Consider the following 57,671-nt stretch of genomic DNA (forward strand, 5'->3'; position numbering starts at 1 on the left):
GTATGGAAGGGCCGGGTGTTCGCGGGCTGGTCCGCGGTATGGAAGGGCCGGGTGTTCGCGGGCTGGTCCGCGGTATGGAAGAATAGAGGGTCGGATCTCCCGCTCGACCCTCTATCCAACGCGGGGATCCTCCTTTGAGCTTCCGCCGGGTGTGCACCCCACTCCCCGAGCGACCGGTTCGTTCATCTTTCACACAATTCTGGAGAATCGTGGCTGTCAAGATTCGTCTCAAGCGCCTGGGCAAGATCCGTGCGCCGTATTACCGCATCGTCGTCGCCGACTCGCGCACCAAGCGCGATGGTCGTGTCATCGAGGAGATCGGCAAGTACCACCCCACCGAGGAGCCCTCGTTCATCGAGGTCGACTCCGAGCGTGCGCAGTACTGGCTCAGCGTCGGCGCGCAGCCGACCGAGCAGGTCACCGCGCTGCTGAAGCTCACCGGCGACTGGGGCACCTTCAAGGGCGACAAGAACGCCGTCTCGACCGTGAAGGTCCGCGAGCCCAAGCCGGCTTTCGAGCAGGATGCCGCCAAGAAGGCCGTGCTCAAGCCCAAGGCCGAGAAGAAGGCCGAGCCCGTGGCCGCGGCGCCCGAGGCTGACGCCGACGCCACCGAAACCGCCGAATAGTCGTGCTGGCCGCCGCGCTCGAGCACATCGTCAAGGGGATCGTCGATCACCCGGGCGAAGTGCGCATCCACTCCTCCACGTCGCCCCGCGGTGATGTCCTCGAGGTGCATGTGCATCCCGACGACCGCGGTCGCGTGATCGGGCGCGGCGGACGCACGGCCAAGGCCCTGCGCACGCTCGTTTCGGCGCTCGCCGACGGCCGACGCGTGCGCGTCGACGTCGCGGACGACTGACGTGTCGAACGACCAGCGCCCTTCCCTTCCCGATAAGACGCAGCTTCGCGTCGGCCGCCTGGTCAAGGCCCACGGGCTGAAGGGCGCGCTCAAGCTGGAGCTGTACACGGACGACCCCGATGGCCGCTTCGTACCGGGGGCCGTCTTCACCCTGCAGGTGCCCGAGTCCTCCCCCTGGCACGGCAAGTCCATCACCGTGCGGGAGTTCCGGTGGATGAACACGCACCCCGTCGCCTTCTTCGAGGGCGTGGATGACCGCGAGGCCGCCGAGGCTCTCGTGCGCGCGATCCTGTGGATCGATCAGGATGCCGAGTCCACCGCCCCGGAAGACGACGCCTGGTACGACCACCAACTCGTCGGTCTCGAGGTCGTGCGGGACGGGCAGAGCGTCGGCCGCGTCATCCGCGTGGACCACTTCCCCGCGCAGGATCTGCTGATCGTCCGCCCTTCGGCGGGTTCAGGCGCCGGCGGCGATCGAGAGATCATGGTGCCGTTCGTCGCCGCGATCGTTCCCGAGGTCGATGTGGCCGCCGGTCGCGTCACCGTCACCCCGCCGCCGGGGCTCTTCGAGGAGCTGCCGCTGTCGGAGGACGACGAGAACCCGGATGCCGCCCTTCGACAGGCTCAGGGACCGGATGAGGCTCAGGGACCGGATGAGGCTCAGGGACCGGATGAAGCTCAGGGACCGGATGAAGCTCGGGGACCGGATGAGGCTCAGGGACCGGATGAGGCTCAGGGACCGGATGAGGCTCAGGGACCGGATGAGGCTCAGGGACCGGATGAGGCTCGGGAACCGGGGCAGGCTCAGCAGCCGGATGCGGCCGCCGAACCGCACGACGGCACGACCGACGCGGGCGTCGCCGCACCGACCGAGGACGCCACGCAGGCCTGACATGCTCATCGACGTCGTCTCGATCTTCCCCGAGTACTTCGGCCCGCTCGAGATGTCGCTCCTGGGCAAGGCGCGAGGCGCCGGCATTCTCGACATCCGCACGCACGATCTGCGCGAGTGGACCCACGACCGCCACCGCACGGTCGACGACACCCCCTATGGCGGCGGCGCCGGCATGGTGATGAAGCCCGAGCCTTGGGGTGAGGCGCTGGACGCGCTGACCGCCGGCGACGCTTCGACGCGCTCAGCGACCGAGAGCAGCTCAGCGACCGAGACGGGGGAGGCGACCGGCGAACTGGGCTCATCGACCCGGACGGGGCCGGTCATCATCTTCCCGTCGCCCGCGGGCGAGCTGTTCACCCAGGCCACGGCCCGGGAGCTGGCCGCCGAGCAGCACCTCATCTTCGGCTGCGGCCGCTACGAGGGCATCGACGAGCGGGTGTTCGCGCACGCGGCGGCCCTCGGCAGGGTACGGCTGATCAGCCTCGGCGACTACGTGCTGAACGGCGGCGAGGTCGCCGTTCTGGCGATGATCGAGGCCATCGGCCGGCTTCTTCCCGGTGTGGTCGGCAATCCGGCCAGCCTGCTCGAGGAGTCCCACGAGGACGGTCTGCTGGAGTACCCGTCGTACACCAAACCGGCGTCCTGGCGGGGACTCGACGTGCCCCCGGTGCTGCTGAGCGGCAACCACGGCGCGATCGCGCGCTGGCGTCGGGAACAGCAGCTGGAGCGCACGCGCGAGCGACGCCCCGAGCTCCTCGCCGGCGATAACTGACACATCAACCTGGACGCAAGCCCCAATCGGGCCTCTGCGCCGCCCGATAGGGTGGAAAGCCGCCGACGCCGGTTTTTTCCGGCGTCGGCGTCATCATGGAGGCAATGTGCAGACTTGGCCAGGTTCGAGCTATCCGCTCGGTGCGACGTTCGACGGCAACGGAACGAATTTCGCGCTCTTCAGCGAAGGGGCGACCCGTGTCGAGCTGTGTCTCTTCGGCGACCGCGGCAAGGAGACCCGCATCGATCTGATCGACGTGGACGCACACATCTGGCACGCGTACCTGCCGACCATCGGGCCCGGCCAGCGCTACGGCTACCGCGTGCACGGCGACTACGACCCGAAGAGCGGCAAGCGGTTCAACCCGAGCAAGCTGCTTCTGGACCCCTACGCCAAGGCCGTCGAGGGCCAGGTCGACGGGCACCAGTCGCTGTTCGGCTACAACTTCGGCGACCCGGATTCGCGCAACAACGATGACTCCGCCGCGCACATGATGAAGGGCATCGTCATCAACCCCTTCTTCGACTGGGCGGGCGACCGTCAGCCGAAGACCCCGTACGCGTCATCGTTCATCTACGAGGCGCACGTCAAAGGTCTCACGCAGCTGCACCCGGCCGTGCCGGAAGAGCTGCGGGGGACGTACGGCGGCATCGCCCACCCCGCGGTCATCGATCACCTGAAGAAGATCGGCGTCACGGCGATCGAGCTCATGCCGGTGCACCAGTTCGTCAACGACAGCACGCTGCAGGACAAGGGCCTCTCGAACTACTGGGGCTACAACACGGTTGCCTTCTTCGCACCGCAGAACACCTACGCGGCCACGGGCGAGCGGGGTCAGCAGGTGCAGGAGTTCAAGGGCATGGTGCGCGCGCTGCACGCCGCCGACATCGAGGTCATCCTCGACGTGGTCTACAACCACACCGCCGAGGGGAACCACCTCGGCCCCACGCTGTCGATGCGCGGCATCGACAACGCGGCGTACTACCGCCTCGAGGACAAGGACAAGCGGTACTACACCGATTACACGGGCACCGGGAACAGCCTCAATGTCGGCAACCCGCACGCCCTGCAGCTGATCATGGATTCGCTGCGCTACTGGGTGCTCGAGATGCACGTCGACGGCTTCCGCTTCGACCTCGCTGCGACGCTCGCCCGCGAGTTCTACGACGTCGATCGCCTGGCGACCTTCTTCGAGCTCGTGCAGCAGGACCCGGTGGTCTCGCAGGTCAAGCTCATCGCCGAGCCCTGGGACATCGGTCCCGGCGGCTACCAGGTGGGCAACTTCCCGCCGCAGTGGACGGAGTGGAACGGCAAGTACCGCGACACCGTGCGGGACTTCTGGCGCGGCGAGGCGGCCACGCTGGGTGAGTTCGCCTCCCGGCTCACCGGTTCGGCCGACTTGTACGAGCACTCCGGGCGCCGCCCTGTGGCATCCATCAATTTCGTCACCGCGCACGACGGGTTCACGCTGCGGGATGTCGTCAGCTACAACCAGAAGCACAACGAGGCCAACGGCGAGAACAACAACGACGGGGAATCGCACAACCGGTCGATGAACTTCGGCGTCGAGGGCCCGACGGATGACCCGGCGATCCTCACCATGAGGGCGCGCCAGCAGCGCAACTTCATCGCGACGCTGATGCTCTCCCAGGGCGTGCCGATGCTGCTGCACGGCGACGAGCTCGGCCGCACCCAGCTCGGCAACAACAACGGGTACGCGCAGGACAACGAGCTGACGTGGGTGCACTGGGACGAGGTCGACCAGCCGCTGCTCGAGTTCACGGCCGCACTCGCACGGCTCCGGCGCGAGCACCCGACCTTCCGGCGCAGCCGGTTCTTCAACGGTCGCCCGGTGCGCCGGGTCGCAGGCGCCCCGGTGCCCGACATCTCGTGGCTGCGCCCCGACGGCAGCGAGATGCAGCCGGAGGACTGGGAGGCGGGCTTCGGCCGCGCGGTCGGCGTGTTCCTCAACGGCGGCGGCATCCGCGAGCGCGACCGCCGCGGCGAGCCGATCTCCGACAAGCACTTCATCGTGCTGTTCAACGCGGGGGATGGGGATGTCGACTTCCACATCCCCGCGGTCGAGTACAGCCCGCGGTGGGACATCCTCGTCGACACGGCGGGCGAGCGCGCCGACACCGATCCGATCGAGCCGGGAACCTCCATCGTCGTGCACGCCAAGGCGATGCTCGTCCTGATCGAGCACAGCGCTCCCGTCGCAGAGGTCGACCACTCGGTCGCCGCGTCCCTGGCGGGAATCGGCGCCAGCGTGAGCCCCGACGACATGCCGAGCCCCTCACCGAAGTCCGAGGTTTCGAGGTAGCCATGCCGAAGCGTCCGGTGTCCACGTACCGCCTGCAGATCAGGGCGGCCTTCGACCTCGACGCGGCGGCGCAGCTGGCGCCGTACCTGCGGGACCTCGGCGCGGACTGGGCCTATCTGTCGCCGCTGCTGGCATCCACAGAGGGCTCGGACCACGGCTACGACGTCGTCGACCCGAGTCGCGTCGACGACGCGCGGGGCGGACCCGAGGGCCTCGATGCCTTCTCGAAAGCCGCGCGATCGGCGGGGCTCGGCATCCTGGTGGACATCGTCCCGAACCACATGGGGGTCGCCGACGCGGCGCAGAACCCGTGGTGGTGGGATCTCCTGGCCAGCGGCCGCGAGTCGCGGTACGCGGCCGCGTTCGACGTCGACTGGGAGGTCGGCGGGGGCCGCGTGCGGCTCCCGGTCCTCGGCACGTCGTTCGAGCAGGCGGCGGATGCTGGGGAGCTGCGCGTCGAGGCCGACGAGCTGCGGTACTTCGATCACCGGTTCCCGCTCGCACAGGGGTCGGTCACGGCCGACGAGCGGGCGGTGCTGGCCAGCGACCCCACCGACGCGTCGACGGTGCGAGCGGTGCACGAGCGCCAGCACTACGAGCTGATGCACTGGGAACGCGAGGCGGCGGAGCTCAATTACCGCCGATTCTTCGCGGTGTCCTCGCTCGCCGGCATCCGGGTGGAGGACCCCGCCGTCTTCGACGAGGCCCACGCCGAGATCGTTCGCTGGGTCCGATCCGGGCTCGTGGACGGTCTGCGCATCGATCATCCCGACGGCCTTGCGGACCCGGTCGGCTATCTCGATCGCCTCGCGGAGAAGACGAGCGGCGCGTACGTGCTCGTCGAGAAGATCCTCGAGCACGGCGAACGCCTGCCGCAGTACTGGGAGACCGAGGGCACGACGGGCTACGACGCGATGGGCGACATCGACCGGGTGTTCGTCGACCCGGCGGGCGAGTCTGCGCTCGACGCTCTCGACGAAGACCTGCGGGGGAGCGCCGTGCCCCCGTGGCAGGACCTGATCCACGACACGAAGCGGGTCATCGCCGACACGATCCTTCGCTCCGAGGTGCTGCGGCTGAACCGGCTCCTCGACGAGCCGATCGACGGATCGGACGACGCGATCGCCGAGCTGCTGACGTGCTTCCCGGTGTACCGCTCCTATCTGCCCGACGGCGCCGGGTATCTCGTGCAGGCGGCGGATGACGCGAGGCGCCGCCGTCCGGAACTCACGGACGCGATCGATCATGTGCTCGTGCGCCTCGCCGATCCGGGGCATCCGATGGCCGTCCGCTTCCAGCAGACCAGCGGCATGGTGATGGCGAAGGGCGTGGAGGACACCGCCTTCTACCGGTACACCCGGCTCGGCTCGCTCACCGAGGTGGGGGGCGACCCGTCGGTCTTCGCACTGGATGTCGATGGCTTCCACGACGCCCAGGCGCGCCGGCTCGCCGAGCGCCCCGCCGCGATGACCGCTCTCTCCACCCACGACACCAAACGAGGCGAAGACGTGCGGGCCCGCATCGCCGTCCTGGCGGAGCTTCCGGGGGAGTGGGCCGAGTTCCTGCGGTCCATGCGCGATGTCGTGACCTCCGGGCACGGACCGTTCGACAACCTGCTGTGGCAGGCGATCGTCGGAGCATGGCCGGCAACCCGCGAGCGACTGCACGCCTACGCCGAGAAGGCGGCGCGAGAAGCAGGGGAGGCGACCGGGTGGCTCGCGCCCGAGGCGGCGTTCGAGGCGAGCATGCATGCGGTGGTGGACGCCGCGTTCGACGATCAGCGGGTCGCCGAGCGACTGGCATCCTTCGTCGCCTCGGTCGAGCAGTTCGGCTGGAGCAATTCCCTGGGCGCGAAGCTTCTCCAGCTCACCGGCCCCGGGGTGCCGGACGTCTACCAGGGAAGCGAGCTGTGGGAACAGAGCCTCGTCGACCCCGACAATCGCCGAGCGGTGGACTTCGCCGAGCGCCGCGACCTGCTCGCTCGCCTCGACGGCGGTTGGCTGCCGGATGTCGACGCCTCGGCCGCCGCGAAGCTGCTGGTCACCTCCCGCGCCCTGCGCCTCCGCCGGGATCGGCCGGAGCTCTTCACGCGCTACGTGCCGATGACCGTCACCGGAAGCGCTCTCGACCACCTGATCGCCTTCGACCGTGGCGGTGCGGTCACCGTTGCCACGCGCCTTCCCGCGCGGCTCGCCCGACGAGCCGCGCGCGACGGCTCCCCGTGGGGCGACACGGAATTGCTGCGGCACGCCGGTCCGACCGTGGACGTCCTGACCGGCCGGGTCTTCGAAGGCCACCGCCTGCCCGTCGCCCGGCTGCTCGAGCGCTATCCGGTCGCACTCCTCGCACCCCTGGACGCATACCCCGGAAGGCAGGTCCCATGATCGAAGTCTGGGCACCGCTCGCACGCTCCGTCGCACTGCACCGGCCGGGAGCCGACGGCACCGAACTCACCCCACGCGGCGACGGATGGTTCACCGCCGACGTCTCACTCCGGGGCGGCGAGGAGTACGGATTCGAACTCGACGGTTCGGGTGCCGTGCGGCCGGATCCGCGCTCGCGGCGACAGCCCCGGGGCGTACACGACCTCAGCGCGTGGTTCGATCCGTCTGCCCACCGGTGGGCTGATGGCGACTGGACCGGCCGGCAGCTCGCCGGCTCGGTGATCTACGAGCTGCACATCGGAACCTTCACGCCGGAGGGGACATTCGACGCGGCCATCGAGCGGCTCGATCACCTGGTGCGCCTCGGCATCCAGCTCGTCGAGGTCCTGCCGGTGAACGCCTTCAACGGCAGCCACAACTGGGGCTACGACGGAGTGCTCTGGTATGCGGTGCACGAGGTCTACGGCGGGCCGGCCGGGTACCAGCGGTTCGTCGACGCCTGCCACCAGCGCGGACTCGGCGTGATCCAGGACGTGGTGTACAACCACCTGGGCCCCAGCGGCAACTACCTCCCGGAGTACGGGCCGTACCTGCGGGAAGCCGAACGCAACACGTGGGGATCGTCCGTGAATCTCGACGAACCCGCCGTTCGCAGCTACATCGTCGAGAACGCGCTGATGTGGATGCGCGACTACCACGTGGACGGGCTGCGCCTGGATGCCGTACACGCCCTGGTCGACACGAGCGAGCGCCACCTCCTTCAGGAGCTGTCCGAACGCACCGACGCCCTCAGCGCACATGTCGGCCGCCCGCTCACCCTGATCGCTGAGTCCGACATGAACGACGCGGCCCTCATCATGCCGCGCGAGGCCGAGGGATACGGCCTGACCGCACAGTGGAGCGATGACTACCATCACGGGCTTCATGTCGCCGTGACCGGCGAGACGGCCGGCTACTACGCCGACTTCGCCCCGCTGTCGGCCCTCGCCAAGGCCGCGACGAAGGGGTTCTTCCACGACGGAACGTGGTCATCGTTCCGCGTCCGCAATCACGGGCATCCCATCGACCCGCAGGTGCCGACGTGGCGCCTCGTCACGTTCGCCCAGGACCACGATCAGATCGGCAACCGGGCGGCGGGCGACCGGCTCTCGCAGACGCTGGACGAGCGGAGCCTGCAGATCGCGGCCGTGCTGACGGTGCTGGCCCCCTACACCCCGATGCTCTTCATGGGCGAGGAGTGGGCGGCGTCGACGCCGTGGCAGTTCTTCACGTCGCATCCCGAGCCCGAGCTCGGCAGGGCCACCGCGGAGGGCCGGATCGAGGAATTCGCGAGGATGGGCTGGGATCCCTCCATCGTTCCCGACCCCCAGGACCCGGAGACCTTCCTGCGCTCGAAACTGAAGTGGGACGAGGCCGAGGGCGGTGTGCACGCACGGCTCCTGGAGACCTATCGGCACCTGATCGCGCTGAGGCGGAGCGAACCGGATCTGAACGACCCGGCATTCGCCTCGCTGTCGGCCGACGTCGATGACGAGCAGCGATGGATCCGGCTCGGTCACGGACGCATCGACATCGCGGTGAACCTGGCCGACGAGGCTCGGCTCGTGCCCGTGCGCGCCGGGGCGGAGGTGCTCTGGGCGACGGATGCCGCCGGCTCCGGGATCGCGGTGGGAGAGCCCGTCACCGAGCCGACCATCAGCCTGGCCGGACGATCGGCCGCCGTGCTCCGCGTCGGGTGACCGAAGCCCGCGCTCCCGGTCGCCCGGTTCACACCGCCGCGGTGGCCGCCGCGTGCCGCGCGAGGACGTCGGAGATGCGGCTCTTGCACCCGCCGCACCCCGTGCCGGCTCGCGTGTCGCGACCGATGCAGGCCACCGTCGCGTTGCCCTGGGCGGCCGACTCCTCGACTTGCTCGACCGTGACGGCGTTGCACCAGCACACCGTCGCGGTGGGCGCGAACGCGTCGCCGTTCTCGCCCGGAACGTAGTCCGGGCCGTCGAAGCGCAGCAGCAGAGACCGGTCGGCGGGCAGCTCGCCGCCCCGCTCGAAGAGCAGCGTCAGCTCGGCGGCCGTCCGCGGCATCCCGACCGACACGAACGCGGTGAGCACGCCACTCTCCGACACCATCTTCACGTAGCGGAGGTGCTCGGGATCGGCCCACAACGACACCTTGCGGTCGCATCCGGGGCGCGGGTCATCGTCCCCCGGCTCGAGCGAGACGTCGCCCACCGCCACGACGTCGACGTGCTCGGCCTTCAGCATGACGAGCGCCTCGCGTTCGGCGTCCATCGCGTCGGCGTCGATACCCCCGCGGTCGGCGGCGGCCGAACCGCCGAGCTCGTCCAGCAGCCGGGCGGCGAGCCAGTCCGCCTGCCGCCACCCGGGGCCGATCAGCCCTGACGGACCGCCCGGAACCCGCGCCGAGGCATCGTCCGGCAGGTGATCGACGATGTGGGCGCAGTCGCCGATGGCGTAGACGTCGGGGTCGCTCCAACTGCGCAGCCGGCGATCCACGAGAACGCCGAAGGCCGTCCGAAGCCCGGAGAGGGCAGCCAGCTCCGAGCGGGGGCTCACGCCGCACGAGAGCACGAGCAGGTCGCCCTCGATCTGGTTGCCGTCCGCCGTGATGAGCCGATCGAAGTGGCGTTCGCCGTTCTCGTCTGTGCGGAACTCGACGGACTCGGCCCTGCTGTGCGCGAACACGGCCAGACCGGTGCGCCGCAGCGCTTGGCGCAGCACGCCGCCGCCGCCCCGGTCGAGGCTGCGGGGCATGGGGTATGCCCCGTGATGCACGACGGCGACGCGCGCACCGGCGTGCACGGCCGCGAGGGCCAGCTCCAGCCCCAGCACGCCGGCGCCGAGGATGACGAGCCTACGACCACCCGCGATGGCCGCGCGGACGCGCTCCGCGTCGCCGAGGTCGCGCAACGCAGTCACGCCTGGGGGTAGGGCGTCGTCGCCGGCGATCAGGTCGCCGGGCAGCGACGACAGCGTGCCCGGGTCGCGCCTCGGGCGGGGCACGCCGTCGAGCGTCGGCGTGTTCGCGCGCGAACCGGTCGCCAGCACCACCCGGTCGTAGGCGATCCGCTCACCCGTGCTGAGCGTCGCTGCGCGCGCCCCGCGGTCGAGGTGCCGCACCGATACCCCGGTCATGATCCGCGCGCCCGCTGCCTCGGCGGCTCCGCGGTCGGCGATGGTCAGCGAGTCCCGTTGCATACCGCCGACGGCATACTCCGCGACAAGCACCCGGTTGTATGCGTCATCGACCTCGGCACCGACCACCGTGAGCTGGATCGCGCCGGAACGGACACCCGGCAGCACGTTCTCGACGAAGCGTGCGCCGACGGGGCCGTAGCCCACGACGAGCACGCGCAGCGGTTGCGTCATCCGATCATCGCCTCCTCCAGTCGCCGCACCCGCACCGAGCCGGTCTTGAACTCCGGCATCGAGGACACGGGATCCACCCGGTCGGAGGTGAGCAGGTTCGCCGCACCGTCTCCGCCGAAGTGGAAGGGCACGAACACCGTGCCGGGCCTCAGGTCGGTCGACAGGCTCGCCCGGCCCCGCATCGCGCCGCGCGTGTTGTCGAGCTCGACCATCTCGCCATCCTGGACGCCGAGCTCCTGCGCCGTCGCGGGGTGCAGCGTGACCCGCACCTCCGGCTGCGCCGCTGACAGCTCCGGCACGCGCCTGGTCTGCGCGCCGCTCTGGTAGTGCTCGAGCAGGCGACCCGTGAGAAGGGTCAGCTCGCCCACGCCCGGCAGCCGGTCATCCTGCGGGGCGGGCGTCACCGCCACGATGCGTGCGCGGCCGTCATCGTGCCAGAACCGGTCGGCGAAGAGCCGGGGCGTGCCGGTCGATCCGGGGGGATACGGCCAGTGTGCGGCGACCCCCGCGTCGAGCAGCGCGTAGTCGATGCCCGAGTAGTCCGCGATCCCGCCGGCCGAAGCGAGGCGGAGCTCGTCGAAGACCTCCTCCGGCTCGGTGGAGTATCGACCGGGGGCGTCCAGTCGGCGCGCCAGCTCGGCGAGGATCCACAGTTCGTCCCGCACGCCTTCCGGAGGCGGGAGGGCGCGGCGTCGGCGCAGCACGCGGCCGTCGAGGTTCGTCATCGTGCCCTCCTCCTCGGCCCACTGCGTCACGGGAAGCACGACATCCGCCAGCGCCGCCGTCTCGGAGAGGAAGAAGTCCGACACGACCAGCAGGTCGAGCCTCCCGAGCGCGGTCCGCACCGCCCCGGCGTTCGGCGCCGACACGACGAGGTTCGAGCCGTGCACGAGCATCGCCCGAGGACCCTCCGGCGTGCCGAGCGAGGCGAGCAGCTCCACTGCCGGCACGCCTGGTCCGGGAATGGACTCGGGGGTCACCCCCCACACCCCGGCCACGTGGGCACGTGCCGCGGGGTCGGTGATCTTGCGGTATCCAGGCAGCTGGTCGCACTTCTGTCCGTGCTCGCGACCGCCCTGACCGTTTCCCTGGCCGGTGAGGGTCCCATACCCCGAGTCCTCGCGACCCGGCAGCCCGAGGGCGAGGGCGAGGTTGATCGCGGCCGTCGCGGTGTCGGTGCCGTCGACGTGCTGCTCGACCCCCCGTCCGGTGAGGATGTAGACACCGCCGCCGGCCGCGAGGCGCCGCGCGACCCGCCGGATAGTGACGACGGGCACACCGGTGACCGACTGCACCCGCTCCGGCCACCAGCCGGCGACACTCCGCCGGAGCGCCTCGACCCCGGTGGTGCGGTCGACGAGGTAGCGGTCATCGGCGAGACCCTCGGCGAGCACGACGTGCGTGATGCCCAGCAGCAGCGCGAGGTCAGTACCGGGGGAGGGCTGCACGTGGATGCCTCGGCCGTCGTCCGCGAGCCGCGCCGTCGCGGTGCGGCGGGGGTCGACGACCACGAGGCCGCCGGCGGCCTGCGCACCGGCGAGGTGCCCCACGAAGGGCGGCATCGTGGCGGCGACGTTCGTCCCGAGCAGGAGGATCGTGGATGCCGCGTCGAGGTGCTCGAGAGGAAAGGGCAGGCCGCGGTCGATGCCGAACGCGCGGTTGCCGGCAGCCGCGGCCGAGGACATGCAGAAGCGGCCGTTGTAGTCGATCCGGCTCGTGCCCAGTGCGAGGCGGGCGAACTTGCCGAGCTGGTAGGCCTTCTCGTTCGTCAGCCCGCCGCCGCCGAACACCGCGACCGCGTCGGCCCCGTGCTCGGCACGGATGGCCGCGAGGGCACCGGCGACGAGGTCCAGCGCGTCCTCCCAGCTCGCGGGGCGCAGGTCGCCGTCGGAACCGCGCACCAGCGGCGTCCGCAGCCGGTCGGGAGCGACCAGCACCTCCGCGGCGGTCCAGCCCTTCTTGCAGAGCCCACCGCGGTTGGTGGGAAAGTCGCGGCCCGCGATCTCGAGAGGGGGCGAGCCCACCCCGCCCGCGTCGCCGGCCGCGCCATCCACACGCGTGAGCGTCATCGCGCACTGCAGGGCGCAGTACGGGCAATGGGATGCGGTGGCCGAAGCGGCGGGAGGGGTGAGCGGTGCCATGGTCAGATCCGAGGTCCTCCGGTGCGGGCGGCGCGACCGTAGGCGAGCCAGGTGATCAGCATCAGTGCGGCGTACGAGCCGACGAAGACGAGGAAGGCGCTGGCGTATGTACCGGATGACTGACGAGACAGGTTGAGCGCCTGCGGGATCAGGAAGCCGCCGTACGCGCCGATGGCCGAGATGAGCCCCAGGGCGGCCGCGGCCTTGCGCTTGGACGAGACATCGCCCCCCGTCAGCGCGTCGCCCCCGCCCCGCAGCGCGAAGACGATAGGGATCATGCGATACGTGGATCCGTTGCCGGCCCCTGCTGCCGCGAAGATCACGAGGAAGCATCCCAGGAACAGCCAGAACTGTCCCGTCGGCAGGGTCGCGGTCACGAGCAGCGTCATCGCCGCCATCACGGCGAACGCGGCCATCGTGACCCGGGCGCCGCCGAAGCGGTCGGCGAGCCGCCCGCCGAAGGGCCGCGCGAGCGAGCCGACGAGGGCCCCGAGAAAGGCGAGGGAGACCGATGCGCCACCGACCGCGATGCCCGAGAACGCCGGGAACTGATCGGCGATGAGCTTGGGGAAGACGCTCGCGAAGCCGATGAACGATCCGAATGTGCCGATGTACAGGAGCGAGAGCAGCCAGAGGTGCGGCTCGCGCAGCGCGGCCGCGGACCCGGCGAAGTCGGCCTTCGCCGACGACAGGTTGTCCATGTACCGCCAGGCGCCGAACATGGCGAGGAGGATGAGCGGCACCCAGATCCAGCCCGCCAGCGGCAGGTTCAGCGTGGCGGCCGCGCCGATGGTGACCACGATCGGAACGACGAACTGGGCGACGGCGGCACCCAGATTGCCGCCGGCGGCATTCAGGCCCAGCGCCCAGCCCTTCTCGCGCTGCGGGTAGAAGAAGGTGATGTTCGACATGGAGCTGGCGAAGTTGCCGCCGCCGAATCCGGCGAGGGCGGCCACGGCCAGCAGCACGGGGAAGGGCGTCTCCGGGTTGCCGACGCAGATCGCCATCGCGACGGCGGGCAGGAGCAGCAGGCCGGCCGAGATGATGGTCCAGTTCCTGCCGCCGACCAACGGGACGAGGAACGAGTACGGAATGCGGAGGGTGGCACCGACGAGGCTCGGGATGGAGATGAGCCAGAAGATCTGGCTGCTGTCCAGAGCGAACCCGGCGGTCGGCAGCAGGACCGCGACGATGCTCCAGAGCTGCCAGATGACGAAGCCGAGGAACTCGGCGAAGATCGACCACTTCAGATTCCGCGAGGCGATGGCGCGTCCGGCGCCTTCCCACTGTGCGTGGTCCTCCGGATCCCATTCGTCGATCCATCGACCGGAGCGGTGAACGAGCGGGCGCGCGGGCGCGGCGACCGTCGTCTCGGTGTCAAGCGCGGTGTCGAGGGTGTCTGTCATCGTGATCTCCCTGAAGCGGGTCGCAACGGATGTGGTGTTGTCAGCGACGCTATGGGCGGGGGATTTCTCGGGCGGATGTCTGTTGTGAACTCTGGGTCTCGAAGTTCTCACCCGGCCGGGACGGGTGTTGTGAGAACCGGGTCCGGTTCCGTGACGTTCAGGCGGTACCCCCGCTTGACCACCGTCTTGATGAGCTCTGGGGCATCGAGCGCTTCGCGCACCCGGGCGATGGCGACCTCGACGGCGTGGGGGTTGGCCACCGAGCGGGGCAGCGCCTCGAGCAGCTCGTGCCGCGAGATGGTGCGTCCGCCGGCGTCGGCGAGCACCGAGAGCACGTCCAACCCGGTGCGGGCGAGCGGGATGAACCGCCCTCCGAGCACGGCTCCGCCGCTGCGCAGCTCGAGGCGGCCGACCGCGGTCTCGATGCCCCGCGCATGACCGCCGCCGAAGTGGGTGACGACCGCGCGCACCAGCGAGCCGAGGCGGCCCCGATCCGGAACCAGCGGGCGGAAGCCGGCGCGCTGCAGGGGGCCGGCGGTGATCGGTCCGACGGCCGCCATCAGCAGGCGTCCGGAATCGGCGTGCTCGACGATGCGGGGGAGCGCCTGCAGGATGTCGGCGGCGGCGAGCCACTCCTGGGCGCCGGGTGCGGACGTGAACAGGATCGCGTCGAACTCCCCGCACGCGGCCGCCGTCACCGAGCGGCGGACGACCCCCGGGTCCGGCGGCGGCCCCCAGCGGTAGACGGTCAGGCTCACGACGTCGGCCCCCGCGGCCTCGAACGCCTCGTCCAATCCGTCCGAGCCCGAGCCGTGGTGCTGCACCGCGATGCGCCTGCCTCGCACTCCCTCGGCGAGCAGGAACTCCTCGAGTTCCGCCGCGGTCTCCGACTCGGCCACCCAGTCGGCCGAGAGGCCGGCCTGCTGGATGGCGCCGCGCGCCTTGGGCCCTCGGGCGACGATCTGCGCGCTCCGCAGCGCCACGAGCAGCGGTTCGAGCAGCCCCGCCTCGTCGGCGGCCTCGATCCAGCCGCGGAAGCCGACGCCCGTCGTCACCACGACGATGTGCGGCGGCTGCGCGATGAGGCGCTCCGTTCGGGCGATGAGCTCCTCATCGTCGATGTGCGGCACGATCGTGAGCGCGGGCGCGAGTCGCACCGATGCACCGTGCCGCTCGAGGGCGGCCGTGAGCTCCCCGGATCGGCGATCGACGGGGAGGAGGATGGTGCAGCCGGCCAGTGCGGCGGACAGCGGCTGGGCCGTCTGCGGCTGCGCCGTGGGCGGCGCTGTCAACGGCGGAGGTGCCACGGGTGGATCGGTGCTCACGTGCGCGCATCACCCACTCGCGTGTCGGGGCTGCGGCTCGCCTCGCCGAGGAGGAGATCGGCCGCCGATACGTGCCCGAAGACCATGACGGCGGGATTGCGGACGCCGGCGGTCGCCGCGGCATCCGCGATCTCGCCGAGCGGTGCACGCGTCGTGCGCTGGCGGTCGCTGTGCCCGTCCTCGACGATCGCGGCGGGCAGGTCGGCCGGCGCTCCCGCCGCCAGAGCGGATGCGGCGAACCCGGCGAGCGCGCTGACCCCCATCAGCACGACCGTCGTCGTGCCGGGATCCCGGAGGGAGGCGAGCGTGGCCGCGGTCGGAGTGTCCTGGCCGTTCACGACGTGCAGCGCCGCCGCCGTCCCCCGGTGGGTGACGGGAATGCCGGCGGCCTGCGGCACCGCCACCACGCTCGAGATGCCGGGTACGACATCGACCGGGATGCCGGCGGCCAGGCACGCGTGCACCTCTTCGCCGCCGCGGCCGTACACGAAGGGGTCGCCGCCCTTCAGCCGGACGACACGACGGCCCGCGAGCGCTCGGTCCACGAGAATGCGGTTGATCTCGTCCTGCGGCACCGGATGGTGCCCGGGGCGCTTGCCCACATCGACGATCTCGACATCGGCATCGAGCTCGCTCAGCACCGCCGTCGGGCCCAGGCGATCGGTGACGACCACATCGGCTTCGGCGAGCAGCCGCCGGCCTCGGACGGTGATCAGGTCGATGGGACCGGGTCCGCCGCCGACGAGGTGCACCTGCCCCACGGACGTCGGGCGCCGCCGGCGAAGCGGCAGCCTGCCCTCGCGAAGCAGGTCGGCGATCGCGTCCCGCAGCACACGGGTGCGCCCCGGGTCGACGCCCTCGGCGGAGACGACCCCGACGATGCTGTCGCCCGAACGGGTCTCCGCCGCGAGCCGCGCGGTGCCGTGGGTGCCGTCTCCCGCGTTGACGCACAGGATGCGCCGCCGTTCGCACGCCGCCGCCACATCGTCATCGACTCGCTGGTCGCCTGTCGCGGTGTGCACCAGCCACGCGTCGTCGAGGTCGTCCGTCCGGAACCCGCGGGCATGCCACTCCAGCCCGGCATCCTCCACGAGGCGTCGGGTGGCGGTCGAGAGCTCCGGCGCGACGACGAGCACGTCGGCGGCGTCGGCGAGGAACCGGCGGATCCGCCGGGCGGCGACATCCCCGCCGCCGACCGCGACCACGCGCCTGCCGGCCAGAGAGATGCCCATCAGAGTCGTCATCGTTCGCTCCACTTCACGAGGATCGTGTCTCCGTCGATCGCGACGGGCCACACGCGCAGGCTCTTCGGCTCCTTGCCCTGCGCGTCGAGACACGCACCGGTTCGCAGGTCGAACACCTGCTTGTACATCGGCGACGCCACCGTGGGGGCATCCTGCCTGCTGCCGACGATCCCGCGGGACAGCACGGAGGCCCCGCTGTACGGGTCGAGGTTCTGCACGGCGTGCACCCGTCCGTCGTGCAGCAGGAAGAGGGCGATCTGCTCGCCGCGCAGAAGTGCGGCGCGACCGCGCTCGATTTCCAGATCGGCGACACGGCACACCGGCACCCACACCGGAGCATCCGCGGTCCTGGCCGGCGGCCGCTCGACAAGGGTCACCGGCGCACCTCCAGAGTCGTGCCGGCGATGAGCACGCCGCCGCCGGCGCGCTCGTCGTCGGTGGCCGGCCGCGGCTGATCCCGCTCCAGCGTGTAGGCGAGCGAGGGGTCGGGTGTCTCGGGCGCGTTGACGAACGAGGCGAAGCGGCGCAGCTTGTCGGGGTCGGCGAGGGTCGCGGCCCACTCGTCCTCGTAGTGCTCGATGTGGGCGGCCATGGCGGCGTCCAGGTCGGCGCAGATGCCGAGGGTGTCATCGAAGATCACGCCGCGGAGCGCATCGATCCCGCCCTCCATCTCCTCGAACCACGGGGCGGTGCGCTGAAGGCGGTCCGCGGTGCGCACGTAGTACATCAGGAAGCGGTCGATCGCCTGCAGGAGGGCGGCGTCATCCAGTCCCTCTGCGAACAGCACCGCGTGCCGAGGGGTGAAGCCGCCGTTCCCCCCGATGTACATGTTCCAGCCGGCCTCCGTCGCGATCACGCCGACGTCCTTGCCTCGTGCCTCGGCGCACTCGCGCGCGCAGCCGGAGACGCCGAGCTTGATCTTGTGCGGCGACCGCAGGCCGCGGTAGCGCAGCTCCAGCTGCACGGCCATGCCGACGGAGTCCTGTACTCCGTAGCGGCACCAGGTCGATCCGACGCACGACTTGACCGTGCGCAGCGACTTCCCGTACGCGTGACCCGACTCGAAGCCGGCGTCCACCAGGCGACCCCAGATCTCGGGGAGCTGCTCGAGGCGGGCGCCGAACATGTCGATGCGCTGGCCGCCGGTGATCTTCGTATAGAGCCCGAAGTCCTTGGCGACCTGTCCGATCGCGAGCAGGCCCTCCGGCGTGATCTCACCGCCCGCGATGCGAGGGACCACCGAGTAAGAGCCGTCCTTCTGGATGTTCGCCATCACGTGGTCGTTGGTGTCCTGCAGCGTGGCGTTCTCGCCGTCGAGCACGTGGCCGGCGCCGAGGGAGGAGAGGATGCTGGCGAGCACGGGCTTGCAGATATCGCACCCGCGGCCGGTGCCGAAGCGGTCGATGATGCCGCTGAAGGTGCGGAGGCCGGAGACCCGCACGGCGTCGAAGAGCTGCGCGCGCGAGAAGGAGAAGTGCTCGCAGAGCGCGGTGCTGAGCTCCGCGCCGGAGCGCGCCAGCTCGGTGCCCACGAGCTTCTTGACCAGCGGCAGGCACGAACCGCACGCCGCGCCGGCGCGGGTGCAGGCCTTGACCCCCGCGACATCGGTGCAGCCATCGTCGGTCACGGCGCACCGGATGGCGCCGGCGGTGACGCTGTTGCACGAGCAGACCAGCGCCTCGTCCGCCAGTTCGCCACCCGCCGGCAGTTCGATGTCGCCCGGGAGGAGGTAGGCGGCGGGGTCCCCGCCCAGAGCGCCCCCGACGAGCGGCCGCAGCATCCCGTACGCGCCCGCATCGCCGACCAGGATGCCGCCGAGCAGGGTCTTCGCATCGTCCGAGAGCACGAGCTTCTTGTAGACGCCGGCGACGGGGTCGGCGTAGACGACGTCAAGCGCACCCGGGGTGGCGGCGAACGCGTCGCCGAAGCTCGCGACATCCACGCCGTTCAGCTTGAGCTTGGTCGACAGGTCGTAGCCCGGGAAAGTGGCGTCGCCGCCGAGCAGCCGCGTGGCCGCCACCTCCGCCATCGCGTAGCCCGGAGCGACGAGCCCGACGCACTGCCCGTCGAAGCTGGCGACCTCGCCGATCGCCAGGATGCGGGGATCGGATGTCGTGCACGCAGGGTCGATGACGACCCCGCCGCGCGGGTGCACCTCGAGTTCGGCCTTCCGGGCCAGCTCGTCGCGCGGCCGCACGCCCACGGTGAAGACGACGACATCGGCACCCTCGTAGGATCCGTCGCGGAATTCGAGACCGACGACGGAGCCCGATCGATCGGCGTCCAGGCGCGTGGTGACGGCCTCGGTCTTGACCTTGATGCCCCGCGACTCGATGAGGCGCCGCAGCGACGAGGCTCCTCGTTCGTCCAGCTGCGCGGACATGAGCCGAGCCGACGATTGCACGACGGTGCACTCGACTCCGAGTTCCTGCAGGGCGCCGGCGGCTTCGAGTCCCAGCAGACCTCCGCCGATGACCATGCCGTTGAGCGAGCGCCCGAGCTCGGTCGACCGGCGCTCCACGAACGCGCTCAGCGCCTGCACGTCATCGAGGGTTCGGTAGACGAAGCATCCGTCGTGATCGAATCCGTCCACCGCGAGACGCGCGGCGTACGAGCCCGTGGCCAGCACCAGTCGGTCATAGCCCACCGAGAGGCCGCTTGCCGTGGTGACGCGGCGCGCGGAGCGGTCGATGCGGGCGACGGCGTCGCCGCGCACGAAGCGGACGCGGGGGTCGGTGTCGAGGAACGAGGCGTCGAGCGTCAGCTGGTCGGGGGTGGCTCCGCCGAAGAACGAGGTGAGCGCGACGCGATCGTAGGGGTGGCGGGGCTCTTCGCCGATGACGGTGACCTTCCAGCCCTGCCCGGCGCCGCCCTCATCGGCGCCGGCTTCGCCCGCGCCCTCCTCGCCGGCCCCTCCTCCGTCAGCGCGGCTGAGCAGGCTCTCCACGAACCGGTGCGCGACCATGCCCGCACCGACGACGACGACGGAGCGCTCCACGGCGACGGAGCGCTCCACGGCGACGGAGTGTTCATGGCGGGGATCTTGGCCCTGCTGCTCGACCATGTCTGCACGGTAGCCGTCGTGTGTTGCATCGCCGTGTGCGGCATGTTTCCGGGGATCGACGGCGGCGGGCACGTTCTCGTTGCGCTTCGATCGGGGCATGTGCACTCCTCGGGGTCGCGAACCGCAACGCGCACCTGCCGCGTTCCGTCCGTGTCCCCGACGCTACGAAGGACGTGTTTCAGCCCGCGAGCGGCCCGCGTTTCGCCGATCGAACGTTTTCCGCACACGCCGCGAGAGCGGGTTGTGAGAAGTCAGCGATCCTTCGGGTTCCACCGGAACGTCAGCGCGCACACGATGAGCCCTACCACCAGCCAGATCCCGCAGACAACGGCGATCCACTCCAGCCCCCAGGTGCCGTTCGGCTCGGCCGACTCGAAGCTCTCGGGCAGGAAGACCGCACGCATCCCGGCAGCCGTCCAGCGCAGCGGGAAGAGGCTGGCGACATCCTGCAGCCAGGTCGGGAGGATGTCGAAGGAGATGTAGACGCCCGAGATGAACTGCAGCACGAGCGCCATCGGCACGATCACGGACTGCGCCGACTTGCCCGAGCGCGGAATGCCGCTGACCGCGATGCCGAGGACCGCCGAACAGGAGACTCCGAGCACGAAGACCCACGCGAAGGTCCCCCACGCCTGCGCGGTGTTCGGCAGCGCGACATCCCAGACGGCCCACGCGACCACGATGAGCAGCGCGGCCTGCAGCGATGCCGTCACCGCCACCTGACCCATCTTGCCCATGAAGTAGCTGCCGATCGGCATGGGGGAGCCGGCGTACCGCTTCAGGGTGCCATCGGAGCGCTCCATCGCGATGTCCACCCCGAGATTCTGCAGTCCCGACAGCAGGATGCCCGCCGCCAGCATCCCGGGAAGGTAGTACGCCGCCGCGCTGATCGTGTCACCCGGCGGTCCGAACTCCTGGCTGCTGAACGCGGTCGAGAAGATCGCGAGCATCAGGACGGGGAAGAGGAAGGTGAAGAAGAGGGTGTCGGGCTGGCGGAAGTACGCGCGCACCTCGTAGCCGACGCGCAGCGCGCCGAGCCGCGCCGAGCGGCCACGGGGGAGCGGCGTGATCCACTCCGTGGTCCGCGCGTTCACGCGACGCTCTCTGGGACGGTCACGTCGTCGCCCGCCGACTCGGCGGCCCCGATCATTCCGAGGTAGACATCCTCGAGGTTGGGGCGCACGACCTCCAGGCGGGCCACCTCTCCCAGATCACGGTAGAGGCGCGCGGCGACGGCCGCCGGCTCGGTCGTGCGCTCCTGGTGCATGCGTCCGTCCTGCCACCAGCGCACGACCGGCATGCGCGCCTCGATCCCGCCGAGCCGGTCGATCGGCGCGATGTCGAGAAGCTCGCCGCCGGCGATCACACCGGCACGATCGGCGAGCTGAGCGGCCTCGTCCAGGTAGTGGGTGGTGAGGAGGATCGTCGTGCCCTCGCCCTTCAGCGAGTGGATCAGCTCCCAGAACTGACGGCGCGCGGCGGGGTCGAACCCCGTGGTGGGCTCGTCGAGGAACAGAAGCGCGGGGCGTCCGATGATGCCGATCGCGACGTCGACCCGCCGGCGCTGTCCGCCGGACAGCTTGCGGATCAGGGTCTTGCGCTGCTCTTCGAGCCCCACGGCGGCGATGACCTCGTCGACCTCGCGGGGATGGGGGTACATCGCCGCGAAGTGGGCGAGCTGCTCGCGCACGGTCACCGGGCCGCTCTCGCCCGTCGACTGCAGCACGATGCCCATGCGCGCCTTCCAGTCCAGGCCGCCCTTGCGAGGGTCCACTCCGAGAACGCGCACGGTTCCGCCGGATCGGTCGCGGTAGCCCTCGAGGATCTCGATCGTCGTCGACTTGCCCGCACCGTTCGGCCCGAGCAGGGCGAACGTCTCACCGGAGCGGATGTCGAAGGACACGCCCTTCACCGCCGTCTTGTGTCCGTAGCTTTTGACCAGTCCCTCGACCTCGACCGCGGACGACGTCATATCAGGCGACGCCGAGGTCAGAGCGGTCGGTGAGGATGATCGGCCCGTCTTCGGTGACGGCGATCGTGTGCTCGGAGTGCGCACCCCGCGAGCGATCGACGCTCCGCAGGGTCCAGCCATCGGGGTCGGTCACCAGTTCGTCGGTCGTCTGCAGGAACCAGGGTTCCAGCGCCATCACGAGACCGGCCCGCAGCGGATAGCCGCGCCCGGGTCGCCCGTCGTTCGGGATGTGCGGGTCGCCGTGCATGATGCGTCCCACTCCGTGTCCGCCGAAGTCGGTGTTGATCGAGTAGCCCTCGGCGCGCGCCACGGCCGCGATGGCCGCCGAGATGTCGCCGATCCTGTTGCCGACCGTGGCCGCCGCGATCGCGGCATCCAGTGCCCGCTCCGTCGTGTCGATGATCCGCAGGTCCTCGGCCCGCGGCGTGCCGACGACGAACGACACCGCCGAGTCGGCCACCCATCCATCGATCGCCACAGCGAAATCGAGCGACACCAGGTCGCCGTCATGCAGCGCGTAGTCGTGGGGGAGCCCGTGCAGCACGGCATCGTTCACCGAGGTGCAGATCACCTTGCCGAACGGGCTCGCGCCGAACGAGGGGTGGTAGTCGATGTAGCACGACTGCGCGCCAGCCTCGCGGATGAGCTGATGCGCGTGCTCGTCGATCGCGAGCAGGTTCGTGCCGACCTTCGTCTCGGCGCGGAGGGCGGCGAGGGTCTCGGCGACGAAGCGCCCGGCGGGGCGCATGGCCTCGATCTCGGCGGGCGTTCGCAATTCGATCATCGGGATTCCTCTCGCATCCCCCCATTCTGTCGGATGCATCGGCGCGCGGGCGGTGCGCATGCGGTGCGGAGTCGCTGTGAGCCTGCGGTGACACCGCCGACCGGGCGGTGCTCGGGCGTACCATCGGGGCATGTGGTTGCGGCGCGCGTTCTACGGCTGGCTGCTTCCGGCCGCTTTCCTTCTGCCGTTGTGGCTCCTGATCGGCTGGGGCGTCTTCCGGGCGGGCGGATGGGCGTTCGTCTGGGTGATCTTCCTGGCAATCCCCTCGGTGTTCATCGGCCAGCTCGCCCTGGGGCTGCTCGTGAAGGCCCGCGGTACCGTGAGGGCGCAGCGAGCCGTCTCGTGGTGGGATGTGGCCGGATTCAGCATCTGGCATGCGCTCACCATCGCGTGCGGCTTCTTCGACCCCGCCTGGTTCTGGCCGGCGTTCGTCGGCGCCGTCGTCGTGGGCGTCGGGCTCTTCTGGCTCGTGCTCTGGGAACTCCTCGGAGAGACGAGGGCCAGCACGGTCATCCTCCGGACCACCGGTCCGGACCAGACCGCATACATCCCGCCGCCGACCCCGCCCCGCCGCCCGGAGGTCGAGCACGACGTCATCGTCATCTCCGAACGGCCGCCGAACCCCTAGGTCGCCGCTGATCCTGGGCCGCCGCCCGCCCGCGGTGTTTTGGCCACCCGCCGCATCCGTGGCAGAATGGATCTTCGTGCCGTGACGGCGCTGGGCCTCCGGCCCGGAGCCGTGCATCGCGTTCTGCCTCAGGGGAGCCGAGGATCGTCAGATCCCACCGCACATCACAATCCTTCACTTCATACCCGCGGTCGACCTGTGGCGGCCGCAGAGAGAAAAGATCATGCAGATCCTCGACGCTGTCGATGCGGCATCGCTCCGCTCCGACATTCCCGACTTCGGCCCCGGTGACACCGTCAAGGTGCACGTCAACATCACCGAGGGCACGCGCTCGCGTATCCAGGTCTTCCAGGGTCACGTCATCGGCCGCTCCGGCGACGGCGTGCGCGAGACCTTCACGGTCCGCAAGATCAGCTTCCAGGTGGGCGTCGAGCGCACCTTCCCGGTGCACAGCCCGGTGATCGACCACATCGAGGTCGTCACCCGCGGCGACGTGCGTCGCGCGAAGCTGTACTACCTGCGCAACCTCCGCGGCAAGAAGGCCAAGATCAAGGAGAAGCGCGACTACTGACGCGCATCAGACCTCTCGAGACACCCCGTGGCGGAAGCCGCGGGGTGTCTTGTTGGGGGCGGGAGTGTGCGACCCTTGAGGTGCGGCTCCCGACGTTCGACGAGCCTCGAGTGAGGGATCCCTTTTGACCACCGAGCACAAGAGCACCGAAGGGGCGTCCGGGCCCGTTCCGCTCCCCGAGACGGGCAGGTCGCGCAGGCGCGGCTGGCTGATCTTCCTACGGGATGTCGTCGTCATCATCCTGGTGGCGGTGCTGGTCTCCTTCCTCATCAAGACATTCGTCGTCCGCTCGTTCTACATCCCCTCCGGGTCGATGGAGGACACGCTGCTCATCAAGGACCGCATCCTCGTGGATGAGATCACCCCGCGATTCGGCGACTACGAACGAGGCGACGTCGTCGTCTTCCGCGATCCGGGCGGCTGGCTTCCGCCGTCGACCGAGCCGCCGCGTCATCCGATCATCGAGGGCGCCGACTGGCTGCTCTCGCTCGTCGGTCTCTCCGCCCCGGATTCGGACGACCACCTCATCAAGCGGATCATCGGCCTGCCCGGCGACCACGTCGTCTGCTGCAACCCGATCGGTCAGATCACCGTCAACGGTGTGCCCGTCGACGAGTCCGACTACCTCAAGCTCTCGCCGGGATCGGTGGACGCATCCGCGGATCCCTTCGACGTCGTCGTGCCGGACGCCTCGCTGTGGGTGCTCGGCGACAACCGGGATCGATCGAAGGATTCGCGGTACAACCAGGAGGAGCCCGGCAAGGGCTTCGTGCCCGTCGCCAACGTCGTCGGGCGGGCGTTCGTCATCACGTGGCCGCTGAACCGATTCGGCACCATCAACACGCATCACGAAGTGTTCGCGGGCGTGCCAGAGCCGACTCCCGCACCATGACCCCCGTCGCACCCCGGCTCACCCTCGAGCGGCGTCTGCTGCGCGAGCGGCCGATCGTCATCGCGTGCGACGAGGTGGGACGCGGAGCCCTCGCCGGCCCCGTCGCCGTCGGCGCAGCGGTGATGGACGAACGCGGCGCCCGCAGACGCATCCCGGAGGGTCTTCGCGATTCCAAACTCGTTCCGGAGCCGAAGCGGGCGGAGGTCGCGGCACGCGCGAGCGCGTGGGTGCAGGGGAGCGCCATCGGCTGGGCCAGCGCCGCCGAGGTCGACGAGGTCGGCATCATGCGGGCCCTGGGCCTCGCCGCGATCCGCGCCCTTGCCGATCTGAGCGCCCATGGCTTCCACACCGCCGAGGCGATCGTCATCCTCGACGGGAATTACGACTACATCACCGCCGCCGGCGCACGCGGACTGACCGTGCGGCCGGTGATCAAGGCCGACCGCGACTGCGCGAGCGCCGCCGCGGCATCCGTTCTCGCGAAGGTGGCGCGCGACGCGCTCATGATCGACCTGCACGACGACCTTCCCGCCTACAACTGGGTCAGCAACAAGGGGTACGCGAGTCCCGATCACCGCGAGGCGATCCGCACGCATGGGATCAGCCCGCACCACCGGGCATCGTGGGCGCTGCTGCCGGAGACGCTGTTCTGAGCTCCGATCGTTCGCCATCCCGACCGGCTCTAGGATGGGAACACCATGGATGACGAAGTCTTCGAGGACTACGACCGCGAGCTCGAGCTGGCTCTGTACCGCGAGTACCGCGACGTGGTGTCGCAGTTCCAGTACGTGATCGAGACCGAGCGCCGGTTCTATCTCGCCAATGAGGTCAACGTCGTCCGCCGCGACACCGAGCACGACTTCTACTTCGAGCTCACGATGAACGACGTGTGGGTCTGGGACATCTACCGCGCCGACAGATTCGTCAAGTCGGTGCGCGTGCTGACCTTCAAGGACGTCAACGTCGAAGAGCTGCAGCGCCGCGATTTCGAGCTTCCGCAGGAGCTGTCGCTCGACGAGTAGCACCGCCGGGGCTTCCTCCACACCCCCCGTTCCTTCCCAGCGTTTCGAGCGTCGGGTTCTTCGCCGTCGTTTGTGGATGAGGGGCGGGCAGTCTGCCCTTCATGGCAGACAAGGACGTCCTCGGACGCGCGGGTGAAGACAGGGCGGCTCGCTATCTGGCGGATGCCGGCTACCGGCTGATCGAGCGCAACTGGCGCTCCGCGCAGGGCGAGCTCGACATCATCGCCGTGCGCGGTGTCGAGGTCGTGGTCGTCGAGGTCAAGACGCGCCGCGGCGACGGCTTCGGGCATCCCCTCGAGGCGGTCGACGCGCGCAAGCGCGCCCGGCTCTGGAAGCTCGCGATGGCATGGGCCGGTGCGCATCCCGAGTGGAGCCGGGGGAGGGTCGTGCGGGTCGACGCGATCGCGCTGACGGGGCCGGATCCCGACACGGCCGACCTCGAGCACGTCGAGGACGTGCGATGACGGTCGCTCGCACGTGGGCCGTGGCGCTGACCGGTCTCGAGGGCGCGTTGGTGGAGGTCGAGGCCGACCTGTCCAAGCAGACGCCCGAGTTCCACCTCATAGGGCTCCCCGACAAGGCGCTGGGTGAGGCGGTGCAGCGCGTGCACAACGCGTGCGCGAACAGCGACCTTCCCCTGCCGCGACGCAGGCTCACCGTGAACCTGTCACCGGCCAGCCTGCCCAAGCAGGGCTCCGGTTTCGATGTCGCGATAGCGATCGCATCCCTGGCCACCGAAGGGGCGATGGATGTCGCCTCCGTGGAGCGGACGGTGCACATCGGGGAACTCGGGCTCGACGGGCGGCTGCGTCCCGTGCCCGGCGTCCTGCCGGCCGTGCACGCCGCCGCGCGGGCGGGATTCCGCAGGGCGGTCGTCCCGCACGCGAATCTCGCGGAGGCCGAACTCGTGGATGGGATGACGGTGCTCGGTGCGGCATGCCTCGCGGACGTCGCGCGGTGGCACGGAGCGGATGTCGAGTCACCTCTGATCGATCCGGTCGCGGGACCCCGTGTGGACACCTTCCACCCCGAGCCACCCGACCTCGTCGATGTCGTGGGCCAGCGCGAGGCCGTGGAGGCGCTCATCGCGGCGGCCGCCGGCGGTCACCACCTGCTGATGACGGGACCGCCCGGTGCCGGAAAGACGATGCTCGCCAGCCGGCTGCCGGGCATCCTGCCCGCCCTCGGCGACGACGCGGCCCTCGAGGTCGCCTCGATCCGCTCCCTCTCGGGAGATCCGGTCGCCGGGCTCTCTCGACGCCCGCCCTTCGAGGCGCCGCATCACAGCGCCAGCGTCGCGGCACTCGTCGGCGGCGGGTCGCGGATGGTGCGCCCCGGCGCGATCGCCCGGGCGAGCCACGGTGTCCTCTTCCTCGACGAGGCCGCGGAGTTCGCCACGAATGCGCTCGACGCTCTTCGGCAGCCGCTCGAGTCCGGATCGATAACGATCCATCGCGCGGGGGTGACGGCCGCCTTTCCGGCTCGCTTCCAACTCGTCCTGGCCACCAACCCCTGCCCGTGCGGCAACTACGGCGTCCGCGGAGCGGCGTGCGTGTGTCCCCCTCATTCCATCCGCCGCTACCTCGGTCGCCTCTCGGGCCCCCTGCTCGACCGCATCGACATAGAGCTGGGACTGACCAGGGTGGCGGTGGCGCATCACGCGGAACTGGCGCGCGACGCCGTCACCACGGGCGCCGCGAGGGGGCGTGTCGCGGAGGCGCGAGCGCGGGCGAGCCATCGACTGCATGACACGCCGTGGCGGCTGAACGCCCACGTGTCGGGGCCGTGGCTCCGGCAGGGGCCGCTGAGCCTTCCGCCGGCCGTGCGTCGGCCCCTTGACGCGGCCCTTCACCGCGGCGCGCTGACGCTGCGGGGCTATGACCGCGTTCTGCGAATCGCCTGGACCCTCGCGGACATGGCCGGCCGCACCACCCCCACGACGCACGACATCGGTCGTGCGCTGTTCATGAAGAAAGGCGTCACCCCATGACGATGGATCTGCCGAGCACCCGCGAGATGGTCGAGCGGCTGCGGCCTCTCCGTGGCGGTGAGCCGCTGACCGGTGCCGAAGCGGAGCGGCTGTTCTCGATCGTCGTGTGGAGCGTCCTGGTCGAGCCGGGGGACGGGGTCGCGGGGCGGCTCATCGCAGGCATGGGACCGCACGAGGCCCTTCGCCCCCTCCTGAATGGCGCACTCGAAGCGGCGGTGGTCGGCCGAGCCGACATCACACCCGCCGAAGCGGCCGCGGGCGTGGCCCGCTGGATGCCGCGGCTGGAGGCTCCGGCTGTTCGTGCCGCCATCGACCTCGCAGGGCGGGCGCGGGCGAGACTGCTCGTCCCGGGCGATCAGGAATGGCCCGTCGTGGTCGACGACCTGGGCGACCACGCGCCGCTCTGCCTGTGGGTGCGCGGAGATCCGCAGGCTCTGACCGCCGCGCAGGCATCGGTCGCGCTGGTCGGGGCGCGCGCGGCGACCGGCTACGGGGAACATGTCGCGATGGAGTTCGGAGCCGAACTCGCCGGCCGGGGAGTGACGGTCGTCTCCGGTGCCGCCTACGGCATCGACGGGATGGCGCATCGCGCCGCCCTGGCCGCCGGAGGCCAGACCCTCGCCCTCCTCGCCGGCGGCGTGGACCGGGCCTACCCCGCCGGGCATGCCAACCTGCTGGAGCGCATCGCCGCCGCCGGAGCCGTCGTCAGCGAGGTCCCCTGTGGGGGCGCGCCCACCAAGTGGCGGTTTCTCACCCGCAACCGGCTGATCGCGGCGCTCGGCCAGGCGACCGTGGTCGTCGAGGCCGGATGGCGGAGCGGGTCGCTCAACACGGCCGGACACGCGGCGGCACTGGGACGACCGCTCGGCGCCGTGCCGGGACCGGTCACCTCTGCGGCCTCGGCCGGATGCCACCGCCTTCTGCGCGAGTTCGACGCGCGATGCGTCACGACGGTCGACGAGGTGATGGAGCTTCTGGGCGGAGGGTGGGCAGGCGGCGACGGGATGCCGGGAGGACGCGCCACGCTCGGAGGGCGCAGCGCCGAGGAGACCCGCGTGCTCGATGCGCTCACGTCCCGCGCCGGGCGCCAGACCCCGGATGTCGCACGCCGCTGCGGTCTGGCCATCGCCGACGTCGAGGGGGTGCTCGGTCTGCTGGCGATGGATGGCGCGGTCGCCCGGGATGAAAGGGGCTGGCGCCGGGTGTCCTCCGCGGTGTGAGGCCCGCCGCCGTCATGCTGGTGTCATGGAGCTCGATGCGGCGGCCGACGCCTTCGCGCTGCACCTCGAACGGGTGCGGAGGCTCTCGCCGGCGACCGTGCGCGCCTATCGTGCCGACCTGCGGGACCTCGCCGCCACCGCCGGACTCGTGCCGCTGGAGCAGATCGACCTCGAGCTGCTGCGCGAATGGCTGTGGAACGCGACGAAGCGCGGTGACGCCCGCTCCACTCTCGCTCGCCGCACCGCGGCCGCACGCTCGTTCTTTGCATGGTGCCTCGACGAGGGGCTCGTGGCCACCGATCCGAGCCTGCGCCTCGTCGCGCCGAAGCGCGGGAGGACCCTGCCGGCTGTGGCGACCGCAGACGCTCTCCGCGAATTGCTGGACGGCTACCAGGTCCGGGCGGAGGCGGGGGATCCGCTCGTCCTGCGCGACCACGCTCTGCTCGAGGTGCTGTACGGCGCCGGCATCCGGGTCTCGGAGCTCTGCGGTCTCGACATCGACGACCTCGACCTCGATCGGGCGACGGCGCGCGTGCTCGGCAAGGGCTCGAAGGAGCGGGTCGTGCCCTTCGGCACTCCCGCCCGCAGGGCGCTCGGGGCCTACCTCACCAGAGGACGCCCGGTCCTTCGTTCACGGATCGACTCGGCGAGACCGACCGCAGGTGCCGCCGTCTTCCTCGGTGCCCGTGGCGGGCGCATCGCCCCGCGGTCCGTGTACGACCTCGTCTCGCGTGCGCTCGGCCCGCTCGTCGGCTCCAGCGCGGTGGGCCCGCACGCCCTGCGCCACTCCGCCGCCACACACCTGCTCGACGGGGGAGCGGATCTCCGGACGGTGCAGGAGCTGCTCGGCCACGCGAGCCTGGGCACGACCCAGATCTACACGCACGTGTCGTCGGAGCGTCTGGCCGCTACCTACCGGTTGGCGCACCCCCGCGCGTGAGCACCGCGGAACACGTCAGTGGAGTGGTTCGCAGCAGGGCACGAGCACCGCGCGGGGCACGCCACCCAAGAGCAGCATCGGGTTGATGTAGCGACCGTCGAGTCGCACGCCGAAGTGCACGGTGCCGGCCGCCGCATGACCGCCGAGCGAGAGGCTGCCGACGACCTCTGCGGGCGACACCGCGGCTCCCGCCTCGAGCCGGCCGTCGACGGGCTCGAGCGTGGTGACCAGTCCATCGCCGTGGTCGATCGTCAGGAGACGCCGGCCGGCGACCTGCCCGGAGAACGCGATGGTCCCCGCCGCCGGTGCCCGGACATGCAGGGTCTCCCGCGGCTCGAGGTCGATCCCGCGATGCCCCGGCGCGTAGTCGTGTGCGGGTGCGACGAAGCGCTCCACAACCCGGAACGACCCCTCGACCGGCCAGACCCAGGCCGTGCCGCTCGCCACACGGAACCCCGCCCCTGTGCTCCACACCGGCTCCGCACCCGAGACCGCCGCCGCGGCCGCGGTGGTCCCCGGCGCGGGCGGCCCCATCCCCAGGAGCACCGCCGCGACAGCGAGCCCGGCGAGGCTCCGTACGATGCGCGGCATCCGCTCATCGTGCGGGGCGTCGCAGTACGGCCGCAGCGCTTGCCTCAACCTGTGGACGGGTACGCGTGGCAGGCGACCTGTGCAGGAGCCTGCTCGGAACGTGCCGCCTGGTACACTGGATGTCGCACCCCGCTCGTCGGGGTGACTACGCGTGCCCACAGCGCAGGTCCCCGAGGTTCATCTCAGGGAAGCGCGGCATCGCACCCTATGGTCTCTCCCGCGTGAGCGGGCGTGCGGGTGCGAGCCGGGTACCAGGCTCGCCGGCCGAACGGTCCGGCGGAAACAAACCGAAAGCGGCGCGCACGCGCGCCAGAACAGGAGAACGGCCATGGCCGTCGTCACGATTCGCCAGCTGCTCGACAGCGGCGTCCACTTCGGACACCAGACCCGCCGGTGGAACCCGAAGGTCAAGCGCTTCATCCTCACCGAGCGCAGCGGCATCCACATCATCGACCTGCAGCAGTCGCTGTCGTACATCGACAAGGCGTACGAGTTCGTCAAGGAGACCGTCGCCCACGGCGGCACCGTCCTCTTCGTCGGCACCAAGAAGCAGGCGCAGGAAGTCCTCGCCGAGCAGGCGACGCGCGTCGGCCAGCCCTACGTCAACCAGCGCTGGCTCGGTGGCCTCCTCACCAACTTCCAGACGGTCTCCAAGCGCCTCGCGCGCATGAAGGAGCTCGAGGAGCTCGACTACGAGAACCCGTCCGAGAGCGGCTTCACCAAGAAGGAGCTCCTGCTCAAGAAGCGCGAGCTCGACAAGCTGCACAAGTCGCTGGGCGGCATCCGCAACCTCACCAAGACGCCTTCGGCGCTCTGGATCGTCGACGCCAAGCGCGAGCACCTGGCCGTCAGCGAGGCGCAGAAGCTCGGCATCCCCGTGATCGGCATCCTCGACACGAACGCCGACCCGGACGAGTTCCAGTACCCGATCCCCGGCAACGACGACGCGATCCGCTCGGTGGGGCTGCTCACGCGCATCATCGCCGACGCCGCCGCCGAGGGCCTCATCCAGCGCCACCAGCCGACCGACGAGTCGGCTGACGCCGAGCCCCTCGCCGACTGGGAGCGCGAGCTCCTCGAGCAGCCGACCGTGGAGGGTGCGCAGGACGTCTCCCTGGCAGCCGCCGCGACCGACGCGGATGCCGCCGGCGCCGAGGCGCACGACGCGTCCATCGCCGCCGCCGCGGGCCTGTCCGCCGAGGATGTCGCCGCCGTCGAGGCCGCCGCGGCCACGGGTGACGCCGACGCGACCGCGGATGCCGAAGAGGCCGCCGTGGCCGATGTCGTTCCGACGGACGCCGCCGGCGCGTCCGAGTCCGACCGCTGATCCAGCGGACAGCCCCGTAATCTCCGCCGCGGCGGGCCGCACGACCGGCCCGCCGCGGCATCCACGAGAACTCACCACCAGCAAGGAGCCGCCACACATGGCAAACTTCACGATCGCCGACATCAAGGCCCTGCGCGAGCAGCTCGGCACCGGCATGGTCGACACCAAGAAGGCTCTCGAAGAGGCCGACGGCGACGTCGAGAAGGCCGTCGAGATCCTGCGCCTGAAGGGCGCGAAGGGCAACGCCAAGCGCGCCGACCGTTCCACGAGCGAGGGCCTGGTCGTCGCGCGTGAGCAGGACGGCAAGGTGACCCTGGTCGAGCTCGCCTGCGAAACCGACTTCGTCGCGAAGAACGACCGCTTCATCGCGCTGGCCGACAAGGTCGCGGATGCCGCGGCCGCCGTCTCCGCCGACTCGGCCGAGGCCGCCCTCGCCGCCCCCGCCGGCGTCGGCACCGTCGAGACGCTGATCTCCGACGAGGCCGCCATCATCGGCGAGAAGGTCGAGCTGCGCCGCGTCCGCACGCTGACCGGCGACGCGTTCGAGATCTACCTGCACAAGACGAGCAAGGACCTGCCCCCGCAGATCGGCGTGGTCGTCGCCTACTCCGGGACCGACGCCGAGACGGCGCGCAGCATCGCGCAGCACATCTCGTTCGCCAACCCCACCTACCTCTCCCGCGAGGACGTCCCCGCGGCCGAGGTCGAGAAGGAGCGAGACATCGTCACCGAGATCTCGCGCAACGAGGGCAAGCCAGAGGCCGCCCTGCCGAAGATCGTCGAGGGCCGCGTGAACGCCTTCTTCAAGCAGGTCGCCCTGCTCGACCAGGACTACGCGAAGGACAACAAGCTCTCCGTCGCCCAGGTCGCGAAGAATGCCGGGATCACGATCACGGACTTCGCGCGCTTCAAGGTCGGCGCGTAACACCCTGCAAGGACCCGCATCGCATTCCGCGATGCGGGTCCTTTTTCTCTGCCCGGCCCGAGCACAGTAGTTTTGAACCGCCGACGATTGGATGACACGTGATCGATGAGACGACCGGACGCCGACGCGTTCTGCTCAAACTTTCAGGAGAGGCGTTCGGAGCCGGCCAGTTGGGAGTCAACCCGGACGTCGTGAGCCAGATGGCGCAGGAGATCGCCGCGGCCGTCGACCGCGTGGAGATCGCGGTCGTCGTCGGCGGCGGCAACTTCTTCCGGGGCGCGGAGCTCAGCCAACGCGGTATGGACCGCGGGCGTGCCGACTACATGGGCATGCTGGGCACCGTCATGAACGCCCTCGCCCTGCAGGACTTCCTCGAGCAGGCCGGCGCCGCCACCCGCGTGCAGTCGGCCATCGCGATGACCCAGGTGGCGGAGCCCTACATCCCTCGTCGCGCGGAGCGGCACATGGAGAAGGGTCGCGTCGTCATCTTCGGTGCCGGTGCGGGTCTCCCGTACTTCTCCACCGATACGGTGGCCGCACAGCGGGCGCTGGAGATCGGCGCATCCGAGGTGCTCGTCGCCAAGAACGGTGTGGACGGGGTCTACACCGCCGACCCGCGCGTCGATCCGACAGCGACGAGGATCGACCGCATCACGTACCAGGATGCGCTTCAGCGGGGGCTCAAGGTCGTGGACTCCACCGCGTTCAGCCTGTGCATGGACAACCGCATGGACATGCGCGTGTTCGGCATGGAGCCGGCGGGCAACGTCACACGGGCGCTTCTCGGCGATGAGATCGGCACGCGCGTCACCGCGTGATCCCCGTGCCGGGGGACCCGCCCCGGCTACACTGGATCCCAAGCTTTACCGAATGGAGTGACCGTGATCACGGACGTCTTGGCGGATGCCGCAGCGCGTATGGACAGGGCCGTCGAGGCCGCCAAAGAGGACTTCTCGAGCGTGCGCACCGGCCGTGCGAACCCGCAGCTCTTCCAGAAGATCCTGGTGGACTACTACGGCACGCCGACGCCGCTGGCCCAGCTCGCGTCGCTCAACAACATCGAGGCGCGCACGATCGTCGTGACGCCCTACGACAAATCGGCTCTGAAGGCCATCGAGCAGGCGATCCGCGACACCCCGAACCTGGGCGCGAACCCGACGAACGACGGCAACATCGTTCGCGTCACGCTTCCCGAGCTCACCGAGGAGCGCCGCAAGGAGTTCGTGAAGATCGTTCGCTCGAAGGGCGAGGACGCCAAGGTCCACGTCCGCGGCATCCGCCGCAAGGCGAAGGACGACCTCGACGCTCTCAAGTCCGACCTGGGTGAGGACGACATCGCCCGCGGGGAGAAGGAACTCGACGCCGTGACGCGTGCCCGCGTCGACGCGATCGATGAGGCGCTCAAGCGCAAAGAGACCGAGCTCCTCGAAGTCTGAGGCTCACCTCATGAGCGACGTGCCCGACGGGAACCCGCCGACTTCCGACACTCCGCCCGCTTCAACGACCCCGCCCGCCTCGACGACCCCACCCGCCTCGACGACTCCGCCCGCCTCGACGACTCCGCCCGCCTCAGCAGCCCCGCTGACGCGTCGCCAGGCGTCGAAGTCGCGAGCGTCCCAGCCGCCCACTCCGGAGGCGATCCAGATGCAGCTGCGCGCAGCGCGCAGCGAGTTCGAGCATCAGGTGGCGCACGCCCGCGACCAGTTCGACGAGGCGAACGAGCGCATCAAGGAGCGCACGGGCCGCAACCTCATCGTCGCGATCGTCATCGCACTGGGGCTCGGTGCGGTGCTCGTGCTCTCGCTGATCTTCTTCAAGTGGCTCTTCGTGATCTTCGCGCTGGCCGCCAGCGTGCTGGTCACGTTCGAACTGGGCCGCGCCCTTCAGGCCAGTGGACGCCGGGTCGACCTCGGGCCGCAGCTCGTCGTCGGCTCCATCCTCGTCGTCTCCGCCTTCTTCATCGATCTGTGGCTGCATTGGGTACTTCTCTTCGCCGCCGTGGCGATCGTGCTCGTCTGGCGGATGCTTGCCCAGATGATCGCGAAGGACGGTCGCACCTACGGAGACGTGCTCAGCGACGTGCTCGTCGGCGGGCTGATCCAGCTGTACGTCCCGTTCCTCGCGAGCCTCGGCGTCGTGCTCCTGCGACAGGACGGCGGCGAGTGGTGGGTGCTGGCGTTCATCATCGTCGTCGTCGCCTCCGACACGGGCGCGTACGCGTCCGGCCTTGCCTTCGGCAAGCATCCGATGGCCCCCAGGATCAGCCCGAAGAAGACGTGGGAGGGCTTCGCGGGCGCGGCTCTCGCGGCCCTCGTCGCGGGTGTGCTGCTCGCCCTCTTCATGCTGGGTCTTCCGTGGTGGACGGGCCTGATCATCGGCGCCCTCATCCTCGGCACCGCCACTGCGGGCGACCTGGGCGAGTCGATGATCAAGCGAGACCTCGGCATCAAGGACATGAGCTCGTGGCTGCCCGGTCACGGCGGTGTGCTCGATCGGCTCGACTCCATCCTTCCCAGCGCCACGGCCGCCCTGGCGCTCTACTACCTCCTCTCTCCATTGGCGGCCTGATGACGACCTCCGAAGACACCCCCGCTCAGCTGTCGCCCGCGCCGTTCCCCGACGCGCCCCGCCGGCAGCGGGGCTATGACCGCCGCGCGGTCGACGAGTTCCTCGCGCGCGCCCGCGCGTCGTTCGAGAAGACCGGCTCCGAGGGGGAGCTGATCGACGCGGCCGCCGTGCGGCAGGTGGCGTTCCCGCTCGTCCGCGGCGGCTACTCGATCGCCGCGGTGGACGGCGCGCTCGGACGTGTCGAGGACGCGTTCGCGGCCGTGGAGCGGGAGCGCGAGGTGACCACGGCAGGCGCCGAGATCTGGGTCGAGCGGGCGCGGGATCACGCGCAGGAGATCCTCGAGCACCTCGCGCGACCCAGGGGCCGCCGCTTCGCGCGGACGAGCTGGCTGACCTTCGGCTACCGCATCGACGAGGTCGACCTCATCTCCGACAAGCTGGCGCGCTACTTCGAGAGCGGCGACCCGGTGACGGTCGATCAGGTGCGGGCGGTGGCATTCCGCATGCAGCGCGCCGGGTATCGGGAAGAGCAGGTGGATGCCCTGCTCGACGCCGTCGTCGACGTCATGCTCGCCGTCCGCTGACCCCGCCCCAGCGGGCGAGCGTGGTATCGGATGGCGATCATCGCGCTCGGATGGCACATCGGTGTCCGCATCGATAAACTCGGGCCATTGTGACTTCGGGTGAAGAGATGGTTCCGGCGTCATCCCGCGGGGTGGCGCGCACATCGACGGCACGCGGAGCGGGGCAGCGCACTCGTCGTTCGGCGGCTCCGGCCCGGGCGAGGTGGAGCCGCCGACGCGGCGTCCTGGGCGTCTTCGCAGCCCTTTCCGTCGTGGGTTTCATCGGGGCGTACGTCGGTCCGACCGGTGCCGCGCTCGCTGAGGCCGTCCCGGCCGTCGCCCCGTTGTCCCTGTACTCGACCGCCGTGATCGACGCACAGTCGTACGAGGTCGAGACCGCCCCCGAAGCGGAGCCGGCGACGCTCGACCGAGGGAACTACACGGTGTACGTGACGCCCAAGCCGACGCCCCCTCCGACTCCCGTGGCCACGTCCACGGGCAGCACGTCGGGGGCGCGCTGGTCCCCGCCCTTCGTCACCCCCGATCCGGGCAGCGCCCAGGCGATCGCGTACGAGATGGTGCTGGCACGGGGCTGGAGCGACGCCGAGTTCGGCTGCCTCGTCGCCCTGTGGAACCGCGAGTCCGGCTGGCGCGTCAACGCGTACAACGCCGGCAGCGGTGCCTATGGCATCCCGCAGTCCCTCCCTGGCAACAAGATGGCCTCCGCCGGCGCCGATTGGGAGACCAACCCGGCGACCCAGATTTCGTGGGGACTGGGTTACATCGGCGGCCGGTACGGAACGCCGTGCGGCGCCTGGGGCCACTCGCAGTCCACCGGCTGGTACTGACCCCGTGCCGCGGTCCCACCGCCGGCGTCCGGACCCGTCCGGCGACGACGACTCGTTCGAGCACCTGCTCGCCGGCTGGAAGCGCACGGAGTACCGCCGAGGCGTCGAGTGGACGGTGCAGCCCGTCTCAGGTGCTCAGGCCGTGAAATCCTACGTTTGCCCCGGCTGCGGACGATCCATCGATATCGGCCTCGCGCATCTCGTCGCATGGCGCGCCGACGGGGTGCTCGGCGCCGAGGCCGATCTGGCCGCGCGAAGGCACTGGCATACGCACTGCTGGAAGATCGGCCGCTGATGAAAGGTGCTGAGTTCATGGAGATCCGCGGACCCGTCGAGCTGCCCGCACGGCGAGAAGACATCGAACTGCAGACCCTCGATGGGCTGACGCTCGTCGGTGAGCTGTCGCTGCCGGTCGATCGCGAGCCGGTCGCGACCCTGGTGACCCTGCACCCGCTGCCCACCGCGGGGGGATTCATGGACTCCCACATCCTCCGCAAAGCCGCGGCCCGCCTCCCGGCGCTGGCCGACCTGGCGGTGCTGCGGTTCAACACCCGCGGAACGGCGTCCCCTCGTGGCACGAGCGACGGCGAGTTCGACGGCGGCCGCGCGGAGGCCTTCGACGTCGCGGCCGCGATGGACCTCGTTCGCGACCGCGCACTGCCGGAGCCGTGGCTGGTCGGATGGTCGTTCGGCACGGAGCTCGCGCTCAAGTACGGCCGTGACCACGACGTACGAGGCGTCATCCTGCTCTCGCCCCCGTTGCACCGGGCCACGCCCGAAGAGGTCGCGGCGTGGGCGGGGGACCACCGCCGCGTCGTCGTGCTGGTTCCCGAGTTCGATGACTACCTCAGGCCGGATGCCGCCACCGAACGCTTCGCGTCCGTGCCCGACGCCACGCTGATCGCCGTGGAGGGCGGCAAGCACCTGTGGGTGGGCGAGACCCAGACCCGCCGCGTTCTCACCGAGATCGTCGGCGTCGTGAATCCGTCAGCGCTGCCGCTTCCCGAGGAGTGGCCGACCCCCTGAACACCGCTCGAGCCGGGCGGTGGAGCGTGCGTCAGAGCTCGTTCATCCGCGGGATGACCACCTGGCGGTAGATGATCAGCACGCTCGCGGCCACCGGGATGGCGATCAGCGCGCCGAGCAGGCCGAGCAGCGACCCGCCGGCCAGCGCCGCGATCACCACCACCGCGCCGGGCACCGACACCGCACGGTTCATGATGCGCGGCGAGATGATGTATGCCTCGATCTGCATGTAGATCAGGTAGTAGATCGCGGCGATGAGCGCCGTCGTCGGCGAGCCGAGGCCCGGGATGAGGCAGGTCAGCACGATGATCGTCGATCCGGTCAGCGTTCCGACGAGGGGGATGAGGGAGAAGAAGAAGGCGACGACCGCCAGGACGGCCGGAAAGGGAGCGCCGATGATCGTGAGGAAGATGGCACTGAGCACGCCGTTGAGCACGCCCATGCTGACCTGGCCCATGACGTAGTAGCCGACGGAATCGGTGATCTGCTCCGCGAGATCGATGAACCGAGCGCGCTTGGAGGCGGGGACCAGCTGGTAGATCGCCGCCTTGAGCGACGGCGTGGAGGCCGTGAAGTAGATGGTCAGGATGAGGATGATGAACGCGCCGGTCACCCCCGCCAGGATGGATGCGCCGAGCGTGATGACGCTCTCGCCGATCGATGCATAGTCGAGGCCGTTGAGCCAGTCCTCGATGGATGTGAAGATGAACTCCACGTCGAGGTTGGGGAAGACTCCGGCGACCCATCCCTTGACATCGTCGATGCTGGTGCCGCTCTCGACGAGCTCGGTGATCGCCTTCACGAGCTGACCGATCTGCTGGGAGATGATCGGGATCAGCAGCAGGACGATCCCCGCGAAGATCGCCAGGACGGCGAGGATCGTGATGAGCACGGCGGCCCAGCGGGGGAGCCCTCGGCGCTCGAGCCAGTTCACGGCCGGGTCGAGCCCGAGCCCCAGGAAGAGTGCGGTGCCGACGTACAGCAGGATGGTGGACAGCGTTCCGATGCTGTTGAGAAGCACGATGCCGAGCCCGACGCCGAGCGTCGCAACGAACGCGACGCGAAACGGATTGTGCACCTTCATAGGGGCTCCTTGCTTGCCGTGGCGAGGCATCCAGTTGTCTCGTCAGACTACGGCGGGAATCGGCACGGACGGCGGTGGGCGCGCTCCTGGGTAACTTTCAGGTCGCCTTCGCTAGTCTGAAACGTCGAGTGTGCGGACCCCCGGGCTCTCCGGTCGGGTCGAAAAGGGAGTTACTTCGTGCGTTTTGTGTGGGCCATCGCGGCGTTCTTCCTCGCCGCGGTGCTGATCGGAGCCGGCATCGCCCAGCGAACCGTCTTCCTCGGACCCAAGACGGAACAGGCGTCCATCTCCGTGACCGAGGACCTTCCGTACACCCTCATCGACGGGGAGGTGCTCAACAGGCTTCCCGGCGCCCAGACCCTGATGGTCCGCGGCGAGGGGACGATCTTCGCCGCCTACGGCCGCACGAACGACCTGCAGGCGTGGCTCGCCGACACCGACCACAACGAGGTCACCCTGGACGGAGACGAGATCGTCTCCGAGGCGATCGACGCCGTCGAAGCTGAGCCCGGCGAAGAGGCTGCCGAGGGCGAAGCCGGTGCCCAGGCCCCCGCCGAGGGCGACGCCGCCGCGGCCCCACCGGAAGGCGACGCGGCCGAGGCGGGACCCGCGCGCACGCCGGCGGGCTCAGACCTCTGGCTCGACGAGTTCGAGCAGGAGGACGCGCTCATCACGCCTCTGCAGCTGCCGTCTGAGATGAGCGTGCTCATCGCCTCCGACGGCATCGAGCCCGCGCCGAGCGACGTGACGGTGTCGTGGCCGCTGGACACCTCCACACCGTGGGCCGGTCCGCTCATCGCTGTCGGCGGCATCCTGATGTTCCTCGGTGTGCTGCTCTACGTGCTCGGCATCCGTCACGCGCGTCGTTCGCGCGGACCGCGACGCAAGGGCCTTCCTCCGCTCGCCGAGACCCAGCCCATCGACATCGCGGTGGAGGGGTCCGACAAGGGCGTCATCAGCGCCGGCCGCCCCCGCAAGGCGCTGGCTCGCGGTCGCCGCGCCTACGCGATCATGCCGATGGTCGCCGTATCCGCGCTGCTGTTCACCGGGTGCTCGCCGGACTCCTGGCCGCAGATGTCCTCCTCGCCCACCCCCAGTGAATCCGCGACTGTTCTCGTACAGGAGGGTCAGCAGGCGCCGGCCGTCACGCAGGCGCAGGCGGAGCGCATCCTCTCGCGCATCTCGGAGTCCGTCGCGGCCGCCGACGAGGCGATGGACCCGGCGCTCGCCGCCGATCGCCTCGATGGGGCGGCCCTCGCCGAGCGTGCCACGAACTACAAGCTGCGCGCCGCGATCGCCGACCACACACCTCCCACGCCGATCCCCGACAAGCCGCTCGAGATCCTGCTTCCGCAGGCCTTCGACGATTGGCCGCGCACCTTCATGTCTGTCGTCGCCGATGACCAGGACGAGACCGTCCCGCCGATGATCATGCTCCTCACGCAGGAGGACGCCTGGTCGCCGTACAAGCTGACCTACGCGGCGAGCATGGAGGCGTCCGTCGAGCTGCCCCCGCTCGCTCCGGCGGCCATCGGCGCCCCCCGGGTCCCGGCCGACTCGTCCTTCGTGGCGATGCCGCCGGAGGACCTCGCGGTCGCGTACGCCGACGTGCTGAACAAGGGCGAGGACAGCGAGTACTACGACATGTTCGATGCGACGACCGACCAGTTCCGCGTCACCGTGGCGACCGATCGCCAGCGCCGCCTCGACGCGTTCAACCAGACGGCCGCCTCGACGGGCAGCCTGACCTTCGAATCCACCCCCGGCACGTTCGAGCCCGTCGCCCTGGCGACGCTCGAGAGCGGTGCCATCGTCGCCATCACGGTGAACGAGACCGACACCGTCAAGCCGACCACACCGGATGCCGTCATCAAGCTGACGGACAACCCGACGGTGAAGACCCTCACCGGAGTGGATCAGTCCTCCACCGGTTTCTCCACGACGTTCGGCGATCAGCTGTTCTTCTATGTTCCCGGGCAGGGTTCGAATGAGAAGATCAAGCTGCTCGGCTACGGTTCCAACATCCTCGATGCGAAGGTGATCCCTTGAGCAATGCCCCCGGCGCCGTGATGCGCGGCGCGGTCGACCTGTCAGCACTCCGCAATCGGCCGGAGGCACCCGCTCCGGGCGCTCCCGCGTCCGCGGGCGGCGCCCCTGCGGCATCCGTCCCCTCTCTCGTCCTGGATGTCACCGACGCCACGTTCGGTCAGGTGCTGGAGCTCTCGCGCACCGTTCCGGTCGTGGTCGACCTGTGGGCCGAATGGTGCGGGCCGTGCAAGCAGCTCAGCCCGATCCTCGAGAAGGTCGTCCTCGAGCTGGGCGGGCGCCTCGTGCTCGCCAAGGTGGATGTCGATGCCAACCCGCAGCTCGCGCAGGGATTCCGCGCCCAATCGATCCCGATGGTCGTCGCCCTCGTGGGCGGCCAGCCCGTGCCGTTGTTCACGGGCGCGGTGCCCGAGCAGCAGGTGCGCGAGGTCTTCGCCCAGCTGCTGCAGGTCGCTGCCCAGAACGGTGTGACCGGAACGGTGGCCGTCGACGGCTCCGACCCGGCGACGGCCGAGACCGACGACGTGGAGCCGGCGCTGCCGCCGCTGCACGCCGAAGCGTACGACGCCATCGAGGCCGGCGACTACGCGCGGGCCGTCTCGGCCTACGAGCGCGCCCTCGCCGAGAACCCGCGCGACGAGGATGCCCGTGCAGGACTCGGGCAGGTGCGCCTGCTCGCTCGCGTGCAGGCGCTGGACCCCCAGTCGGCGCGCGCGGCCGCGGCCGCCGACCCCCGCGACATGGACGCCCAATTCGCGGTCGCCGATCTGGACATCGCCGGCGGGCACGTCGAGGATGCCTTCGTGCGCCTGCTCGACCTTTTCGCGGACCTGCCGACCGATGCCAGGGGTCCCGTCAAGGATCGACTGCTCGAGCTGTTCGCGCTGGTCGGAGACGCCGATCCTCGCGTGCTCGCGGCACGCCGCAGCCTGGCGTCGTTGCTCTTCTAACCCGCCTCAGCCCTGAGTGGGGCTCGGGATGTGCGCCTCCGGGTCGTGGCGCAGCCACAGCACGCCGAGCGGCGGGAGCACGAGCGACGCGCGCGGCGAATCCTTCTCGCGCTCGTGCGCGTAGACGACGCCCATGTTGCCGACGCCCGAGCCGCCGTACTCCTGGGCGTCGCTGTTCAGCACCTCGTGCCACACGCCCGCCTCGGGCAGGTCGAGTTCGAACCCGTGCACTGGCACGCCGGAGAAGTTGCCGATCACCGCAACGGTGTTGCCGTGCCAGTCGCGACGGGTGAAGGCGACGACGTTCGGATTCCACACCGGGCCGCCGATGCGCGAGAAGGCGGCGCCATCGCTGTCGCGCGCCCACAGGGCGGAGTGCTCCTTGTAGGTGCGGTTGAGAACGCCGACGAAGCCGTGCAGCTGCGCGTGCGACGGCTGGTCGAGGATCCACCAGTCCAGCCCGCGGCCCTCGGCCCACTCGGAGAGCTGACCGAACTCCTGGCCCATGAAGAGCAGCTGCTTGCCCGGGTGCCCCCACTGGTACGCCAGGAACGCACGCAGGTTGGCGAGCTTCTGCCAGTGGTCACCGGGCATGCGCGAGAAGAGGCTGCCCTTTCCGTGCACGACCTCGTCATGGCTGATCGGCAGCACGAAGTTCTCGCTGAACGCGTAGACGAAGGAGAACGACAGCTCGCCCTCGTGGTGCGAGCGGTACATGGGGTCGCGTGCGAAGTACTGCAGCGTGTCGTTCATCCAGCCCATGTTCCACTTGAAGCCGAAGCCCAGGCCGCCGCGGCTGGTCGGGGCGGTCACCCCCGGGAAGCTCGTGGACTCCTCGGCGATCATCACGATGCCGGGGTAGCGCTTGTACGCGGTGGCGTTGACCTCCTGCAGGAAGTGGATGGCCTCGAGGTTCTCCCGGCCGCCGTGGATGTTCGGCACCCACTCGCCCTCTTCGCGGGAGTAGTCGAGGTAGAGCATCGATGCGACGGCGTCGACGCGCAGGCCGTCGACGTGGAACTCCTCGAACCAGTAGAGCGCGTTGGCGACGAGGAAGTTGCGCACCTCGTTGCGGCCGTAGTCGAAGATGTACGTTCCCCAGTCGCGATGCTCGCCTCGCCGGGGATCCGGATGCTCGTACAGCGGATCGCCGTCGAACCGCGCGAGCGCGAACGAGTCCTTCGGGAAGTGCCCCGGAACCCAGTCCATGATCACGCCGATGCCCGCCTGGTGCAGGCGGTCGATCAGGTAGCGAAGGTCGTCGGGTTGGCCGAAGCGGCTCGTGGGGGCGAAGTACCCCGTCACCTGGTAGCCCCATGATCCGCCGAACGGGTGCTCCGCGAGCGGGAGGAACTCGATATGCGTGAACCCCTGGCCGGCGACGTAGTCGATGAGCTGATCGGCGGCGTCACGGTACGACAGGCCGGGTCGCCAGGACGCGAGATGCACCTCGTAGACAGCCATCGGCTCCGAGACGGGGGTCGACTTCGCGCGGCGAGACATCCATCCGCCGTCGGCCCACGCGTAGGCCGACTCCGTGACCACGGATGCCGTGGCCGGCGGCACCTCGGCGAAGCGTGCCATCGGGTCGGCCTTGGTCACCCACCCGCCGTGCCGCGAGAGCAGCTCGAACTTGTAGGCGGCGCCGGCGGCGACGCCGGGCACGAACAGCTCCCATACGCCCGTGCCGCCCATCGACCGCATGGCGTGGTTGTTGCCGTACCAGCCGTTGAAGTCGCCGAGCACACGCACCGCACGGGCGTTCGGCGCCCAGACGGTGAACGACGTGCCCTGCGTGCCGCCGTGCTCCCGCACGTGGGCGCCGAGCACCCGCCACAGCTCCTCGTGCCGGCCTTCGCGGATGAGGTGCAGATCGAGCTCGCCTATGGTGGGGCTGTGGCGGTAGGGGTCATCGGCCTCCCAGTCCGGGCCGCCCTCGTAGGAGGCGATCACCCGGTAGGCCGTCACGGGTCCGACGTAGGAGCCCTCCCAGATGCCGGACCCCTCGTGCGCGAGGGGCACGTCGGTGCCATCGATGAGGACGGCGCGCACCGCGGTCGCGAGCGGGCGCTGTGCGCGGATGACCGTGCGGGTGCCGTCGAGATGGGCGCCGAGCACGCTGTGGGGATCATGGTAGGACCCGGAGGCGACGGCCTCGAGGAGAGATGCATCGAGCGAGGTCATCATCGGCCCTTCACGGTCAGTATGTGGACGGGTTCGTTGAAGGCGTCGAGCCGCACGAAGTTGTGGTCGGACCACGTCCAGGTGGCGCCGGTGATGAGATCCTCGACGTCGAAGGGCTCGCCGGGCGCGACGCCCCAGAGGCGAGTGTCGAGGTGAACCATCGTCTGCCGCACCGAGTGCGGGTCGACGTTCGCCACAACGAGGACCGTGTCCGCCGCACCGGTGGGCGAGAGAGCGGCGTCGAGGTGCTTCGAATACACGAGGATCGCGTCGTCATCGCTCCAGTGCACGCGCAGGTTGCGCAGCTGCAGGAGCGCCGGATGCGCCCGGCGGATCTCGTTCAGGCGGCGCAGATACGGGGCCAGCGAGTCGCCGCGTTCCTCGGTCCCCGGCCAGTCCCGCAGCTTGTACTCGTACTTCTCGTTGTCGATGTTCTCTTCCGAACCGGGGCGCGCGACGTTCTCGAAGTGCTCGTAGCCGGCATAGACACCGTAAGTCGGAGCGCCCGTCGCGGCGATGGCCGCGCGGATCTTGTAGGCGGGACGACCCCCGTACTGCAGGTACTCCGTGAGGATGTCGGGGGTGTTCACGAAGAGGTTCGGCCGCAGGAAGTCGGCCGTCTCGGTCGCGAGTCCGCTGAGGAAGGTCTCGAGCTCCTCCTTGGTGTTGCGCCAGGTGAAGTATGTGTAGCTCTGCTGGAATCCCGCGGACGCGAGTCCCTGGAGGGGAGCCGGGCGGGTGAACGCCTCGGCGAGGAACACGACGTCCGGGTTCTCCGCCGTCACGGTGCGGATCAGCCACTCCCAGAACTGCAGCGGCTTGGTGTGGGGGTTGTCGACGCGGAAGATCAGAACGCCCTGGGCTATCCAGTGCCGCACGATGCGCAGCACTTCGGCGCGGATGCCCTCCGGATCGTTGTCGAAGTTGATGGGGTAGATGTCCTGGTACTTCTTCGGCGGATTCTCCGCGAAGGCGATGGATCCGTCCGGAAGAGTGGTGAACCACTCGGGGTGCTCGGTGACCCACGGATGGTCCGGCGCCGCCTGCAGAGCCAGGTCGAGCGCGACCTCGAGCCCTGCCGATCGCGCGGCGCGCACGAACGCCCGGAAGTCGGAGAGCGTCCCGAGATCGGGGTGGACGGTGTCGTGGCCGCCCTCGGTCGAGCCGATCGCCCACGGCGATCCAGGATCGCGCTCCCCGGCATCGAGGGTGTTGTTGGGTCCCTTGCGGTTCTTGCGGCCGATCGGATGGATGGGCGGCAGGTACAGCACGTCGAAACCCATGGCCGCGACATCCGGCAGGCGCTTCGCCGCGGTGCGGAACGTGCCGCTCTTGATGGTGCCGTCCTTGAGTCGCTTGGCGCCTTCCGAGCGCGGGAAGAACTCGTACCAGGCCCCGACGCCTGCGCGTTCGCGCTCGACCAGCAGTTCGTTGGTGGCCCCGACGGTGACGAGCGACATCAGCGGCCGGTCGGCGAAGAAGGCGGCGATCGCGGGATCCTGAACGATCCCGAGGGCGACCTCGTCGCCGACGAGGGGATCGCGCAGAGCGGCGGCGGCGCCCTCGAGCGCGCGGCGCTCGGCGACGGGGCGCCCCTTCTCCTTGACCGCGCGGTCGAACAGCAGCGCGCCGGTCTCGCGCATGAGCGGCACGTCGACGCCCGCAGGGATCTTCAGCTCGGCGGCGTGCTCCCAGGTGGCGTAGTCATCCGCGAAGCCCTCGAACCGGAACGACCACACACCCTGTTCGAGGAGCGACACCAGAGCGCTCCAGCGGTCGAAGCCGTCGCCCAGCGGGACCATGCGGTGCAGGGATTCGTCGCCCGAGGGGGAGAAGAGCCGGAGGTGGACGCCGATGAGATCGTGACCCTCGCGGAACGCGGTGACGAAGAACGGCACGACCTCGCCGGCGAAGGCCTTGGGCCGGAACTCGCCGCCCGGCACGGAAGGACGCGGATGGCGAAGCGGGATGCGCCCTATCGCCGTATCCCGGGAGCCCTGGGCGTCTGTTGCCGGCCGGAGCGGGATGGCGGCCCCGCTGCGCCAGGTGGTGGAGACGGACCTTGAACGATTCGGTGATGCCACATCCCGAACCTATCGTGGCCCGCACTCCTTCGACAGGCTCGCGACACGGCTTGACGCCGAGCCGCCCGCAGGCTATTCCGCGCGGAACAGGTGCATCGCGGTTCCCCGGAGGCTCACGACATCGCCCGGCGCGAACTGCGGCGTGTCCTGTGCCGGCCGCTCGTCCTCGCTCGACCAGAGCGAGACGTAGCGCGTCACCCCGGCGATGGAGGGCAGCCGCACGTCGATGGGCGACTCGTTGCCGTGCACGATCAGGAGGATGCGGTTGAGCGCCTCGGTCTCGGGGGTCGAGGTCGCCACGTACTGCAGCGTGCGGTGCCCGGGGTCGGTCCAGCGGTCGATCGACATCGTCTCGCCGTGCTCGTCGTACCACCCCATCACCGATGCGCTCGGCGTCCGCTCACCGAGCCGCGCGAAGCGCATCGGGCGTAGGGCCGGATTCTCGTGACGAAGACGCGTGAGGGTCGCGACGTGGGCCCGCAGGTCGTCCTGCCATGGGTCGGTGTCCCATGCGAGCCAGGTGAGGGGCGAGTCGTGGCAGTAGGCGTTGTTGTTGCCCCTCTGCGTGCGGCCCATCTCGTCGCCGGCCGTGAGCATCGGGATACCGGCCGAGAGCAGGAGTGTGCCGAGCAGGTTGCGCATCGCCTTGCGTCGGGTCGCCAGGATGCCGGCGTCCTCCGTCGGCCCCTCGGCGCCGTGATTGAACGACCGGTTGGTGTCGGCGCCGTCCCTGTTCTGCTCGCCGTTGCCCAGGTTGTGCTTGACGTCGTACGAGACGAGGTCCCGCAGGGTGAAGCCGTCGTGGGCGGTGACGAAGTTCACGCTGGCGAGGGGACCCCGTTCGACGCTGAACGTGTTGGCCGAGCCTGCGAGCCGCGTCGCGAACCCGCCGATCCCGACGGGAGCGGCCGACGCCCTGCGTGCGTAGTCGACGTCGCTCAGCCAGAAGTTGCGCACGCGATCGCGGTAGCGGTCGTTCCACTCGTGCCAGCCGTCGCCGAAGTTGCCCGTCTGCCATCCGCCCATCCCTACGTCCCATGGCTCGGCGATGAGCTTCGCGTCGGCGAGCGCCGGGTCGTCCTTGATGGCCTGAAGGAGAGGATGCTCGGGGGTGAAGGTGTGCGCCGTGTCCCGGCCGAGAGTGGCCGCGAGATCCAGCCGGAAACCGTCCACCTGCACGTCGTTCGCCCAGTACCGGAGGGAGTCCAGCACGAGCCGCGCCGTGGCGTCGTTGGACGTGTCGAGGCTGTTGCCGCATCCGGTGACATCGATGTACGCGCCGTCGTCGTGCTGCCGGTAGTACGACCGGTTGTCGATGCCGCGAAGGCTCGAGCGGGGGCCGCCGATGCCCTCCTCCGCTGTGTGGTTGTAGACCACGTCAAGCACCACTTCGAGCCCCGCCTCGTGCAGCAGCCGCACCATGCCCTTGAACTCCCGCAGGACCGCCTCGGGTCCTTCGCGACGGTTGTGATCGGTCGCGTACGGGGTGTGCGGGGTGAAGAAGTTGAGAGTGTTGTAGCCCCAGTAGTTCGCCAGCCCGTGCTGGAGCAGGCGCGGCTCGGTCTGGAACGCGTGCACCGGAAGCAGCTCGATCGTGGTCACGCCGATCGAGTGGAAGTGCTCGATCATGGCGGGATGCGCGAGCCCCGCGTACGTCCCGTGCAGCGCGGGCGGCACGCGGGGGTGGCGCTTGCTCAGCCCCTTGACGTGCCCTTCGTAGATGATCGTGCGATCGAGAGGGATGCGGGGCTTCTGCACCCCGCCCCAGTCGAAGCACCCGTCGACGACCACCGAGCGCCAGGCGTCGTAGCTGCTCTGCACAAGCCCGCGGGCGTATGGCTCGATCAGCAGCGTGCGGGGGTTGAAGGTGTTGCCGGGCGCCTGACTGCCGGAGACCCTGATCGCATAGCGGGTGCCGGGGCGCAGGAGCGACGTCGACACGCTCCAGAGGCCATCGCCTGCCGGCTCGAGCGGGATGGAATCGGTGATCCAGTCGAGGTCGGTGTCGTCGAAGATCTCGAGCTCGATCGCGTCGGCATTCTCGGACCAGACACGCAGCGTGCCGCCACCGTCATGCAGACGGACCCCGAGGTCATCGAGCTCCGGACGGAGGATGCCTGAGGGGGGAGCGAGAGTGGGCGAGGGCTCCGGACAGACCATGCGCTCTACAGTAGTAAGGCGGAGCGGCCTTGCGGCGACGGGGGGATGGTGGCATGCAGGTGTATCTGGACCACGCCGCCACAACGCCGCTCCGCACCGAGGCCCGCGACGCCTGGCTGGAGGCATCCGGGACCGTCGGCAACGCCTCGTCCATCCACGGCGGGGGACAGACGGCCCGGCGGCTCCTCGAGGAGTCCCGTGAGCGCATCGCGGCGGTCCTGCACTGCGACCCCATCGAGCTTGTCCTCACCTCGGGCGGCACGGAATCGATCAACCTCGCGCTGAAGGGGCTGTGGTGGGCGAGGGCAGCGCGCGACGCCGTCGTGCTGCCCGACGGCGAGCACCACGCCACCCTCGACACGGTCGAGTGGCTCCGTGTGCACGAGGGCGCCCGCATCGTAGGTGTGGGGCTCGACGCTTCCGGCCGCATCGACCCGGGTGCCTTCGAAGAGGCGCTGCGCTCGCCCGGCGTCGCATTCGGCACGGCCCTGATGGCAGGCAACGAGTCGGGGACCATCAACGACTCGACGGAGCTGGCGGCCGCTGCGGCGGGGGCCGCCGTCCCGCTGCACCTGGATGCCGTCGCCGCGTTCGGGCACGTCCCGGTGCGGTTCTCCTCGCTGCGGGCGGATGCCGCCCCCGCGTCCGGCCTCGTCGCCCTGAGCGTGTCCGCCCACAAGGTCGGTGGGCCTGTCGGCGTCGGGGCCCTCGTGGTTTCGCGCACCGCCGCCGTGACCGCCCTCCTGCACGGCGGCGGCCAGCAGCGCTCCCTGCGAGCCGGCACACAGGACGTCGCGGGCGCGGCTGCGTTCGCCGTGGCGGCGGAGCTGGCCGAGACCGAGCGGGAGGCGGAAGCGCAGCGGCTCGCTGCGTTGCGCGACGAGCTCGTGCGCGGCATCCGCGCCGCCGTTCCCGAAGCCGAACTCCTGGGCGACCCGGTGCATCGCCTGGCCGGCAACGCCCACATCCTCTTCCCCGGCGCGGCGGGAGAGTCTCTGCTGTTCCTGCTCGATCGTGCGGGCATCGCCGTCTCGACGGGCTCCGCGTGCCAGGCTGGCGTGCCGGAACCCTCGCACGTGGTGCTGGCGATGGGGCGTGCCCAAGCGGACGCGCGCTCGGTGCTGCGGTTCACACTCGGCCGCACTTCGCAGCCGAGCGATGTGGATGCCGTGGTCGCCGCGATCCCGGAAGCGTACGCGCGGGCATCCGGACGATCCTGAGGCGGTGGTCGCCGGGATCCGCCCAGCAAGGGCCTCGTACACTGGAACGATGCGCATCCTGGCGGCCATGAGCGGCGGAGTCGACTCCGCGGTGGCTGCGGCGCGCGCCGTCGACGCCGGGCACGATGTCGTCGGGGTCCATCTCGCGCTCTCCCGCGCCGGGGGCACCCTGAGAACGGGCAGCCGCGGATGCTGCACGATCGAGGACGCGATGGATGCCCGGCGCGCGGCCGATCGCCTCGGCATCCCTTTCTATGTGTGGGACTTCTCGGAGCGCTTCCGCGACGACGTCATCGAGGACTTCATCGCCGAGTACCGCGCCGGACGGACCCCGAATCCGTGTATGCGCTGCAACGAGAAGATCAAGTTCGCGGCTCTCCTGGAGCGCGCGATCGAGCTCGGGTTCGACGCGGTCTGCACCGGCCACTACGCGACGCTTCTCGACGGCCCCGACGGACTCGAGCTGCACAGGGCGTCGGATGCCGCGAAGGACCAGTCCTACGTGCTCGGGGTGCTGACCGCGGAGCAGCTCGCCCACACCTACTTCCCGCTGGGATCGACCCCGTCCAAGGCGCTCGTTCGTGCCGAGGCGGCCGATCGCGGTCTCACCGTCGCGCAGAAGCCGGACAGCCACGACATCTGCTTCATCCCCGACGGCGACACCCGCGGCTGGCTGGCCGAGAAGGTCGGCACGGCGACCGGGGAGATCGTCGATCGGGCGGGCGCCGTCGTGGGCTCCCACGAAGGCGCGCACGCCTTCACGGTCGGGCAGCGCCGGGGACTCTCGCTCGGGGTCCCGGCCGCCGACGGCAAGCCGAGGTTCGTGCTCGAGGTGCGGCCGGTCTCCAACACGGTCGTGGTGGGGCCCAAGGAGGCGCTCGCGATCGCCGAGATCTCCGGGACGCGGTTCTCGTGGGCCGGCAGCGCGCCGGCGGCGAGCGCCTTCGCCTGTCACGTGCAGATCCGCGCCCACGCCGACCCTGTGCCCGCGCGCGCCGACCTCGGCGACGACCTGCTGCGCGTGACCCCGGACAGTCCGCTTGACGGCGTGGCACCTGGTCAGACCGCCGTGCTCTACGACGGCACCCGTGTGCTCGGCCAGTTCACGATCGACACCACGGTGTCGGCAGTACTCGTTTGATCGGGGCTCCGCCCCAAACCCCCGGCTCGCTGGCGCACGCCCTGATCGGGGCTCCGCCCCAAACCCCCGGCTCGCTGGCGCACGCCCTGATCGGGGCTCCGCCCCAAACCCCGGCTCGCTGGCGCACGCCCCAACCTGACTTCCGGCGGGTGTCGGAGGCGGCTCCTAGACTGACGGAGTGGCAGTAGGCGATGCATCCGAACTCCCTGACCTGACCCTCGATGAGGCCCGTGCCGATGCGCAGGCCCTGACGGCGAAAATCCTCGATGCGCGGGATGCGTACTACGGGCGCGACACCGTCGTGGTGGACGACGCCACCTATGACGAGTGGATGCATCGGCTCGAGGCGATCGAGCGCCTCTACCCCGAGCTGCAGGGCCAGGATTCGCCCACCCTGAGCGTCGGCGGGGCATCTGGCACCCTCTTCGCGCCCGTGGCGCACGCCGAGCGGATGCTGAGCCTTGACAACGTGTTCAGCGACGAGGAGTTCCTCGCGTGGGCCGCGAAGGTGGAGCGCGACGCCGGCCGGCGGGTGCACTACCTGTGCGAACTGAAGATCGACGGCCTGGCGCTCTCCCTCCGCTACGAGCGGGGCCGGCTGACCACCGCCGCCACCAGGGGAGACGGCCGGGTCGGCGAGGATGTGACCGACAACGTGCGGCAGATCGCCGGGATACCGCAGCGACTCGCCGGCACCGGGCACCCCGACCTCGTCGAGGTACGAGGCGAGGTGTTCTTCACCACGGCCGACTTCGAGTCCCTCAACGCCTTTCAGGAGTCGGTGGGCGACCGTCTCTTCGCCAACCCGCGGAACGCTGCCAGCGGCTCGCTCAGGCAGAAGACCGAAGGCAAGAACGAGCGCCAGCTCGAGGCCATGAGACAGCGGGTCTCGCGGCTTCGGATGACCGTGCACGGCATCGGCGCGTGGCCGGATCCGCCGGTGGCGGCGCAGAGCGAGGTGTACGAACTGCTCGCGTCGTGGGGTCTGCCGACGAGCAGGTATTACAAGGTGGTCGATTCCGGGCGGGGCGCCGACGAATTCATCCGGCACTACGGCGAGCACCGGCATTCCGTCGAGCACGAGATCGACGGGATCGTCGTCAAGGTCGACGAATTGGCGCTGCACGGTGAGCTCGGCGCCACCAGCCGAGCGCCGCGGTGGGCGATTGCGTACAAGTACCCTCCGGAACAGGTCAACACGAAACTGCTCGACATCGTGGTCTCCGTCGGGCGCACGGGGCGCGCGACGCCCTTCGCCGTGATGGAGCCCACCAAGGTGGCCGGGTCGGTGGTGCGCCAGGCGACGCTGCACAACCAGGACGTGGTGAAGGCGAAGGGCGTGCTCATCGGTGACACCGTCGTGCTGCGAAAGGCGGGAGACGTCATTCCCGAGGTCCTCGGCCCGGTGGTCGAGCTGCGCGACGGGTCGGAGCATCCGTTCGTCATGCCGACGGACTGCCCAGAGTGCGGGTCTCCGCTGGCGCCGGCCAAGGAAGGGGACATCGACCTCCGGTGTCCCAACGCCCGGTCCTGCCCGGCACAGGTGCGCGGCCGCGTCGAGCACGTGGGGTCGCGCGGTGCGCTCGACATCGAGGGCCTCGGTGAGGTCTCGGCGGCGGCGCTCACTCAGCCGGTGCGGCCGGAACGCCCCCCTCTCGAGACCGAGGCGGGGCTGTTCGAGCTGACACCGCAGGACCTCTTTCCCATCGATGTCGTCGTACGCGACGCCGAGACCGGACTGCCCCGACTGCTGGAGGACGGCACGCCGGACACCCGTTCGCCGTTCCGCCGGCAACGCAGGAAGACCGAGCCGTTCGACCCTGACGGCCCCTTCGACGGCGACGCGCGCTTCGTCCTGTCCAAGTCCGCGCTCGAGCTGCTGGCCAACCTGGAGGTCGCGAAGACGAAGGAGCTCTGGAGATTCCTGGTCGGGTTGTCCATCCGCCACGTCGGCCCCGTCGCCGCGCGCGCGCTGGCGCAGTGGTTCGGCTCGATGGATGCCATTCGCGCAGCCTCGCGCGATGAGCTGGCTTCGGTGGAAGGAGTCGGCCCCATCATCGCCGACGCCCTGACCGACTGGTTCGAGGTGGACTGGCATCGCGAGATCGTCGATCGGTGGACAGCGGCGGGAGCGCAGCTGAGCACCCCGGGGCACCCAGGTCCCGGCGCCGCATCGGACGCGGGCGGCGTGCTCGCAGGGCTGACGGTGGTCGCCACCGGCTCGCTGGAGGGCTACTCACGCGAGGGCGCACAGCAGGCGATCCTTCAGGCGGGCGGAAAGGCCGCGTCGAGCGTGTCCAAGAAGACGGATTTCGTGGCGGCGGGGCCGGGAGCCGGCTCGAAGCTGGGCAAGGCCGAAGAGCTCGGTGTGCGCATCATCGACGCCGCGCAGTTCCATGTCCTCGTCACGCAGGGTCCCGCCGCGCTGGACGGGCTGTCCACAGCGGAGGCATGATCGAGCACATGGCTCACTGGCTCTACCGCATCGTGCCGACCCGGCCCGGGATGGTCGCGGAACCGACGGATGACGAGATCGCGGTCGTCTCCGCCCACTTCCAGTACCTCTTGGACCTCAAAGAGCGCGGCGACCTCGTCCTCGCCGGGCGCACGCAGGAGACCGAGGGCACCTTCGGAATCACGATCTTCGAGGCGCCCGACGAAGACACGGCTCGCGCGATCATGGATTCGGATCCGGCCGTGGCCGGCGGAGTCATGGCCGCCACGCTGCATCCCTACGCCATCGCCGTCGCCCGCGACGGCCTGGAGTCGTAGCGGGTCAGGGCACGGCGCAGCCGGCCCTCAGCCGCCCGTCGTCAGGCTGAGCAGCGACTCCCGCACCTGTCGCCGCAGAACCTTGCCGATCAGCGACTTGGGCAGCTCGTCCACCACGAAGATGCGGCGGGGAACTTTGTAGGGCGTCAGGATGCCGCGGGCGAACTCGCGGATCGCCTGCACATCGATCTCGTCGCCGGGCGACACCACGACGGCGGCGACGACCTCCTCGCCGGAGTGCTCGCTCGGGAGCCCCACGACCGCGGCGTCTTCGACACGGGGATGCTGGCGGAGCGCGATCTCGACTTCGGTAGGGGCCACGTTGAACCCGCCGGTGATGATGAGCTCCTTGATCCGGTCGACGATGCGCACGAAGCCGCCGTCGTCGACCGTCACGATGTCGCCGGTGCGGAACCAGCCGTCGACGAAGACCTTCTCGGTCTCCTCCGGCTTGCCGTAGTAGCCGCCGAACACCTGCGGTCCCCGCACGACGAGCTCGCCGCGCTCGCCCGGAGCGACATCCTTCGACGGATCGTCGGGATCCACCACCCGCAGCTCCGTGCCGGGCAGGGCAAGACCCACCGTGCCGGGAACCCGGTTGTGCGCGACAGGGTTGGCCATCAGCACCGGCGAGCACTCCGAGAGCCCGTAGCCCTCAACGAGGTAGCCGCCCGAAGCCGCCTCGAACGGCACCACCAGCTCGTGCGGGAGGGCCATCGCGCCGGAGATGGCGACCTCGGTTCCGCGCAGCGAAACACCCGCTTCGCGGGCGGCCTTGAGCAGGCGGTCGGCGATCGGGGGCACCAGTGGCAGGAAGGTCGCCGGTCGCTTCTTCATGACCGCGAGCACCATGTCGGGGTCGAAGCGGGGGAACAGCACCAGACGGGCTCCCATGCTCATCGCGAAGGTCAGGCAGAGGGTGAGTCCGTAGGCGTGGAACATCGGCAGCACCGCGTACACGACGCATCCGGGGCCGCGAGTGATGCTCGGGACCCAAGCCCGTGCTTGGGCGGCGTTCGACAGGAGATTCCGGTGGGTCAGCGATGCGCCCTTCGGGGTGCCGGTCGTTCCGCTCGTGTACTGGATGATGGCGAGGTCGTCCGTGCCGGGCACCGGATGCGAACCGGGGAGAGGAGGAGAGGCGGTGAGGCGTTCCCACTCGACGGTGCCGCGAACCTCGGCGTGCAGGGCGTCGCGTGCCTCGCGGGCCTTGGCGATCGGCAGGCGCAGCATGGCGCGCGTCTTGAAGGGCATCGCCCGGGTGACATCCACGCTCACGAGCCCGGGCACTCCGAGGTCATCCGGGAACTGCTGCACGACCTCGACGATCTTGCTCCAGACAATGGCCGTCTTGGCCCCGTGGTCCTCGAACTGCTTCCGCAGCTCGCGCGGGGTGTACAGCGGGTTGTGCTCGACGACGACCGCGCCGAGTCGCAGCACCGCGTAGAACGCGACGATGTGCTGCGGGCAGTTCGGCAGAACGATGGCGACGGGATCTCCCGCGCCCACACCGAGCTCCCTGAGACCCGCGGCGGCGCGCTCGATCTGCTCGTTCAGCGCGCGGTAGGTCGTCTCGCGACCGAAGAACTCGAGCGCCACCGCGTCGGGGAACTCGCGCGCGGAACGCTGGACGATGTCGACGAGACTGCCCGTGACGACCGGCAGGTCTTCCGGGACCCCTTCTGCGTAGCTGGCGGTCCAGGGGCGAGGAGGGTCGTACGTCGTCACCCGCTCAGCCTAGAACGGGGAGGCTCTCCCCGGTGGGTCGACGGTCCGCGGGCGCGGAGGCGCGCTCGTAGGATAGGGGAGTGTCTGAAATAACCCCCGATCTCGTGCGCCATCTCGGCGTGCTCGCCAGGATCCAGCTGAGCGACGAGGAGGTGGAGCGCCTCACCGGGCAGCTCGACGTCATCGTGGACAACATCGCCAAGGTGTCCCGAGTGGCCACCCCCGACGTGCCCGCGACGAGCCACCCGATCCCGCTGCAGAACGTCTTCCGGCCGGACGAGCCTGGTCAGACTCTCACGCTCGAGCAGGCGCTGCGGAACGCACCGGATGCGGCCGACGGGCGCTTCCGTGTGACGGCGATCCTGGGGGAGGAGCAGTGACCGGGCTCGAAGCGGCGACCGACCTGGTGCGCCTGAGCGCCGCCGACCTGGCGTCGAAGCTCGCCTCCGGCGAGGTATCGAGCGTCGAAGCCACGCGCGCCCACCTCGATCGGATACAGGCCGTCGACGGCGACATCCACGCCTTCCTGCACATCAGCGAACGGGCGCTCGATGTCGCTGCCGAGATCGACAGCCGCCGCACGAACGGTGATCAGCTCGGCCCCCTCGCCGGTGTCCCGCTCGCCATCAAGGACGTGCTCGTCACGACCGACATGCCCTCCACGAGCGGCTCGCGCATCCTCGAGGGGTATATGTCCCCGTTCGATGCGACCGTCGTCGCGCGGGCGCGCGCGGCGGGCCTCGTTCCCCTCGGCAAGACCAACATGGATGAATTCGCCATGGGATCCTCGACCGAGCACTCCGCCTACGGACCGACGCACAACCCCTGGGATCTCGACCGCATCCCCGGTGGCTCCGGCGGCGGTTCGGCCGCGGCCGTCGCCGCCTTCGAAGCCCCGCTCGCCCTCGGCAGCGACACCGGCGGCTCCATCCGCCAGCCCGCCCACGTCACGGGCACGGTGGGCCTCAAGCCGACGTACGGCGGCGTGAGCCGCTACGGCGCGATCGCGCTGGCATCGAGCCTCGACCAGGTCGGTCCCGTCACCCGCACCGTCCTCGACGCGGGGCTGCTGCACGACGTCATCGGCGGGCACGACCCGTTCGACTCGACGTCGCTCCTCGACCAGTGGCCGTCCTTCGCCGAGGCCGCCCGCGATGGCGCGCGCGGCGATGTGCTCCGGGGACTGCGGGTCGGAGTGATCTCCGAGCTTCCCGACGAGGGGTTTCAGCCGGGCGTCTCCGCATCGTTCCGGGAGGCCCTCGCCAAGATGGAGGCGCACGGCGCCGAGATCGTCGAGATCAGCGCTCCGCACTTCGAGTACGGGGTCGCCGCCTACTACCTGATCCTCCCGGCCGAGGCATCCAGCAACCTGGCGAAGTTCGACTCGGTGCGCTTCGGCATGCGCGTCACCCCGCACGCCGCGGCGACGGTCGAGGAGGTCATGGCGGCGACGCGCGACGCCGGTTTCGGCGACGAGGTCAAGCGCCGCATCATCCTCGGCACCTATGCGCTGAGCGCCGGGTACTACGACGCGTACTACGGCAGCGCGCAGAAGGTGCGCACGCTCATCCAGCGCGACTTCGACAACGCGTTCCAGAATGTGGATGTGCTCGCGACACCCTCCGCCCCGACGACCGCCTTCAAGCTCGGCGAGAAGATCGATGACCCGATGCAGATGTACCTGAACGACGTGACGACGATTCCGGCGAACCTCGCGGGCGTGCCGGGCATCTCGATCCCGTCGGGCCTGGCATCCGAGGACGGCCTGCCGGTCGGCATCCAGTTCCTGGCACCCGCCCGCGAGGACGCCCGCCTCTACCGGGTGGGCGCCGCGCTCGAAGCGCTCCTCGTGGACGAATGGGGAGGCCCGCTGCTCGAGCGGGCGCCCCTCCTGCCGGCAGCCCGCGCAACGACCCTTCGGCAGGCTCAGGGACCGATGGAAGGGAAGGCCTGATGGCCAAGGCGAAGCTGATGGACTACGACAAGGCCATCGAGCTGTTCGAGCCGGTGCTCGGCTTCGAGGTGCACGTCGAGCTCAACACCAAGACGAAGATGTTCTCCTCGGCTCCGAACAACTTCGGCGCCGAACCCAACACCAACCTCTCGCCGGTGTGCCTCGGCCTCCCCGGCTCGCTGCCGGTCGTCAACGAGCAGGCCATCCGGCACTCGATCAGCCTCGGGCTGGCGCTGGGCTGTCAGATCGCCGAGTCCAGCCGCTTCGCCCGCAAGAACTACTTCTACCCGGACCTCGGCAAGAACTACCAGATCTCGCAGTACGACGAGCCGATCGCGTTCGACGGCTCGGTCGAGGTCGAGCTCACGGATGGCGCGCGCGTGACGGTGCCCATCGAGCGGGCGCACATGGAAGAGGATGCGGGCAAGCTGACCCACGTCGGCGGCTCGACGGGCCGCATCCAGGGGGCGGAGTACTCGCTCGTCGACTACAACCGCGCGGGAGTGCCGCTCGTCGAGATCGTCACGAAGATCATCTACGGCGCCGAGCACCGCGCGCCCGAGCTCGCGAAGGCATACGTGCAGACGATTCGCGACATCGTCCTCGCGCTGGGCATCTCCGACGCGAAGATGGAACGGGGCAACCTGCGCTGCGACGCCAACGTCTCGCTTCGCCCGAGGA

Annotated in this window: 50 protein-coding genes and 1 pseudogene (1 of these 51 cut by a window edge); 34 read left to right on the top strand and 17 right to left on the bottom strand. The window is 70.1% G+C overall.

The genetic code is table 11. The features are described from left to right. Positions 1-209: 209 nt before the first annotated feature. From rpsP to treZ, 7 genes and pseudogenes are all read left to right on the top strand, one after another. The gene (gene rpsP / locus ACLQ2Q_RS10555) at positions 210-626 is read left to right on the top strand and encodes a 30S ribosomal protein S16 (RefSeq protein ID WP_425820395.1); all 417 of its coding nucleotides are present in this window, start codon (positions 210-212) and stop codon (positions 624-626) included. A 2-nt stretch (positions 627-628) separates the two neighbouring features. Beyond that, entirely contained in the window at positions 629-859 is a 231-nt protein-coding gene (locus ACLQ2Q_RS10560) for an RNA-binding protein (protein ID WP_425820396.1), read from the top strand. Position 860: 1 nt separating this feature from the next. After that, positions 861-1,496, top strand: a pseudogene (rimM, locus tag ACLQ2Q_RS10565) (ribosome maturation factor RimM); the annotation flags it as partial. A 256-nt stretch (positions 1,497-1,752) separates the two neighbouring features. Then, positions 1,753-2,526 (top strand): tRNA (guanosine(37)-N1)-methyltransferase TrmD, encoded by a 774-nt coding sequence (gene trmD / locus ACLQ2Q_RS10570; RefSeq protein WP_425820397.1) that lies wholly within the window; start codon positions 1,753-1,755, stop codon positions 2,524-2,526. A 106-nt stretch (positions 2,527-2,632) separates the two neighbouring features. Beyond that, entirely contained in the window at positions 2,633-4,849 is a 2,217-nt protein-coding gene (gene glgX, locus ACLQ2Q_RS10575) for a glycogen debranching protein GlgX (protein ID WP_425820398.1), read from the top strand. 2 nt (positions 4,850-4,851) lie between these two features. Further along, positions 4,852-7,233 (top strand): malto-oligosyltrehalose synthase, encoded by a 2,382-nt coding sequence (gene treY / locus ACLQ2Q_RS10580; protein WP_425820399.1) that lies wholly within the window; start codon positions 4,852-4,854, stop codon positions 7,231-7,233. Continuing rightward, on the top strand, positions 7,230-8,972 hold the full coding sequence (gene treZ, locus ACLQ2Q_RS10585) for a malto-oligosyltrehalose trehalohydrolase (RefSeq protein WP_425820400.1): 1,743 nt from the start codon (positions 7,230-7,232) through the stop codon (positions 8,970-8,972). Before treY ends, treZ begins: the two co-directional genes overlap by 4 nt. 28 nt (positions 8,973-9,000) lie before the next feature. Here the strand turns inward: treZ and ACLQ2Q_RS10590 are convergent, their stop codons facing one another. From ACLQ2Q_RS10590 to map, 10 genes are all read right to left on the bottom strand, one after another. Further along, positions 9,001-10,620: an FAD-dependent oxidoreductase gene (locus ACLQ2Q_RS10590; protein WP_425820401.1), complete on the bottom strand. Its 1,620-nt coding sequence runs from the start codon at positions 10,618-10,620 to the stop codon at positions 9,001-9,003. Then, positions 10,617-12,761 carry a molybdopterin oxidoreductase family protein gene (locus tag ACLQ2Q_RS10595; protein ID WP_425820402.1) on the bottom strand — a complete coding sequence of 715 codons (2,145 nt, stop codon included), beginning with the start codon at positions 12,759-12,761 and terminating at the stop codon, positions 10,617-10,619. The genes ACLQ2Q_RS10590 and ACLQ2Q_RS10595 overlap by 4 nt, the downstream gene beginning before the upstream one ends. A 2-nt stretch (positions 12,762-12,763) precedes the next feature. After that, complete coding sequence (locus tag ACLQ2Q_RS10600) at positions 12,764-14,167, bottom strand: MFS transporter (protein WP_425820403.1); 1,404 nt, start codon at positions 14,165-14,167, stop codon at positions 12,764-12,766. Positions 14,168-14,274: 107 nt separating this feature from the next. Then, positions 14,275-15,459 (bottom strand): uroporphyrinogen-III synthase, encoded by a 1,185-nt coding sequence (locus ACLQ2Q_RS10605; protein WP_425820583.1) that lies wholly within the window; start codon positions 15,457-15,459, stop codon positions 14,275-14,277. A gap of 29 nt (positions 15,460-15,488) precedes the next feature. Next, a complete protein-coding gene (gene cobA, locus ACLQ2Q_RS10610) occupies positions 15,489-16,736 on the bottom strand; it encodes a uroporphyrinogen-III C-methyltransferase (RefSeq protein ID WP_425820404.1) in 1,248 nt (415 codons plus the stop codon). Beyond that, a complete protein-coding gene (gene nirD, locus ACLQ2Q_RS10615; RefSeq protein ID WP_425820405.1) occupies positions 16,733-17,113 on the bottom strand; it encodes a nitrite reductase small subunit NirD in 381 nt (126 codons plus the stop codon). The genes cobA and nirD overlap by 4 nt, the downstream gene beginning before the upstream one ends. Beyond that, positions 17,110-19,701: a nitrite reductase large subunit NirB gene (gene nirB, locus ACLQ2Q_RS10620; RefSeq protein WP_425820584.1), complete on the bottom strand. Its 2,592-nt coding sequence runs from the start codon at positions 19,699-19,701 to the stop codon at positions 17,110-17,112. The genes nirD and nirB overlap by 4 nt, the downstream gene beginning before the upstream one ends. Before the next feature lie 350 nt (positions 19,702-20,051). Then, a complete protein-coding gene (locus ACLQ2Q_RS10625; RefSeq protein WP_425820406.1) occupies positions 20,052-20,894 on the bottom strand; it encodes an ABC transporter permease in 843 nt (280 codons plus the stop codon). Next, positions 20,891-21,772 carry an ABC transporter ATP-binding protein gene (locus ACLQ2Q_RS10630; RefSeq protein ID WP_425820407.1) on the bottom strand — a complete coding sequence of 294 codons (882 nt, stop codon included), beginning with the start codon at positions 21,770-21,772 and terminating at the stop codon, positions 20,891-20,893. The genes ACLQ2Q_RS10625 and ACLQ2Q_RS10630 overlap by 4 nt, the downstream gene beginning before the upstream one ends. 1 nt (position 21,773) lies before the next feature. Further along, positions 21,774-22,556 carry a type I methionyl aminopeptidase gene (gene map / locus ACLQ2Q_RS10635; RefSeq protein ID WP_425820408.1) on the bottom strand — a complete coding sequence of 261 codons (783 nt, stop codon included), beginning with the start codon at positions 22,554-22,556 and terminating at the stop codon, positions 21,774-21,776. Positions 22,557-22,686: 130 nt separating this feature from the next. Here map and ACLQ2Q_RS10640 point away from each other — a divergent pair, with 130 nt between their 5' ends. The 9 genes from ACLQ2Q_RS10640 (at position 22,687) to ACLQ2Q_RS10680 (ending at position 29,819) form a co-directional block, all read left to right on the top strand. Continuing rightward, positions 22,687-23,184 (top strand): MFS transporter permease, encoded by a 498-nt coding sequence (locus tag ACLQ2Q_RS10640; RefSeq protein ID WP_425820409.1) that lies wholly within the window; start codon positions 22,687-22,689, stop codon positions 23,182-23,184. 223 nt (positions 23,185-23,407) lie between these two features. After that, positions 23,408-23,755, top strand: coding sequence for a 50S ribosomal protein L19 (gene rplS / locus ACLQ2Q_RS10645; protein WP_425820410.1), 348 nt, complete (start codon positions 23,408-23,410; stop codon positions 23,753-23,755). Between the two features lie 124 nt (positions 23,756-23,879). Further along, on the top strand, positions 23,880-24,647 hold the full coding sequence (lepB, locus tag ACLQ2Q_RS10650) for a signal peptidase I (RefSeq protein ID WP_425820411.1): 768 nt from the start codon (positions 23,880-23,882) through the stop codon (positions 24,645-24,647). Further along, a complete protein-coding gene (locus ACLQ2Q_RS10655; protein ID WP_425820412.1) occupies positions 24,644-25,300 on the top strand; it encodes a ribonuclease HII in 657 nt (218 codons plus the stop codon). Before lepB ends, ACLQ2Q_RS10655 begins: the two co-directional genes overlap by 4 nt. 45 nt (positions 25,301-25,345) lie before the next feature. Further along, positions 25,346-25,669, top strand: coding sequence for a DUF2469 family protein (locus ACLQ2Q_RS10660; protein WP_325484147.1), 324 nt, complete (start codon positions 25,346-25,348; stop codon positions 25,667-25,669). Positions 25,670-25,770: 101 nt separating this feature from the next. After that, positions 25,771-26,133: a YraN family protein gene (locus ACLQ2Q_RS10665; RefSeq protein WP_425820413.1), complete on the top strand. Its 363-nt coding sequence runs from the start codon at positions 25,771-25,773 to the stop codon at positions 26,131-26,133. Then, the gene (locus ACLQ2Q_RS10670) at positions 26,130-27,659 is read left to right on the top strand and encodes a YifB family Mg chelatase-like AAA ATPase (protein WP_425820414.1); all 1,530 of its coding nucleotides are present in this window, start codon (positions 26,130-26,132) and stop codon (positions 27,657-27,659) included. The genes ACLQ2Q_RS10665 and ACLQ2Q_RS10670 overlap by 4 nt, the downstream gene beginning before the upstream one ends. Further along, positions 27,656-28,879 (top strand): DNA-processing protein DprA, encoded by a 1,224-nt coding sequence (gene dprA / locus ACLQ2Q_RS10675; RefSeq protein ID WP_425820415.1) that lies wholly within the window; start codon positions 27,656-27,658, stop codon positions 28,877-28,879. The genes ACLQ2Q_RS10670 and dprA overlap by 4 nt, the downstream gene beginning before the upstream one ends. 25 nt (positions 28,880-28,904) lie before the next feature. After that, positions 28,905-29,819, top strand: a complete 915-nt coding sequence (locus ACLQ2Q_RS10680) for a tyrosine recombinase XerC (protein WP_425820416.1) — start codon at positions 28,905-28,907, stop codon at positions 29,817-29,819. Between the two features lie 15 nt (positions 29,820-29,834). Here ACLQ2Q_RS10680 and ACLQ2Q_RS10685 read toward each other — a convergent pair whose 3' ends face one another. After that, entirely contained in the window at positions 29,835-30,410 is a 576-nt protein-coding gene (locus ACLQ2Q_RS10685) for a murein hydrolase activator EnvC family protein (RefSeq protein ID WP_425820417.1), read from the bottom strand. A 328-nt stretch (positions 30,411-30,738) separates the two neighbouring features. Between ACLQ2Q_RS10685 and rpsB the strand changes: the two genes are divergently transcribed. The 4 genes from rpsB to frr all read left to right on the top strand — a co-directional run bounded on the left by rpsB (position 30,739) and on the right by frr (position 34,098). Next, on the top strand, positions 30,739-31,737 hold the full coding sequence (gene rpsB / locus ACLQ2Q_RS10690; RefSeq protein ID WP_425820418.1) for a 30S ribosomal protein S2: 999 nt from the start codon (positions 30,739-30,741) through the stop codon (positions 31,735-31,737). Between the two features lie 97 nt (positions 31,738-31,834). Then, positions 31,835-32,662, top strand: a complete 828-nt coding sequence (tsf, locus tag ACLQ2Q_RS10695) for a translation elongation factor Ts (protein ID WP_425820419.1) — start codon at positions 31,835-31,837, stop codon at positions 32,660-32,662. 98 nt (positions 32,663-32,760) lie between these two features. Further along, positions 32,761-33,480: a UMP kinase gene (gene pyrH, locus ACLQ2Q_RS10700; protein WP_425820420.1), complete on the top strand. Its 720-nt coding sequence runs from the start codon at positions 32,761-32,763 to the stop codon at positions 33,478-33,480. A 63-nt stretch (positions 33,481-33,543) separates the two neighbouring features. Next, positions 33,544-34,098 carry a ribosome recycling factor gene (gene frr, locus ACLQ2Q_RS10705; RefSeq protein ID WP_425820421.1) on the top strand — a complete coding sequence of 185 codons (555 nt, stop codon included), beginning with the start codon at positions 33,544-33,546 and terminating at the stop codon, positions 34,096-34,098. Between the two features lie 3 nt (positions 34,099-34,101). Here the strand turns inward: frr and ACLQ2Q_RS10710 are convergent, their stop codons facing one another. Next, the gene (locus tag ACLQ2Q_RS10710) at positions 34,102-34,290 is read right to left on the bottom strand and encodes a hypothetical protein (RefSeq protein WP_425820593.1); all 189 of its coding nucleotides are present in this window, start codon (positions 34,288-34,290) and stop codon (positions 34,102-34,104) included. On the opposite strand from ACLQ2Q_RS10710, the gene ACLQ2Q_RS10715 reads away from it, so the two are divergent. From ACLQ2Q_RS10715 to ACLQ2Q_RS10735, 5 genes are all read left to right on the top strand, one after another. Next, entirely contained in the window at positions 34,244-35,230 is a 987-nt protein-coding gene (locus tag ACLQ2Q_RS10715; protein ID WP_425820585.1) for a phosphatidate cytidylyltransferase, read from the top strand. The genes ACLQ2Q_RS10710 and ACLQ2Q_RS10715 overlap by 47 nt on opposite strands. Further along, positions 35,230-35,814 carry a DivIVA domain-containing protein gene (locus ACLQ2Q_RS10720; RefSeq protein ID WP_425820422.1) on the top strand — a complete coding sequence of 195 codons (585 nt, stop codon included), beginning with the start codon at positions 35,230-35,232 and terminating at the stop codon, positions 35,812-35,814. Before ACLQ2Q_RS10715 ends, ACLQ2Q_RS10720 begins: the two co-directional genes overlap by 1 nt. Before the next feature lie 89 nt (positions 35,815-35,903). Then, entirely contained in the window at positions 35,904-36,641 is a 738-nt protein-coding gene (locus tag ACLQ2Q_RS10725; RefSeq protein WP_425820423.1) for a lytic transglycosylase domain-containing protein, read from the top strand. 4 nt (positions 36,642-36,645) lie between these two features. Further along, positions 36,646-36,936: a hypothetical protein gene (locus tag ACLQ2Q_RS10730; protein ID WP_425820424.1), complete on the top strand. Its 291-nt coding sequence runs from the start codon at positions 36,646-36,648 to the stop codon at positions 36,934-36,936. Between the two features lie 17 nt (positions 36,937-36,953). Next, complete coding sequence (locus ACLQ2Q_RS10735) at positions 36,954-37,667, top strand: alpha/beta hydrolase (RefSeq protein WP_425820425.1); 714 nt, start codon at positions 36,954-36,956, stop codon at positions 37,665-37,667. 31 nt (positions 37,668-37,698) lie between these two features. On the opposite strand, the gene ACLQ2Q_RS10740 is transcribed toward ACLQ2Q_RS10735, so the two are convergent. Then, the gene (locus tag ACLQ2Q_RS10740) at positions 37,699-38,751 is read right to left on the bottom strand and encodes an AI-2E family transporter (RefSeq protein ID WP_425820426.1); all 1,053 of its coding nucleotides are present in this window, start codon (positions 38,749-38,751) and stop codon (positions 37,699-37,701) included. 177 nt (positions 38,752-38,928) lie between these two features. Between ACLQ2Q_RS10740 and ACLQ2Q_RS10745 the strand changes: the two genes are divergently transcribed. Together ACLQ2Q_RS10745 and ACLQ2Q_RS10750 are read left to right on the top strand one after the other, a co-directional pair. Beyond that, positions 38,929-40,800: a glycosyl transferase gene (locus ACLQ2Q_RS10745; RefSeq protein WP_425820427.1), complete on the top strand. Its 1,872-nt coding sequence runs from the start codon at positions 38,929-38,931 to the stop codon at positions 40,798-40,800. A gap of 20 nt (positions 40,801-40,820) precedes the next feature. Beyond that, complete coding sequence (locus tag ACLQ2Q_RS10750) at positions 40,821-41,747, top strand: tetratricopeptide repeat protein (RefSeq protein WP_425820586.1); 927 nt, start codon at positions 40,821-40,823, stop codon at positions 41,745-41,747. Positions 41,748-41,753: 6 nt separating this feature from the next. Here ACLQ2Q_RS10750 and glgB read toward each other — a convergent pair whose 3' ends face one another. The 3 genes from glgB to glgX (ACLQ2Q_RS10765) form a co-directional block, all read right to left on the bottom strand. Continuing rightward, entirely contained in the window at positions 41,754-43,931 is a 2,178-nt protein-coding gene (gene glgB / locus ACLQ2Q_RS10755) for a 1,4-alpha-glucan branching protein GlgB (RefSeq protein ID WP_425820428.1), read from the bottom strand. After that, positions 43,931-45,874 carry an alpha-1,4-glucan--maltose-1-phosphate maltosyltransferase gene (locus ACLQ2Q_RS10760; RefSeq protein WP_425820429.1) on the bottom strand — a complete coding sequence of 648 codons (1,944 nt, stop codon included), beginning with the start codon at positions 45,872-45,874 and terminating at the stop codon, positions 43,931-43,933. The genes glgB and ACLQ2Q_RS10760 overlap by 1 nt, the downstream gene beginning before the upstream one ends. A 213-nt stretch (positions 45,875-46,087) precedes the next feature. Next, positions 46,088-48,175, bottom strand: a complete 2,088-nt coding sequence (gene glgX / locus ACLQ2Q_RS10765) for a glycogen debranching protein GlgX (RefSeq protein ID WP_425820430.1) — start codon at positions 48,173-48,175, stop codon at positions 46,088-46,090. 53 nt (positions 48,176-48,228) lie between these two features. Here glgX (ACLQ2Q_RS10765) and ACLQ2Q_RS10770 point away from each other — a divergent pair, with 53 nt between their 5' ends. The 4 genes from ACLQ2Q_RS10770 (at position 48,229) to ACLQ2Q_RS10785 (ending at position 53,308) form a co-directional block, all read left to right on the top strand. Continuing rightward, positions 48,229-49,395 carry a cysteine desulfurase family protein gene (locus ACLQ2Q_RS10770; protein WP_425820431.1) on the top strand — a complete coding sequence of 389 codons (1,167 nt, stop codon included), beginning with the start codon at positions 48,229-48,231 and terminating at the stop codon, positions 49,393-49,395. A gap of 49 nt (positions 49,396-49,444) precedes the next feature. Continuing rightward, positions 49,445-50,536 (top strand): tRNA 2-thiouridine(34) synthase MnmA, encoded by a 1,092-nt coding sequence (gene mnmA, locus ACLQ2Q_RS10775; RefSeq protein WP_425820432.1) that lies wholly within the window; start codon positions 49,445-49,447, stop codon positions 50,534-50,536. Between the two features lie 178 nt (positions 50,537-50,714). Continuing rightward, the gene (gene ligA, locus ACLQ2Q_RS10780; protein WP_425820433.1) at positions 50,715-52,991 is read left to right on the top strand and encodes an NAD-dependent DNA ligase LigA; all 2,277 of its coding nucleotides are present in this window, start codon (positions 50,715-50,717) and stop codon (positions 52,989-52,991) included. Positions 52,992-52,999: 8 nt separating this feature from the next. Next, positions 53,000-53,308: a YciI family protein gene (locus ACLQ2Q_RS10785; protein ID WP_425820434.1), complete on the top strand. Its 309-nt coding sequence runs from the start codon at positions 53,000-53,002 to the stop codon at positions 53,306-53,308. A gap of 27 nt (positions 53,309-53,335) precedes the next feature. Here the strand turns inward: ACLQ2Q_RS10785 and ACLQ2Q_RS10790 are convergent, their stop codons facing one another. Further along, positions 53,336-55,036, bottom strand: coding sequence for a long-chain-fatty-acid--CoA ligase (locus ACLQ2Q_RS10790; protein ID WP_425820435.1), 1,701 nt, complete (start codon positions 55,034-55,036; stop codon positions 53,336-53,338). Between the two features lie 80 nt (positions 55,037-55,116). On the opposite strand from ACLQ2Q_RS10790, the gene gatC reads away from it, so the two are divergent. The 3 genes in view from gatC to gatB are tightly spaced (each overlapping or abutting the next) and all read left to right on the top strand, a layout consistent with a single transcriptional unit that may run on beyond the window. Beyond that, on the top strand, positions 55,117-55,416 hold the full coding sequence (gene gatC, locus ACLQ2Q_RS10795) for an Asp-tRNA(Asn)/Glu-tRNA(Gln) amidotransferase subunit GatC (protein WP_425820436.1): 300 nt from the start codon (positions 55,117-55,119) through the stop codon (positions 55,414-55,416). Continuing rightward, the gene (gatA, locus tag ACLQ2Q_RS10800) at positions 55,413-56,990 is read left to right on the top strand and encodes an Asp-tRNA(Asn)/Glu-tRNA(Gln) amidotransferase subunit GatA (protein WP_425820437.1); all 1,578 of its coding nucleotides are present in this window, start codon (positions 55,413-55,415) and stop codon (positions 56,988-56,990) included. The genes gatC and gatA overlap by 4 nt, the downstream gene beginning before the upstream one ends. Continuing rightward, positions 56,990-57,671 carry the start of an Asp-tRNA(Asn)/Glu-tRNA(Gln) amidotransferase subunit GatB gene (gene gatB / locus ACLQ2Q_RS10805; protein ID WP_425820438.1) on the top strand. 842 nt of this gene lie beyond the right edge of the window, so the window shows 682 of its 1,524 coding nt (coding positions 1-682); its start codon is at positions 56,990-56,992; its stop codon lies off the right edge, out of view. Before gatA ends, gatB begins: the two co-directional genes overlap by 1 nt.

The organism is Microbacterium sp. DT81.1 (assembly GCF_049844955.1).
GTDB lineage: Bacteria > Actinomycetota > Actinomycetes > Actinomycetales > Microbacteriaceae > Microbacterium.

Bases quoted from the DNA above. Each gene is read 5' to 3' on its own strand.
- trmD (WP_425820397.1), top strand. From the start codon at position 1,753: ATGCTCATCGACGTCGTCTCGATCTTCCCCGAGTACTTCGGCCCGCTC.
- treY (WP_425820399.1), top strand. From the start codon at position 4,852: ATGCCGAAGCGTCCGGTGTCCACGTACCGCCTGCAGATCAGGGCGGCC.
- treZ (WP_425820400.1), top strand. From the start codon at position 7,230: ATGATCGAAGTCTGGGCACCGCTCGCACGCTCCGTCGCACTGCACCGG.
- ACLQ2Q_RS10590 (WP_425820401.1), bottom strand. From the start codon at position 10,620: ATGACGCAACCGCTGCGCGTGCTCGTCGTGGGCTACGGCCCCGTCGGC.
- ACLQ2Q_RS10595 (WP_425820402.1), bottom strand. From the start codon at position 12,761: ATGGCACCGCTCACCCCTCCCGCCGCTTCGGCCACCGCATCCCATTGC.
- ACLQ2Q_RS10600 (WP_425820403.1), bottom strand. From the start codon at position 14,167: ATGACAGACACCCTCGACACCGCGCTTGACACCGAGACGACGGTCGCC.
- cobA (WP_425820404.1), bottom strand. From the start codon at position 16,736: ATGACGACTCTGATGGGCATCTCTCTGGCCGGCAGGCGCGTGGTCGCG.
- nirB (WP_425820584.1), bottom strand. From the start codon at position 19,701: ATGGTCGCGCACCGGTTCGTGGAGAGCCTGCTCAGCCGCGCTGACGGA.
- ACLQ2Q_RS10630 (WP_425820407.1), bottom strand. From the start codon at position 21,772: ATGACGTCGTCCGCGGTCGAGGTCGAGGGACTGGTCAAAAGCTACGGA.
- map (WP_425820408.1), bottom strand. From the start codon at position 22,556: ATGATCGAATTGCGAACGCCCGCCGAGATCGAGGCCATGCGCCCCGCC.
- ACLQ2Q_RS10640 (WP_425820409.1), top strand. From the start codon at position 22,687: ATGTGGTTGCGGCGCGCGTTCTACGGCTGGCTGCTTCCGGCCGCTTTC.
- rplS (WP_425820410.1), top strand. From the start codon at position 23,408: ATGCAGATCCTCGACGCTGTCGATGCGGCATCGCTCCGCTCCGACATT.
- ACLQ2Q_RS10655 (WP_425820412.1), top strand. From the start codon at position 24,644: ATGACCCCCGTCGCACCCCGGCTCACCCTCGAGCGGCGTCTGCTGCGC.
- ACLQ2Q_RS10660 (WP_325484147.1), top strand. From the start codon at position 25,346: ATGGATGACGAAGTCTTCGAGGACTACGACCGCGAGCTCGAGCTGGCT.
- ACLQ2Q_RS10665 (WP_425820413.1), top strand. From the start codon at position 25,771: ATGGCAGACAAGGACGTCCTCGGACGCGCGGGTGAAGACAGGGCGGCT.
- ACLQ2Q_RS10670 (WP_425820414.1), top strand. From the start codon at position 26,130: ATGACGGTCGCTCGCACGTGGGCCGTGGCGCTGACCGGTCTCGAGGGC.
- dprA (WP_425820415.1), top strand. From the start codon at position 27,656: ATGACGATGGATCTGCCGAGCACCCGCGAGATGGTCGAGCGGCTGCGG.
- ACLQ2Q_RS10680 (WP_425820416.1), top strand. From the start codon at position 28,905: ATGGAGCTCGATGCGGCGGCCGACGCCTTCGCGCTGCACCTCGAACGG.
- ACLQ2Q_RS10685 (WP_425820417.1), bottom strand. From the start codon at position 30,410: ATGCCGCGCATCGTACGGAGCCTCGCCGGGCTCGCTGTCGCGGCGGTG.
- rpsB (WP_425820418.1), top strand. From the start codon at position 30,739: ATGGCCGTCGTCACGATTCGCCAGCTGCTCGACAGCGGCGTCCACTTC.
- tsf (WP_425820419.1), top strand. From the start codon at position 31,835: ATGGCAAACTTCACGATCGCCGACATCAAGGCCCTGCGCGAGCAGCTC.
- ACLQ2Q_RS10720 (WP_425820422.1), top strand. From the start codon at position 35,230: ATGACGACCTCCGAAGACACCCCCGCTCAGCTGTCGCCCGCGCCGTTC.
- ACLQ2Q_RS10735 (WP_425820425.1), top strand. From the start codon at position 36,954: ATGGAGATCCGCGGACCCGTCGAGCTGCCCGCACGGCGAGAAGACATC.
- ACLQ2Q_RS10740 (WP_425820426.1), bottom strand. From the start codon at position 38,751: ATGAAGGTGCACAATCCGTTTCGCGTCGCGTTCGTTGCGACGCTCGGC.
- ACLQ2Q_RS10750 (WP_425820586.1), top strand. From the start codon at position 40,821: ATGCGCGGCGCGGTCGACCTGTCAGCACTCCGCAATCGGCCGGAGGCA.
- glgB (WP_425820428.1), bottom strand. From the start codon at position 43,931: ATGACCTCGCTCGATGCATCTCTCCTCGAGGCCGTCGCCTCCGGGTCC.
- glgX (WP_425820430.1), bottom strand. From the start codon at position 48,175: ATGGTCTGTCCGGAGCCCTCGCCCACTCTCGCTCCCCCCTCAGGCATC.
- ACLQ2Q_RS10770 (WP_425820431.1), top strand. From the start codon at position 48,229: ATGCAGGTGTATCTGGACCACGCCGCCACAACGCCGCTCCGCACCGAG.
- mnmA (WP_425820432.1), top strand. From the start codon at position 49,445: ATGCGCATCCTGGCGGCCATGAGCGGCGGAGTCGACTCCGCGGTGGCT.
- ACLQ2Q_RS10785 (WP_425820434.1), top strand. From the start codon at position 53,000: ATGGCTCACTGGCTCTACCGCATCGTGCCGACCCGGCCCGGGATGGTC.